Origin of the sequence: Microcoleus sp. B4-C1 (genome assembly GCF_036705285.1) — a bacterium.
GTDB lineage: Bacteria > Cyanobacteriota > Cyanobacteriia > Cyanobacteriales > Microcoleaceae > Microcoleus.
Window position 1 is genome coordinate 1 of record NZ_JAUBUC010000064.1, and the last position, 40,433, is coordinate 40,433.

The window sequence follows — 40,433 nt, forward strand, 5'->3', positions numbered from 1 at the left end:
TTTCTTGATGACAATATTGCCGATGCCTTTTTGTACGGCTTCACTCAAGGTGACGACTAAATCAGCAGCAACTGCAATATTAGTGGCGTTGTCTGCAGGGGTGAAACTGGCGGCTGTCGGCGCTGTGGTGTCAGCTACGGTAATCGTTCCATAGGTATTACTATTATCAGTAGCAGTGGTACTGGCATTTGTGGCAGAATTACTACTGTAGGTCACTCCTGATGCTGTTACGGTTGCACCAGCGTTCACGAAAATAGCACCGCTTTTACCCTGACCGGGCTGAGCGCTAAATCCGCCCGCACCTCCAGTGGCGCTGTTGTTATTAAACGTGGCATTCGTTAGCACCAGAGAACCATTGCGAAGGAAAATGGCTCCGCCTAATCCAGCTCCGCCGCCACCGCCAGCGTCGTAACCATTGCCGCCGAAACTGCCTCCTAAGCCACCGCCGGTATTCCCGCTACCACCACCACCACCAAAGCCACCATTACCACCAAGGCCGTAGGTAGAACCGTTAGCAGCAACGCCCGCATTACCACCACCCCCACCGAATCCTCCAGAACCGCCTTGACCCGATACACCGCTAAACTGGCTAGCACCACCGGCACCGCCGCCACCAAAGTCACCTCCTTGACCGCCGTTGGTACCATTAGCATTGACAGCACTGAGGCCACCGCCGCCACCCCCACCGAACCCTCCGTTGCTAGCAACTCCACTATTGCTGGTTGTGCCGCCCGTGCCGCCGGTGTTACCAAAGAAGCTACTGCCACCACCGGTACCCCCACCAGTGGTGCCATTAGTCCCAATGTCACTAAATCCGCCGCCACCACCCCCACCACCAGGTTGGTAGCCACCTGAGCCACCGGCTCCGCCGAAGCCGCCACCACCACCCAAACCATTAGAAGCGCCTCCTTGACCGCCTACTGCCTGGTTCTGGGTAAAGGTAACATTATTGATGGTTACTTGAGCGGGCAGTGAAGTTCCGTTGCCATTGATAAATAATGCACCACCAGCCCCTAGTCCACCACCACCGCCAGCAGCACCATTGCCACCATTGCCGCGTCCGCCATGCAGGGTGAGGTTGCTAAAACTCACTGTGCCTTGGTTAACAAAGAACAGGCGCACATCACCGTTGTCATTAATGCCATTATTATTGGCATCCCCACTTATCTTTACGAGGTTCAGCCCAGTCCCCTGAATGCTCACACTGTCATCGACGATTAGTTGCGAATTGAGGCGGATGGTTTGGGAGGTGTTAAATACACTGGGATCGAAAACAATGGTGTCTGCACCCGTCTGGGTGTTGGCTTGGGCGATCGCCTCGCGCAACGACCCCGCCCCACTGTCGTTGGTGTTCGTCACGGTAAAGGTGGCAAGTACCCCGTCATACTTCTGTGATCCTTGTGTCTGAAAAGCTATGGGAGTCTCAATGTTGCCGGTGTTTACCTCCAAAGCCCAGTCGCCACCTAATGCTGCATTACCGGTCTTGTTGGTAGATGCTGCCACATCCGCCCCTGTGATTTGACTCAGGCGCTTTACGAAGTTTTCTCCAACTTCTCCGGCTGCTACATCGCATCCATAAAGTAGAATATCCCCATTTGCTGTCAGCGCACTTCCCCACTGTTTTATCTGAGCGCTAAAATTTTCTAGGTTATTGTCATTGAGTACGTCTGCACCGAGTTTTAAACTGCCTTCGCTGCCGTGAGAAACTATATGAACTGCTTCAATATCTTTTTGATCTGCCAAGGCTTTAGTAATTTGGTCGATCGCGCTGGAATTTTCATTTAAAATCACAATTTGAGCGGGATCGATGCCTTGGATCAGGCTTTGATAATCTTGTACAGAGGAGTCAACGAAAATAATTTGCTTGTTCGCGATTGGTAGGTTCATAATTCCTGACATCCTTGATATCTATATATTGTTTACATCCAAGTCTGGCCGGGGTTGAAACCCCCGCCTCAAATCTTAAGTGCTCCCTATGAGGACTGAAGAATTGATTAGTTCTATTGCTTAAATAAATCGGGCGGTAAAATTGTTAGCCCGTTCCGCTGGAGGATTAAATAACCTGGAAACATCCAAGGCGTTACCGCGAATTAGTAGCTCGATACAGTCCATAATTCAAGCGATGTTTGTGATACAGAACATCACTTTGGCTTCGGGAAATAGTGCCAGGATTAATGACAGTTTGCTGCATCACAGGCGATTGGTGTCCCCGATCGCTTCTTTTTCAGCTTGTGGCTGGTAGTCAGCCGAAAAGATACTCATAATCAGCGTCGGTTTGAGTTCAGGGGAAATAAACACGGAACACTGATTGTTTTGGGTCACGGCTGACAGCATTCGATCGACTGGCGCCCCCAACAGGGGAAGTCATAGCGCTGTAAAACCGGGGATTTTGTCGTAGTAGTGCAGCCAGTAAAGTAGAGCCTGAGCGGGGTAGTCCTGATACGAAGTGGGCTTTCACTGGCTTCGCGTGGGAATGAATGTAGATAGCATAGATGCAAATTTAATATATCATACTAAAGACATATTTTTTATACCATATTTTTATTTAACACTTGGCAACACAACATCCAGGTTTACGATATCTTTACAATCTAGAGATCGTGGGTTGGCTTTCCCTATCTCTATCGTTGCTTCGGGCCCCTGCCTCTGTAAAGTCGGAAAAGTCGGATCTTAAAGTCGGAAAAGTCGGATCTTTGCCATGAGGAGATAATTTAGATATCCAAGAGAGGCTGTGGGTATGAGGGATTATTTTTTTTAGCGGAATTTTATTGGCTATTTTGCCAGACAGCATAAAGTTTGACGATATCTTGAGAATCTAGACATCGCCCTTGTTAATTACTCTGGAATTTTTGACCGCAGATGTCGGCGGATGTACGCAGATGGACGCGGATGAGTGTTGATGTGGATTTAAGGACGATCGCCCTTTTTGGTATTTTGTGTACTTAAGGGCGATCGCACTTTGTCTCAATTCCCTAAATCAGTCTCCAATTTCGGATATTTATTTGCGAAAACGGCCCCGAATGCGATCGACAAACATATCAACTTCCGGCAACTTCATTTGACTGACAAACAGGGCAAAAAGCCCTAACCCTACAAAACTTGCCACACTCAACTGCACTAATTGAATTACCAAACCTTCAGTACCCAAAACTCTTTGACACGCTTGCAGAGTAGCCAAGGTAACGAAAGCAGTTAGACAACTGCCAGAAGTTAACCCCAGAAAAGGCAAACTCCACTCCCCCCAAGGCAGGCCGCCCAGCTTTTTATCTAATAAGTACAAAAGCATAATCATCGAAACAAGATTCACTCCCACCGTCGCCAAAACTAATCCGGGCGCGCCAAAGGCTCCTACTAACAAATAATCCAAAAGACCGTTTAAAAAGATATTGATAATACTGATGCGAAAAGGCGTTTCTCCGTCTCCCAAAGCGTAAAATACCCGTACCAAAACGTCGCGTCCCAAATACACAAACATTCCAATACTGTAAGCCATCAATATCGGCGTGACAAACTCCGAGGCCGATCGATCGAAAGCATAGCGTTCGTAAACCACGCGGACGATCGGCCCGGCAAGTGTTACCATTAAAGCGCTCAGCGGCAGCATCGTAAGGGCCGTCAAAATTAAAGATTGACGAATTCGAGCTTTTAATTCCGGCCAATCTCTGGGATCGGTGAGGCGAGAAAATATGGGGAGAAATGGCACTAAAATTACATTAGAAATGATGCCTAAAGGCGTCATAACTAACAAGCCACTGTAACCCATCGCAGAGGCAGCTTGAGGGATGTAGGATGCGAAAAATAGGTCAGTATAAACATTAATTTGCAGCATTCCTGATGATAAGGTAGCAGGAAGCATCACCTTAATTACTTCTTGCACTCCCGGCCGTTTAAAATTAAACCGCAAGCGCAATGTTCCCAAGCCGGCGCGCCACTGTGCCGCTAGTTGCACCAACCACTGCAAAACTGCGCCCGCTAAAGTTCCCCAAGCTAACACTAAGCCGCCAATTAGTGCGAATTCTGGCTGAATAATTTTGTTTCCGATTTGCAGTGCGAGAATCCCCAAACCGCCGACAAGTGCAACGCTGGAAAATAAAGGGCTAATCGAAGGCAACCAGTACATATCGGCAGCGTTGAGAGTGCCGAAACCAATTCCAATTAAGCCTGAAAGTAATGCCATCGGTGCCATAATCCGAAATTGCTGGACGGCAATTGCTTTAATTTGTAAACCTTCGGCTGTTCTATTTAATCCCGGTGCCACCAAATCGATCAGCGGATCTGCAAAAATAATTAAAGCGATCGTCACCAACAGCAACAAGCCCCCGACTAAGGTGGTGATAGTCTCGACTAAGGGTGCTGCTTCTTTTTTATCCCGGCGGGCTAAAACACTGACTATGGCGCTGTGAAATGGCCCGTTAATCCCTCCCAGCAAAATAAATAAGAAACCAGGGATGACGTAGGCGTAGTTGTAGGCATCGACGGCGACACCGACTCCAAAGGCTGCGGCGATCGCAATTTGGCGCACCAATCCAAAGACTTTGCTAATTAGAGTGGCGACTGCGACAATGCCGGCAATCCCTGCGAGGGAACGAGATGGCTTCTGTAATTGGGACACAAATGGTTACAAACGCTAGTGCTAAAAGGATTCACTTATTTTAATCGCGAATCGGGAGAATCATATCATGAACTCATAAAACTTCTAGGGGGAATAGCGCTGATACCAATTTTATCGATATTACTGACTTGCGGAAATTCAATAATCGATCGGGGCTATTCGTGCTAACTACAAACCGCCATTTCGTGCTATGATGCGTCAATCTAAAATCTACAATCTAAAATCTACCATTTAAAAATTATGAAATAAATGAGTTGCTCAAAGCAGATAAATAACATATAGTTGATAACTTATGATCGATTGTGTTAGCTCCCAGACTTATTTAAAAAGTTCCGAGCCAGGTATTCGGTTATAGGTAAAATCTAAAATCGAGAATTTAAAATCTAAAATCTAAAATCTAAAATCTAAAATCGAATGACTGACTTAATTTACAAATATCCTCCTCTTTTACCCGGCATTCTCATCAAACGTTACAAGCGATTTTTTGCCGAAATCGAACTAGATTCGGGAGAAATAATCACGGCGCACTGTCCGAATACTGGCCCGATGACTGGTGTTTACATTCCGGGCAATCCAGTCCTAGTATCTCCCAGCGACAATCCTAAACGCAAGTTAGCTTATACTTGGGAATTAATTAAAGTTTGCGACACTGTGCCAACTTGGGTGGGAGTTAATACTGGGCTGCCAAATCGAGTAGTTAAATTAGCTTTGGAATTGAAATTGTTTCCAGAGTTGGGCAATTACAGTTTAATTCAACCGGAGGTTGTTTACGGCACTGATAAAAAAAGTAGAGTGGATTTTTGGCTAACTGGTGAGGAAAAACCGATTTTTCTGGAAGTGAAAAATACAACTTGGGTAAAAGAGGAGTTGGCTCTATTTCCCGATACAGTGACGGAGAGGGGACAGAAACATTTGAGAGAATTGATAGAAGTGGTGCGGCAGGGTTCGAGGGCTGTAATGCTGTATTTTATTAATCGCGGAGATTGTACGGATTTTGCTCCGGGGGATAGTGCCGATCGCCTTTACGGAGAATTGTTCAGACAGGCGATTAGTGAAGGTGTCGAAGTTTTGCCTTGTCGGTTTGATGTGACACCGGAAGGCATTCGCTATTTGGGGTTAGCAAAACTGGATCTACCAACCCCTAAATGATTGATTTATTTAAATTGCCTGCATTTCTCGATCGATCTCGACACTAGCCACGCCCGGTACGCTCTTTAGTCCTTCTAGCTTCGATTGAGAAACTTCTCCAATAACGATACCAATCACAGGCAGTACCTCATCCACTTTCATTCCCGCCGATTCTAAGGCAGTGACAACCGATTGAATTACCGATATGTTTTGGTCGTCAACACTCACTATGATGCGCTGTACTTGGTCGTCAGACATATTTAGCATCCTTTGGAGCAAATCCATTGCGCTATTGTAAATTGTCTTCTGTTAGATCCCCGCAGGCTTAAAGTGCTGCGGGGATTTGGGTATTCTGCATTACGGAGCTTGTACTAAACCGCTTCCGACACGAGTATTTGGCAAGGGTAGCGCCATAGCATAGGAAGTCAGCAATTGCCAAAGTTCAGCACCTCGTTTACCAGTCGATTCGGCATACAGGGCCGCGAGCCCAGCCACGTGCGGTGTAGCCATGCTAGTGCCATTGTAAGCAGCATAACGCCCTTGCTCCATAGGCACTGATGAGTATATTTCCACTCCCGGAGCGGCGATATCGACTTTAGCCCCTGGAAATATGCCAGATTTAGCCGAGAAGTCAGCCACTGCCTCGCAGTTATCGATCGCTGCAACAGCCATAATCGACTGGCTATTGGCTGGTTGTCCGACGCTTCCTCCGGTTCGTCCGTTATTTCCGGCGGCTGCCACGATCAGACACCCATTTTGCAGCGATCGGCGGCCGACAGTTTCGTAAGCAGTAGACGGTGTTCGAGTGGGGTTTCCTAATGACATCGAGATCACTTGACACCCATTGGCGATCGCCCATTCCATCCCGGCGAGAATCCAGCCACTAGCGCCACTACCGGCATTGCTCAACACTTTACCGACATAAATGGTCGATTCGTAAGCGATCCCGTACCGCCGGCCGTTCTGATCCTTGAACCCGCACGCTGTCCCAATGCAGTGCGTGCCATGACTGTTGACATCTTGTACGTCCTCCCCAGGCACGAAGGACTGCGATACGATCGATCGGCCCGCGAAGTCAGGATGCAATAAATCCATCCCCGTATCCAGCACCGCAACTTTCATTCCGCTACCAGTCAGCAGAGAATTCATCACCTTCGTTGCCTTCAAACCCCAAGTAGACTTGCTATCATCAGCAAAACATCGTGGTTTCTGGATTTCTGCTACCTCTGTATTAGTGGCTTTGTCGTACAGGTTATCCACCGCATCGCGATAGCCCCGCAGGTAATCTGCCGACAACCCATCGCCAATGGCGTAGAAAGTGCGCTCTGGTTCGATCGCCAGAATAGCCGAATCCTCTCCCGCTGATGTCATGACGCTGCTGAAAGCCTCTTCGTCTAAGGAAACAACGGCAACGCCGAGAGTAGGAAACACCGCTCCCCCTGCAGCTTCAATTTGGCTCAAGTCTAGAGCAGAGTCCGCGAAATCGGAAGCATTTGCCAGTCCTCTGATACCAGTTTGGTCGCTCAAGAGGTCTAATCCTTCTGTCACTGCATCTTCGCCGAAAGTAATAATGTAACGCCCTGTTGTTGCATCGGCTTGGGCAGTTTCTGGGATGGGAAAACTAGGTTGTTGAGACATAAAATACCTCTTATTGAGTATTTGACGGTTTGACTGGGATGAGAAATCTCTGACAGCTTTTATGACATTGATTTCTCTTCAGGTTGAGTTGTCGAAATTAAGCTGTCTTGCTCCTGATGAAACCCGGTTTTTTTTTGTTAATTCAATTAGCTTTGGATAATGCGTTTATTTGCAAAAGAGAGTTCTTTAATCCCAAGGCTGTTTCATTTTCCAAATCTAAGCTTGCAAGGGCAAGTGACAAAACTGACTTAATCTAATTGCTGCGAAATTCTCATTGGTAGGACTTACGCTGCATTCCTTCTATTTTGACACTATGTGTACTTGTATGGTGCTCTTCGGCGCACCATACAAGTACAGTCTTTGCATAAGTCGTATAATAACAGTGGCTAGCTGTTAGTTACCAGTCGCATAATCGAGGGACTTGCATAAATTTTATTTTTGTGTTAATCGAAGTAGAGGCTATTGTAGAGATTGGCGATCGGCGAAAAAGAAAGTGACAGTCAATCGACTTGAGATTTGAGATTTAAGATTGAAGAAAATGTTTAGTTGATAAATTACCTGTCAACATCAGGCGATGTTTCGCTTACAATACACTATGTAGCATCAAATAAAAAAGAGCGATCGCACTATGGGAATGACCCTGACCGAAAAAATCTTAGCCAAAGCATCGGGCCGCACTAAAGTCGAGCCCGGAGAAAATATTTGGGTAGAAACAGACGTGTTGATGACCCACGATGTCTGCGGCCCCGGCACTATCGGCGTTTTCAAACGCGAATTCGGTGAGAATGCTAAAGTCTGGAACCCAGACAAAATCGTCCTCATTCCCGACCACTACATTTTCACCAACGACGAACGCGCTAACCGTAACGTCGATATTCTCCGCGATTTTGCGAAAGAACAAGGGATAAAATACTTTTACGACATCACGGATCGATCGGACTTCAAAGCAAATCCCGACTACAAAGGAGTTTGCCACATCGCCCTAGCACAAGAAGGCCACACCAGACCAGGGGAAGTGCTGTTCGGCACCGATTCCCACACCTGTAATGCCGGCGCTTTCGGACAATTCGCCACCGGTATCGGCAATACAGACGCGGCTTTTATCATGGGAACCGGCAAACTGTTAATCAAAGTTCCCGCAACCATGCGCTTTGTGTTCAACGGTGAACTGCCGGATTATTTGTTAGCAAAAGACCTAATTTTGCAGATTATTGGTGATATTAGCGTTGCGGGTGCTAACTACCGGACGATGGAATTTGCCGGCGATACAGTTGAGCGTTTGACGATGGAAGAACGGATGACGCTGTGCAATATGGTGATTGAAGCTGGCGGTAAAAACGGCACGGTTGCGCCCGACAAAACTACGTTTGATTACGTTACTTCTCGGACTGACAAACCCTTCGATTCATTTTACAGCGATGGGGATGCTAAATTTTATAGCGATCGCACCTACGATGTCACCCAATTAGAACCAGTCGTCGCCAAACCGCACTCTCCCGACAACCGCGACTTAGCGCGCAACTGTCGCGATGTCAAGATCGATCGAGTTTACATCGGTTCCTGCACCGGCGGCAAAACCTCCGACTTTCTAAATGCCGCCCGCATTCTCAAAGGAAATCAAGTCAAAGTTCCGACGTATTTAGTACCAGCAACTCAGAAAGTTTACGAAGATTTGTTTGTCACAAAATACGATGGTCAAACGCTTTCGGAAATCTTCTTAGCTGCCGGCTGCATCGAACCCGCAGCGCCTTCTTGCGCCGCTTGTTTGGGCGGCCCGAAAGATACTTTTGGGCGGATGAATGAACCAGAAATTTGTGTATCTACAACTAACCGGAATTTCCCCGGCCGCATGGGGAATAAAGAAGCGCAAGTTTATCTAGCTTCGCCTTACACGGCCGCGGCTTCGGCGCTGACTGGGCACGTCACAGATCCACGCGAATTCCTGTGTTAGAAGTTGCTTTCTACCAGTTGTAGGGTGCGTCAGACTTTCACTCTATAATTTATCGATGGTTTGGGATATGACGCACCTTATATTATGTTCGATCGATTAGTTTCGATCTGGGCGGGGGCGGGTTTATTGTATTGTCGATTCTAGGCAAATACTATTGGTGAACCCGCCCCTACAAGACATGGAATGAGATTGTAACCGATCGATTTATCTTAAATTAAATGAACAAGCTAGGTGAGATTTGAAAATAATCGCCGAGTGCCTTAGCTTGTGCTTTGCTAATTGATCGCTTGCCATTCACAACTTCAGATACTACGCCGCTAGATCCAATGATACCTACCAAGTCTGCTTGGCGGGTGCCGCTGGATTCCATGATATGTTGCAAAATCTCATGAGGTTCGGATTTGTCTATCGGATAGTTTTCTGTCTCGTAAACTTCTATCAAAGTGACTAACAACTTGTATAAAACTTTCTCCTCTGGAGTGAGGTTTTTAGCAAATGTTAGCCTTTCTGCAACTGCCAGGAGGCGATCGTATTCTTCCTCAGTTTCGATCGCCTTGGGAGCAATTTCTGCGAGCAAGTTGCTGTAAGTCGTTCGGTCAAAAGTTAGGGTCATTTTTCCATTTTTCTTGGTCGTAGTCAGAGTGGGTTAGGAAATATTTGTAGAAAACAGTTTGGTTCTCATAGTTAATCCCAACAATCAGGCGATAGTCGTTGCCTTTGATATTAAAGACGGTAAAGTTTCCTACTGCTTCGGCATCCCGATAAATTTTGCGAACATCCTCCAAATTATGCCATTCCGCTTTGTTGACAGTTTGTTTCCAAATCTCAATTTGGTTTTTGACATCCGGGTACTTGGCAGCATTATTACGGAGGTTGCGGAGCGAAATTAGGTGCATTTGTTTTTAGCTTTTTAGTGGTTTTGTATTGCATCTCTTTCGCTTCCATAACGTGGCTTATTCAATCACTTTATACAGGACTTACTCACAGATTTTATCTATAGCAATCCTTGCAAGAGTCGTAAACTTTTTACCCCACCCCAACCCTCCCCTTGGTAAGGGGAGTAAGAAATTCACAAATGATTTAGGATTGCTATATAGAGCGATCGCTGTCCACCAGAACTCTACAGGTGATCTCAAAGTTCGGTTATGCAGGGTAATACCAAATCCGGGTTAGGCATCCCCTTTATTGACCAGGAATTTCAAAGGTGGTACCCGCCACGTGATTTATCCGTGGAATCAATCCAAAATCGAAAATCGAAAATCCTCAAGCCCCCGCATTTATCTCGCGCAAGTCAATCGAAAATCGAAAATCGAAAATCGAAAATCGAAAATCGATTGACGGAATATTTATAACAGGGGTGGTAAACTCGGATTTGGTATAAGTCCTGCTTGTATACTCATACTCTCATTTTGAGAGGTAAGTGTCAAGGGTCGATCGGGTAAACATTTTTTAAGCTGCGTAGGTGAGTTGTGTTTGTGCAGTACGCACTGTGCACCCTACTTGAATTGACAGGAGATTTACTTTGAAAACACTATTTTTGGCTTGGCAAAGCCCGGACAGCGGTTCTTGGTTTCCGATTGGTCGATTGATATTTAACGGTAAAGAATACCAGTTCAATTATACAAATGGTGTTCTAGAAGCTAAACTTAAGTGCGGGTTTCAACCCTTGCCATCTTTCCCGGATTTCCATAATGTTTACACTTCACAGAAACTGTTTTCGTTGTTTTCTAATCGAGTGATGGCCCGATCGCGCCCTGAGTACCCTGAATTTGTACAGTGGTTGAATATCCCTGAACATGAACATGACCCAATTGCTTTATTGGCGCGCAGCGGAGGCAAACGGGCAACTGATAAATTTGAGGTGTTCCCTTGTCCCGAACCAGATGAAAATGGACGTTACTGTATCCATTTTTTTGCAGATGGACTGCGATACCTTTCAAAGTCGGCAATTGAACGGATTAATCGGCTTCAAGTGGGCGAACTTTTGTATTTAGCCCACGAATTTAAAAATCCGCGCGCTTCCCGTCTGCTTCTGTGTACTAAAGATCACTGGATTGTCGGCTATTGTCAGCGCTATCTTGTGGATGATATTTTTGAAATTATTTTGCAGCATCCAGAATTGGTTTGCGTACAAGTCGATCGCGTCAATCAACCCCCAACGCCGCTACAGTTCCGCTTGCTATGCAAGATGACTGCCGATTGGCGAGACTTTCGCCCCTTCCAAAGTCGGATGTACCAGCCGATTAGCAATGATGTTTTAGCTGCAAGTGCGATCGGATAATCAGCAACAATAAGTAAAATTACGATCGCAGAATTAGGGAAGAAGCCAAGTTAATTGTTGTGAATTGAATACAGAAGATTGCACAATTTATACAAATAATTAGCTTAATCTTGACATTTTTTACATAATAGAGTATGTTTGAGCTAATTTATCGATTCCTAATTTCGCATTCTCAGTTAAGTCCATACAATTTCTGAAAATTAGAGCTACACATTGCTAATGATTTTGATTAGTATTGTTGCGCTAAGTGAAACAAATCCGAGTTCTAATTTTTATATTTAGAACTCGTATGGGTGTAAAATTAACCGATTAGAAAATTGAGATAATTGTGAGTATGAACAAAAAAATAAAGATTGGGGTTGCTGAAGCTTTTGGTACTTTTGTGTTGGTATTAGGTGGATGTGGCAGTGCGGTTTTAGCTGGAGATAAAATCGGCTTTTTGGGAGTTTCGATCGCCTTTGGTCTATCCCTCTTAATCATGGTTTATACGATCGGCCCTATCTCTGGATGCCACATTAATCCGGCGGTAAGCATCGGTTTAGTAGTTGCCAAACTGATCGATGCTGTTTTGCTTCCTTATTATATAGGCGGTCAGATTGTAGGGGGAATTTTAGGCGGTCTGGTTTTGTACTTGATAGCATCAGGAAAACCGGGTTTTGATGCGGCGGCTTCGGGATTTGCGTCTAATGGTTTTGCAGAACATTCTCCCACGGGTTACGGACTTTTGGCAGCAGCTTTGACGGAAATTGTACTAACTGCTTTTCTGTTATTTACCATCATGGGTACTACCCATCCCAAATATCCCGTCGGTTTGGGCGGAATTCCCATCGGCTTGATGCTGGTGTTGATTCATTTAGTCGGAATTCCCATAACCAATACTTCAGTTAACCCAGCTAGAAGTATCGGTGTCGCACTTTTTCAAGGCGGATGGGCAATCCAACAGTTATGGGCGTTTATTGTATTCCCTGTGATGGGTGGAATTATCGGCGTTTTGGCTTATAATTTCATTAAACCCACTCTGGAAGAAATTTGAGCGAAAATCATAAATAAACCGGGTTTATTGAATTTTTTAGGGTGGTAGAATTCATCCGGCAACTTAAGAAACCCGGTTTGTCGATCGCACAACTTGATAAAATTGCAAGTATATTGCAAGTATTCGGTAAATAGGTGCCATGATTACGATCGTGATGGGAGTCTCAGGTTCTGGCAAAACTACTGTTGGGAAGTTGCTGGCGCAATCTCTCAATTGGGATTTCAGGGATGCCGACGATTTTCACCCATCAGCTAATATCGAGAAAATGAGTCGGGGCATTCCTTTAGAAGATGCGGATCGCCTTCCTTGGCTATTACAATTGCAAGCTACAATAGACAGGTGGCTGTTAGAAAATAAAAATGTGGTTTTGGCTTGTTCTGCTTTAAAAACATCTTACCGCGAAATGCTCTACCGAGACCAACAGCGGATGAAGATAGTTTATCTAAAATGTTCTTTTCAGCTATTAGCCACCAGGTTAAAAACTCGCGAAAACCACTACATGAAAGCAGACTTGCTGTTAAGCCAGTTAGACAGTCTCGAAGAACCTGAAGATGCAATTATCATAGATGCTTCGCAGCCACTAGAGTTAATCGTGCGCCAAATTATATCATGTCCGATCGATCGCCCATAATACCATTGCCGGGGCGGGTTTTTGAGATTGTCCGTTTTTGGCAAATATTATTGGTGAACCCGCCCCTACAGGAATCAGGGTAATCGATCGGACATGATATGATGTGCGGTTAATTGCCCCCAATAAAACCTATAATACTAAATCGAGCTTAAATACCAGTTTATTTCTTAGTCCCTCTTAACTAGGGCAATAATTTGTATAGTAGCTATTTCAAACGGCGAGTCTTAGCGAGGGTTTTTAACTCGGATTTAGTATAACAGTATTTTTTTCCTAGCAACCGAGTTTATGAACCAAAATTAGCCCCCTTTCCGTTTCCAGACTGATAGGTTGGCGGCCCTAATTTTTGTACAAATATAAGAAAGCTTCTACTTCAGCCGCAGTAGGTTGAGATATAATTGCCCCCGGTTTCATCGCTGTCATCGCACCTACCGCACTGGCATAAGTTACAATTGTTTTGGCTATTTTGGGGTCGGCTAAATTCTTAATTCCATGCTTGCACAACTGTCGCACAAAACCAGCCAGAAATGCGTCGCCTGCACCTGTTGTATCCTCAACATCTACTGTAAATGCGGGGATTTTTCCTTCATTTTCCGAGATACAATAAGCGCAACCTTTCTCGCCTGCTGTCACCAAAACGCCTTCTACGGAATCGAGACGGTAGGTAATAGCTCCAGCATCGGTAGTGTCAAACAACCATTCGGCTTCTTCCTCAGATAACTTGACAAAATCAACTTTTTTTAATGTTTTTCTAATGCGCGCTTTTGCTTCGTCTGGATTTGGCCAAAACACGGGACGCCAATTGATGTCAAGTATAATTTTAACGTCGTAGTGTTCTGCTAGTTCGATCGATCGGGCGATCGCCTCTCGACTTTCAGGATAAGCTAATTCTAAAGTACCTAACACTAAATATTCGGCATTTTCAAACAGCACTTCGGGTAGTTGTGCAGCGAGGAGGCGCGTGTCTGCAAAATCGGCCGTATCCAATTCGCCAAAACCGGCAAAAGATCGATCGCCCGCTTCATTCCGCAAGACATAAACTTGCCGCGTCGGCGCACTTGGATGTCGCTGCAATCCAGCAATATCAACCCCTACTTCTTGCAATACCTGCACTAGGGAATTCCCCAATTCATCCCCACCTACAGCACCGATAAATCCCGCCGCCGTCCCTAATTTAACCAAAGCACAGGCAACATTAGCAGGAGCACCGCCGGGATATGCCGTCCAAGATTCTACCTCTTCGAGAGATACTCCTGGTTTGTCTGCTAAACAATCAAATAAAACTTCACCCAGACACAAAACGCGAGGATAAGTCATATCTATTTTAGATTTTAGATTTTAGATTTTAGACCAGCAGTAGACAGGCCAATAATTATTTTTAACCCATCCCAGAAAAATTGCAAGCTATTTTTTAATAGCTGCTCCTATAATACCAGACTTATTGATACTGGCAGTTACTCGCTCAACGCACAAGTGCAGTGCGGGCGTATCAGTTGTTTTACCTGAAAACATCTGCGGGTTTGGCCCGGATGTCAGATGCGCGCAGGTAAAGGGCTCACCCGCCACCGGAAGGGTGCCAGCAGTGCAAGTCGGTGCGCGTCATGCTGTGTCAGCGCTGGGTTTGCACTCTTGGCGATTCTGCAGGCGAGTTGGTGCTTCGGGCCCGAAAAAGTAGCACAGCAAATTTAATTTTCTCTTCATACTCGATCCCTCATCCTTTAGAATTGTAGATAGGTAAATATGCAGACATAGGAAAAATTTATGAGTGGGATTGTCTCTGGGACCCCTGTCACCCTTTCGGACAGAGAATTGCAAGTGGTAGAGTTAGTAGCAGCGGGATTGACTAATGAGAAAATCGCCGAAAAGTTAGAGATTAGCAAGCGTACAGTTGACAACCACATTAGCAATATCTTGAACAAGACGCGGGCTGACAATCGAGTTACGCTTGTACGCTGGGCTTTGCAGTGGGGAAAGGTATGTTTGGACAATATTAACTGCTGTCCTCTACCGCGGCCGATCGATAAAGAAGTATCTTAAGTAGGGGTTCTGGTTGGGAACAGGCAAAGAAATGATGCAAACGGCACAAGAAAAACAACTCCGCTATCAAATTCAAAGCCCTGGATTGCCGCTGGCGGTGTATCGCGAAGTGGCGACCCATTTGCGTCAAGTTGAAGGGGTGCAAACCGGTTTAATTCCGCAGCAGTCGCAGCGGTTTGATTACTACGACAGCCAAGTTGGGGGTTTGTGGATACAGTATCCTGAAGGGTTCGATTTGGCAGGTCGCGAGCGGGTCGATCGCATTTTGGCTTATTATGGCGATCGTTACGGAGCCTGGGAATTATTAAGTCATTAGTTATTGGGAATTGTTAGCTGTTGACTGTTGACTGTTGACTGTTGACTGTTGACGGTTAACTAATAACTAATGATTAATAACTAATGATTAATGACTACTAACTACTGACTACTGACTAACAAAATGAGTGCAATTAAAACTTTACCGGGAACGCGGGATATTTTGCCCGCTGAAATTCAATATTGGCAAAATATAGAAGAAGTCGCTAGAACCATTTTAAAAAAAGCGGCTTATCGGGAAATTCGGACGCCGATATTTGAACAGACATCTTTATTTGAACGCGGCATCGGAGAAGCTACCGATGTCGTGGGCAAAGAAATGTACACTTTTAAGGATAAGGGCGATCGATCGACAACTTTGCGTCCAGAAGGCACCGCCGGAGTAGTCCGAGCTTTTATTCAAAACAGTTTGTACGCAGCGGGAGACGTGCAGCGCCTGTGGTATGCGGGGCCGATGTTTCGCTACGAACGCGCGCAAGAAGGAAGACAGCGGCAGTTTAATCAAATTGGCGTGGAAGTCTTGGGGAGTGCGAATCCTCGTGCGGATGTCGAAGTAATTGCGATCGCCTGTGATATCCTGCAAACACTCGGTTTAAAAAATTTGCGCCTCGATATTAATTCTGTCGGAAATAAGCAAGACAGACAAAATTATCGGCAAGCATTAATAGATTATTTTACACCGCACAAAGACGAATTAGACGCCGATTCTCAAGACCGCTTGACTCGAAACCCGCTGCGGATTTTGGACAGCAAAAATCAGCGGACTCAAGAAATTGTAGCTGGTGCGCCGAGTATTTTGGAATATTTGGGAGAGGAATCGCGAGATCACTTCGAGCAAGTGCAGCAAATGCTCACAAATTTAGGAATTAGCTATCAGTTAAATCCCCGATTAGTGCGCGGTTTAGATTACTATACTTACACCGCATTTGAAATTATCTCCGACGATTTGGGAGCGCAAGCAACAGTTTGCGGAGGCGGCCGCTACGACGGTTTAGTAAAGGAATTGGGCGGCCCAGATACGGCGGCAGTCGGTTGGGCAATGGGTATCGAAAGGTTGATTATCCTGCTGCAAAAGTTGCAACCTTTGCCCGCGCCGAAGTTAGATTTCTATTTGGTATCCAGGGGCGATAAAGCAGAACAGCAATCCGTATTGTTAGCTCAAAAATTGCGAAGTGCCGGGTTTAGTGTCGAGATAGATTTGAGCGGTAGTGCTTTCGGGAAACAGTTTAAAAGAGCCGACAGAAGCGGTGCAGTTGCGTGTTTAGTTTTGGGAGATGCGGAAGCTGAAAACGAGACGGTACAATTGAAGTGGTTGGCGAGTGGTGAACAAAGTGCGATCGCCCAATCGGAACTACTAGCAATGACAAACGAGCTACAGCAGAAGATTATAGCTGCATATTAAGTCCGGCAGGGAATGAATTCCCTGCCTCAAAGCTAAAGTCCTCTGAAGAGGACTAATTATTTTAACAGTCTTCTTCTCAGTCCTCTTCAGAGGACTTTAGCTATTAGCCAGGGGTTTCAACCCCTGGCGGACTGTCGGCTTAAGTCGTTACTAATTGGCTCTGCCCGGTAAGGCATATCCAGAGGCTCTGCCTCGTCATTAAGCCATTAACATTAATCCCAAAAACCAAGAGATATAATTTAAACATTAAAACATTTAACCTCTGATAAACTATGTCTGTAGCAACTAAAAATTATGAAACAAAACTCACAATCACCTGGCCGCTACTACCAGAAGATTTCCAACTACCAGACGACCCCGTGGAAGACGAAAGCCAACCCTTATTAGCCGCCGCTTTGCGCCAGCCGCTAACAGGATTTCCTGAATTAATGCAGGATGCCTTAATTGTTTCCAACTTTGCCTTGTGTGCCGGCATAAGTTTCCCAGGTTCAAGCAGCGACGAACAGCGTATTATCTGCAAAGCACCAGATTGGATGTACGTGAAACCCGTCAATCCAAAAAATGTCTCGCAAGTCCGCCGTAGTTACACGCCACACACAGAAGGAACCATCCCCCCAATCGTGATGGAATTTCTTTCAGAAACCTATGGAGAAGAATACTCTGTAGAGTTTACCTCGCGGGTGGGAAAGTGGTTTTTTTACGAGCAAGTAATCAAAGTCCCCCGATACGTCATATTCCGAGCAAAAACAGCTCATTTAGAAGTTTACGCTTTAGAATCAGAGCGTTACAACTTGCAAAAACCTGATGAAAACGGACGTTATTGGATACCGGGATTAAACCTATTTTTAGGTATTTGGGAAGGAACACACGAAGGAAGGACAGGCTGTTGGTTGAGGTGGTGGAATGCAGAAGGCGAGTTGTTGCTTTGGTCGGAAGAAAGAGTAGAACAAGAACGCCAGCGGGGCGATCGCCAACGCCTCCGCGCTGAAAAATTGGCCGAAAAACTGCGTCAAGCGGGGATCGAGTTAGATGATGAAGAGTGAAATATCAATTGATGAGTCGAGTTAGACTATATTTTGATATAATTAGTATCTTGTGGTGCTAGCATTCAGCCAGCCCTTGTCCTACTGCGAACTAATATGTTACTCGAACGTCTCAAGCCGATCGCCTGGAAAAAAAAACCCCAACTGATTTCATTATTTTCCGGTTGTGGCGGTATGGACTTGCCATTCCACAAAGCCGGATTTGAAGTAGTTTGGGCGATCGACTCCAATAAATACGCCTGCAAAACTTTCAGCAGAAACATTGCTGATGTCATCGTCAACGACAGCATAGAAAATATAGACATTGCACAAGTTCCCGAAGCAGAAATATGTATAGGAGGGTTTCCTTGTCAAGACTTTTCCATGATTTGGAAACGCCCCGGACTTGAAGGAACCAGAGGCAATCTATATACATACTTTCTCGATTTTGTCAATAAAAAACAGCCCAAAGCTTTTGTAGCAGAAAATGTCAAAGGCTTATTAAGTGCAAATAATTATCAAGCAATAAAACAAATAATTTCTGACTTTGAAAGTATCGCTCCGGGCTACTTAGTCAAGCCCAAACTCTACAACTTTGCTGATTACGGAGTTCCGCAATTTCGGCAAAGAGTGTTATTAGTTGGCATTCGGATGGATACAGGATTTAACTTTGTGCATCCTCAGCCAGAATACGGACAAAATCGTAAATATCCCTATCGAACGGCAGGTGAAGCACTCAAAAATGTGGAAAAAGTGGAACATAATCAGGAACATCAGAAAATTCAGCCTCGAACCATTGAAATTTTGAGTCGAATTAAACCAGGAGGGAATTTTACTGATATTCCCAAGGATAGTCCATATTATGTAAAAGGCATGATCAGTCACGTTTATCGGCGAATTCATCCAGATAAACCCTGTGCTACAATTATTGCTGGTGGTGGTGGCGGTACTTGGGGATATCATTATCCCGAACCGCGTTCATTGACAAATCGTGAAAGAGCTAGGTTGCAAACATTTCCCGATAATTTTGTTTTTGAAGGTTCTATTACTGAAGTAAGAAGACAAATTGGCAATGCAGTTCCGCCAGATGGAATAGTTGACGTTGTTGAATCTCTGATTCCGCTATTTAAAGGGGATTATCCGAAAGTAGATTTATACACGTTAAATCACAAGTTGCAAATGATGTCAATTAAGGAACGATTAGAACACGCAGAATTAGAGGCTTCAGAACAGCAATTACAATTAACATTTACTTTTTAGTGAAGTGAGGTAACTCAATGTCCCTACCTGTCATAACTCCCGCAACGCCCTATGTGGACATATCTTTATCAAGAGTTGATCGACAGCAGCAATCAAATCTCAATACTTTTTTTGGCAAAGGGCGCGAGAATAAATCTACTGGTAAACTTATCCCAAGAGATTGGTACGAAGTTGAACTTATTGTGGATGCAAAAACAATAAGTGATCCTATTTACCCAAAAGGTGATTTTATCGTTCATACAGATGATGGTTTAACATTTGATTGCCAAACTCAAGGAGCAAATTATAAAAACTTTAGATCGAAATATGATTTAAAAATTTTAGGACGTTGGATTAAAGGCAAGCTAGAAAAAAGTGGTGCTCTGAAACAGTTTGAACCTGTTACAAGTCAGACACTTCAAACCTATGGGAGAGACTATATCCGTTTATATAAACTATCGGATTCTGAATACTACCTAGAGTTTGATGTTTCTATTCACTATAAAATGCTGAAAGAAATTCACCTAAAATGGGTGGGAACAGCTCCCCAATTTGATGTTTACTTCGCCGAAAGACTCAACTTATTTACTGGAGACAATGGTCTTGGTAAAACTTTTTTGCTAGATGTTGCTTGGTGGGTACTAACGGGAAACTGGGTTGATCAACCTGCTTGGCCTCAACAGGTAGAGGGAAAAACACCAGAAATTACCTCTGTGTTGAGTCATCAGAGAGATTCTGAGGAATATCGTAGCCTTTTTAGTCTTTCAGATCAGAAATGGCTGAATCTGCGAAGGCCTCCCTTGTTAAGAAGCTTAATCGTTTATGTCCGTGTTGATGGTGGATTTTCAGTTCTTGACCCGGCTCGTCAACACTCGAGTATTTATCACTTTACTTCCGATCATCTTTGGAATGGGTTAAGAGCCGATAATAAAGTTCTATGTAATGGTTTAATTCACGATTGGGTGAATTGGCAGCGACAGGCAGATATCTCTAAATTTGAAATATTTTCTTCTGTGATTCGACAACTTTCTCCCCATGCAGATGAATGGATGGAACCGGGGCTGCCAACACGGGTTTCTGTAGAAGATACTCGTGATATTCCTACCCTGGATTTCCCTTATGGAAATGTGCCTATTATCTACACATCAGCAGGAATAAAACGAATTTTAGGACTTGCTTACTTACTAATGTGGACTTGGTATGAACATACGCAAGCATCTAAGTTGCGGCAGCAAGAACCTATTGATAAAATAATCTGTTTAATAGACGAGGTTGAAGCTCACTTACATCCAGCTTGGCAACGATCGATTCTTCCTGCGATATTAGAAGTAGCTAAAGGTCTTAAGAATGAAATGAAAATTCAGCTAATAGCTACGACTCACTCTCCTCTTGTCCTTGCCTCAATTGAGCCTGATTTTGATGAGGAGCAAGATAAGTTATTTTTGTTTGAGTTACAAGGTAAAGATGTAACTCTTAATGAAGTTCCTTGGGCAAAACAAGGAGATGCTGTTGGCTGGCTAACTTCAGATATTTTTGGGTTAAAACAGGCTCGTTCCCGCGAAGCAGAAATAGCGATTGAGGCTGCGTATACTTTCATGCGAGGAGAAAGCATGGAAACTTTTCCTGAATACCTCAGAACTAAGGAGCAAATTCATCAGGAACTCCTGGGAGTTTTACCAGAACACGATCGCTTCTGGCCGCGATGGATTGTGAGCACCGAGGTAGAGTAAAGATGATGCGATTTACTCCGCCACCCGAACCAGCGGATTTTGAGGAACAGGTGCGAAAAGCAGGCAATAATTGGTTAGTTAAAAATCCTAGTAAAGAACCAAAAGATTTTTGGTCTACCTTCAAACCTCAATTAGCTAAAGAGTTCCAAAATCTTTGTGGCTATTCAGTTATGTACATACCGAGTCGGATGGGTACTGTAGATCATTATTTGAGTAAAAGTAAAGCAGAAAATCGGCATTTGATTTATGACTGGAAAAACTATCGCTATGCTTTGCAACGGGTAAATAGCTGCAAAGGAACTTACGATAGACAAATTCTCGATCCGTTTGAAGTAGAAGATAATTGGTTTGAGATTATCCTACCTTCTTGTCAGTTGGTTTTGACTGAGGCGATTCCTTCCCACGAGCGCTATCGAGCCGAATTTACCCTCAAAAAGTTACAGCTTCAGAATAGTGAATGGGTTATAGAACAACGTCAGGAGTGGTATCGGATGTATCTAGAGAACGAACTTAATTTAGAAGGGTTAGAAAAGAAAGCGCCTTTAATCGCTCGTGCGGTTAAAAAACAGCTTAATTAGTTAATAATCAATCTAAAATAATCAATCAGGCACCATCAAACCCTTCAATATTCTCCCCTTTTCCTCCTCCCTCAACCCCTTCGACTGCACCAAAACCCCAAAACCCCCCAAACCCATAGGATCGATCAACTCATGCAAAGCCTCCCGGCGCCGCAAAAACGTTGCCACATCCAATACTTCCGCATCATTTGTTGATAGAGAAGCAATACGATCGCCCAAACCCAACGCCATCAAAAACAAAGCCTGCTGAGTAAACCCTACCACATCCAAACCGCACACTTCACCCTGTCTTTCCAACGCCGTAAAATTAACATGAGCCGTTAAATCCTGCCGGCCCACATTAATATAAGGATTGCTGTGATATCGGTGGCGATAATAACACTGTAGCGTCCCCTCCCTGCGCCTCGGATTGTAATAGCGGTGCGCCGGATAACCGTAATCAATAGTTAACAAATATCCCCGCTGCAACTTTTGAGCAACTGTACTCATCCAGTCCAAAGCCGCCAAATTCACCTCACTGCGATAACCATTCCCATAACCACTCGCCGACAAATCGATGCCCACCAAATCCAAATAGTCGGCAATTTTAGGGGTGGAAAGTTCGCCAACTACCTCGACAAATTTTATTTCTTCTTGTATATTTTTGGGGGTTTCGGCGGCAACGTAAATCTCCCTAACTTGCGCTTGTTCCAGAATAAATTGATGCACGGGTAAAGCATCTACTAACTCATTAGAAAAGAAACAACCGACAATTGAGTTATTAACTATCTCATCCCAATTACACCACTTGACACACTTGATATCGGCTAACATTTGCCGCTGTTCCGCTTGGAGTACAGGGGAAAGTTCAACAATAATGTATTCTAAAATATGAAAGAAATCGGGATATTGTATTTGCAGATATTGCAGCACATTTTCGGCAAAATTTCCCCGCCCAGCGCCCATTTCTACGATCGCGAAATTTTGAGGTTTGCCTAGAATTTCCCACATTTCCACAAACTGCTGTGCCAAAACCTCCGCAAAATCAGCACCCCAATGAGACGACGTGATAAAATCGCCTTGTTTGCCGATCGACTGTCGATCGCTATTATTATAATATCCGTGCTGCGGATGATACAATGCCAAATCCATATATTCAGCAAAAGTAATACGCTGCTGGGGACTGGCGGCAATTCTTTCGCAGATTAAAGCGCAGAGTTCCGGGTTACTATCGTTAATATCTGGTTGCTGGGATGTCATAATTTTATGAGGCACTTAATCAAGCTGAACAAAATCATTCGAGTAGTGCTATAAACTCTTCCCTTGTGAGTTCTGCATCCCGCAGTATCTTGCGGAGTAAACCTCTACCTATGGTTTTGCCAGCATGGACAGGAATCGTTACTACCCGTCCATCTGCATGGATCATTCGCACATGACTGCCCTTTTGTCGAATCGTCTGAAAGCCTGCATTTTCTAAGGCGCTAATAACTGTATTTCCTGTTAAAGCTGGTAGTTTGGGCATTAAATCATCACCCTTTGAATACCTACAAATTCAGGTAATTTTTCATTACCCTCTTCTTCTAAACAAAGTGCAATAACTTCTTTAATATTGGCAATCAACTCATCAATAGTCTCTCCTTGGCTATAACAGGCTTTTAGCTGTGGGACTTCCCCGACATAATAGCCATCTTCATCTCGTTCAATAATGACGTAGAACTCTTGCTTGCTGACATTCATTCTGCAACCTCTTTGTTTTTTAAATTTTACTATATCATTATTAACAGTCAGGGCTTTAGTCATACTCGTTTAATAACTAAAGCCCTTACTGCTAACAGGGGGTCTACCTGTCAACCGAGCCCATAATAATGTCGATACTCCCCAAAATTGCCACCAAATCCGCAATTTTCACGCCGCGCACAATGTGAGGCAAAATCTGCAAATTATTAAAATCGGCAGCCCGAATCTTCCAGCGCCAAGGAAACACACTATCATCCCCGATAATATAAATCCCCAACTCACCCTTGCCGCTTTCAACGCGGACATAATGTTCGCCCTTGGGAATCTTAAAAGTCGGGGCAACTTTTTTGCCAATAAACTGATAGTCAAAACCATTCCATTCTGATTTTGGCCCGCTTTCTAAGCGCTTCGCTTCCAAATTCTCGTAAGGGCCGCCAGGGAGTCCTTTCAAGGCTTGATAGATAATCTTAACAGACTCGCGCATCTCCCGAATCCGTACTAAATACCGGGCCAAACAATCGCCTGCAGCTTCGGTACAAACTTCCCAGTCGAAGTCGTCATAACATTCGTAATGGTCAACTTTCCGCAAATCCCAATTTACGCCGGAACCGCGCAACATGGGGCCGGAAAGTCCCCAGTTAATCGCTTCGTTGCGAGAAATAGTACCCAAGCCTTCAATCCGGCGGCGGAAGATTGGATTGTTGGTAATTAAACGTTCGTATTCGTCAATTTTGGGAACGAAATAATCGCAGAAATCTTGGCACTTATCTACCCAACCGTAGGGCAAATCGGCGGCGACTCCGCCGATGCGGAAATAGTTATTATTCACCATGCGATAACCTGTGGCTGCTTCCCACAAGTCGAGAATGGGTTCGCGATCGCGCATAGTATAGAAAAAAGGAGTTTGCGCGCCCACGTCCGCCAAAAACGGCCCTACCCACATCAAGTGGTTAGCAATCCGGTTCAACTCCAGCATAATTACCCGAATATAACTAGCCCGTTTGGGGACAGCAATATTCGCCAACTTTTCCGGTGCATTCACTGTCACCGCTTCGTTAAACATCCCCGCAGCGTAGTCCCAGCGGCTAACGTAGGGCACGTACATCACGTTGGTGCGATTTTCGGCAATTTTTTCCATCCCCCGGTGCAGATAGCCCAAAACTGGCTCGCAGTCCACCACATCTTCCCCGTCCAGGGTGACAATTAACCGGAGTACCCCGTGCATGGATGGGTGGTGCGGCCCCATGTTGAGCACCATCGGTTCGGTTCTAGTCTCAATTCTTGACATAATTAAATGAATTAATGATTACTAGCTATTGTTGATTTTTGTTTGGCTTTTATGATTATGAAGGATATCGAGCTCTCTGAGAAGGAGACCCTGGGATCAGATGTGAGTATTGACACCTATCACGTTCCTGTTTTGGGTCAAGAGTTAATTGCCGGTTTAGCTGTGCGTGCAGGCGGACACTATTTGGACGCGACGCTTGGGGGTGGCGGACACACGAGTTTGATTTTAGCGGCGGCGCCAGATGTTACAGTGGTGGCGATCGACCGCGATGAACAAGCCATCGGTTTTTGCCAAGCCCGATTTGCCAACTCGCCCGTTGAGTTTTGGCACGGCAACTTTGCTGAATATCAGTCCCCAGAGGCTGAATTTGATGGTATCATAGCAGACTTGGGCGTCAGCTCTGCTCAGTTCGATACACCGGAACGAGGATTTAGTTTTCGCCACCCAGCTCAACTAGATATGCGTATGAACCAGCAGCAATCTTTGACGGCAGAAGAGATTATCAACCACTGGGAAGAAGTTAAACTAGCAGATATTATTTACAGGTACGGCGAGGAGCGACTGTCGCGGCGCATCGCAAGGCGGATTGTGCAAGGGCGCCCTTTTCAAACTACAACAGAACTTGCAGGGGCGATCGCCTCCAGCTTCCCCCCCAAGCAGCGCAACGGCAGAATCCATCCTGCCACCCGTACTTTCCAAGCTTTAAGGATAGCTGTCAACTCCGAACTCGCTTCTTTAGAAACTTTCCTCAACCAAGCGCCCAGGTGGTTAAAACCAGGTGGGAGAATCGGAATCATTACATTTCACAGTCTCGAAGACCGACCAGTCAAGCACCAACTCAGAGGAACACCCAGTTTGCAGGTACTGACAAAAAAGCCGATCGTCCCACAATCCGAAGAAGTCGCTAGAAATCCCCGCTCTCGTTCTGCTAAGCTCAGACTGGCAGAAAGAATAACTTGATTCGGCAGTAGTAATATGCTTGCTGCAAAAAGTTCAGAGATTAGGAGGACTTGGATGCAGCAATCAAGTACGATTCGGCAAAGATGTAGGGAATAGCGCCAACAACCCACCACTAACCCTCCGGGTACAGTGCGGCTTGAAATACAGCCGGTGTTGACCAGACTTAGGTAGCAATACCTGCGTTAGTAGTAAGTGTTAAAATTCACACCGAGGACAGTGCCGAGCTAGTTAAGAACTCTGCAATCAGAGCATTAATTAGCCGTTTTGAATGCTGGTGTGTTTAGAAAAGTACCGACTGCTAACAAGGTGATTGCTCGTATCACAGCCTGAAAGCTGACTGGGGAATTTTCCCTATTGAAGCGGCCTACCGAGGCGGGTTACAGTATCGAAAGCCTCTCATCTGTGCGAACAGATGGTGCGAAAGGAATGCTCACCTTGAGGTAAAACGGGTTTCTTTAACTCAACTTGACGTAACTGATATGTTGCATATATCCAGCCCCCCTTTTCCTCCCGCCACCTTGCTGATTACAGCTATGGTGGGGGCTTTCAAGGGGGAAAAAAGATGAGTCGGGGAGATGGAAGCAAGCTGAAACTGATGGTAGTCGATGACGAACCCGACAACTTGGATTTATTGTACCGGACGTTTCGACGCGACTTTCAGGTTTACAAAGCAGATAGCGCCCTCAGCGCCCTGGAAGTTCTAGACGAACAGGGTGAGATGGCGGTGATTATATCTGACCAGCGGATGCCAGAAATGAATGGCACCGAGTTTTTGGGGAAAACAGTCGAGCGATTTCCCGATACGATTCGGATTCTGTTAACGGGATACACCGATGTTGAAGATTTGGTTGAGGCCATCAACTCAGGTCAAGTTTTCAAATACATCACCAAACCGTGGAATCCAGAAGAACTCAAATTGGTGATCAATCAAGCCTCAGAAACTTACAAATACTACAAGCAGCGCAGCGTTGCATTGCGCCGCGCTTTACGCAAGGAATCTCTGTTCAATGAGGTAATGAGCGTGATTCGCGGGTCGCTAGATTACTCTAGTATGGTACAAACTATTGTTCAAACCGTAGGTCAAACTTTTGAGGCCAACTATTGTATGCTGCGGCCAGTAGAAGCCGATCGACTATTGCCCAGTACCTTCCCCTACCAAGCCCAAACCTCTGAAGTCAGTAGCTTTTCTTTTGATGAAAATTTGCTGGTTCAAGCTGTAGCCACCCGCCAAACTCAAGTGAACTCCAACAGTGGGGGGAATGGTAACTCGGTTGAGATTGCTGTGCCCCTGACTTACCAGCAAGAATTGCTGGCGGTACTGGCTTTGTCCCAGATTGGTGGCACTAACCCTTGGTCGGCAGAAGAGATAGAGTTAATAGAAGGTGTAGCAGCTCAAGCTGCTCTCGCCCTGTCTCAAGCTAAGCTCTACCAGCGCACTCTGGATTTAGCCAAGCAAATGCAAAACGAGTTGGAAGTGGCTCGCCAAATCCAAACAAACTTGTTGCGCCAAAGTTGGCCGGATTTTGAAACTGTCAGGGTGCAAGCTTGCTGCTATCCCGCGCGGGAAGTTGGTGGCGACTTTTTTGAAGTCTACGTCCACTCCCAAGGGGATATTTGGATAGCGGTGGGAGATGTGTCGGGTAAGGGAGTTCCGGCTGCTCTATTTATGGCGAGCGCGATTTCGGTGATGCGGCGGGAACTTTCCCAAGAAGTTTCTCCAGAGCCCGATCGAGTTATGCAGAACATGAATAGCAGTATGTCTGACGACCTGATCGGCAACAACCATTTTATTACAATGGTTGTAGCTCGTTACACTCCGTCAACGGGACACCTCGCCTTTGCTAATGCCGGTCACATTTACCCGATTGTTTGGTCTCACTCGGAGGTGAAAGCTCAAGCCGCTAGCGGTAAAACGCCAGCCGAGCCTAATTTCCTGAAAGCTCGTGGCATTCCTTTGGGGATACTACCAGTTTGGAGGGGCAAAGCAGGTGCGATCGAATTAAAGTCAGGAGATGTATTTCTGCTGACGAGTGACGGAATTACTGAAGCTAGCGTGACAAGTCAAGCGGTAGCAGGGGGTGTACCAACCCGTTCTATGCTACAACAAGAAGGGCTTTGGCAACTTTTGATTCAGGAACCTGGTTCTTTCAACTTGGACAATTTGTTGGCTCACATCCGAGCTGATAATCCCGTTCAAGAAGACGACCAAACCATACTCTCTCTGGAGGTTCTTTGAATCTGTCAGCGACTCCCGACGCATAGTCGGGGGTGGGTGAGAGCCGAAAAAACTTAAGCCCTGCTTGTTGACGGCCCATAGAGTAGTCCTACAAAGGACGGTGTTATCGTCACCAGTCAAAAACCACAGTAAAAACCTAGCCGGCGATGGCGCAGCTAGTTTCCTGAATCGCTTTCCTGGGGGATTAAATACCTGTAAAGGGTTAAGGTAGAAGGCATTCGTCAGAAAAAACCAACGCTTAAAAGCCAAGGATTGAAACACAGATTTTTTATACCTCACTGCTTACAGTCTCGGTATAATTATCAATTGTTAAGGGGCTTTAAGCCCATAACAAAAGTTTTCAACTATTCTCTTAACTTCTGCCTTCTACCGAATGACGAATGCCTGATTTTTAAACAGAAAAGGCTAGTATCCCCCGATTAGCGACAAGTATTGAGGCCGAATCCATTCGGCTCGTCGTATTTCATACCTGGAAGACACAGGGTTTTCAAACTTACGGGATTTTTTTATGAATACTGAGCTTCATGTGCCAAGCGACTTGCGGTTTTTAACAATTGTTGAAAATTGGTTGCTGAGCAGTTTGGAAGTAGAGCTAGGAGAGCACGTCGATTGGCCGCGTCAGTCGAATCGTTTGCGCTTGGTGTTAGCAGAAGCCTATTCTAACGTGATCCGCCATGCTCACAAAGATCAACCCAATTTGCCCGTGTTAATTCGCTTGAATTTAAAAAATAGGGATATTGGTTTAGAAATTTGGGATTACGGTAAAGGTTACGAAATGGATACTTACAATCCCCCGAGGCCGGAAGCTAAACAGGAAAGCGGCTACGGCTGGCTGATTATGAGCAGACTTATGGATCGGGTGGACTACACTTTGCAAATAGACGGTCGCAACTGTCTAAAGTTGGAAGCGAGTTTGCCGGAAAAATCTTAATTAGTCGTTAGTCATTAGTCAGGAGTGATTAGTGATTGGCAATGCACTTTTTGACTCGCTTTGGCTGTCTGTCGCACGGTGCGGTGACAGCCACTTTTCCGTGCAGTAGCGTCAATCGATTTTAGATTTTAGATTTTAGATTTTAGAATTGAAGCATTGACTTGCGCGAGATAAATACGTTCGGCAAGTTTCATCGGATACAGGTTTTTTATTTCTGGACGGATGAATCACGTGGCGGGTATCCTGGATGCTTTATTGTCAGCCCAAGGCGAGACTGTAAGATTTTAGGGGTAAAGTCCCGATCGCACAAATACCCAAGAAACCGGGTTTTTGAACAGTTAGCGACGCTTCACCAGAGATTTGGGTAAAAAACCCGGTTTCTGCCTCATGCTGGCGATAAAAAGCCGATTAACCTGTCGATCGCACGATTTTAGCTATTACGTGCGATCGACAGGTCAAACCAAAACAAACAATTTAAATGTGAAACAGCTTATCAAACATCTCATTTCTTATGTGACCGCAGATTTAGCAATTCTTGGGGAGAAGCTAACAGTTTGACTGTGACAGAAAGGATTTTTTGGTCAGAATTGAGCAAGAACAGCCATCCGACATTAACACCAAAGGCGGAAGTTTGCACCCGGCCGCTGACCTGAACTTCTACTTTGCCATCTTCTAAAATTTGGCTGACACCTTTCTGGGGTTCTAGCTGCATTCCTCGCGCTTCTTTTTTGAGATAAGTGGCGATCGAGATGCTGCCGATAATTGGCTCTTCAAACGGCGCGTGCAGAACCCCATCATCGGCAAATAAATTAGCCGTTGCTTCAAAATCGCCCGCGTTTAAAGTTTCAAAATATTGCAGTATCCCTGGCATTGTGATACCTGCAATCTTTATAGAGGTAGTTAAAATAGGTCGAGTTGTTGCGGTCATAAAACAAGTGATTTCAAATGAATGAGTATACTGTAATCATTCTCTTTGTCGCAGCAAATCCCTCAAAAGATATAAGTAGGGCTAGGAAAATAATTCTCCTAAAAAAGGAGGAACCGGAGAGCGTCGATCGCAGCTTTGGGAGCGATCGACCAAAATCAATACTACTTTCAAAAAATGTAAGTGTAGCCAAGCTGTAAACCCTGATACCATCAGTCATTTCCCATCCTCGAATGATTGAATCTAAAATTTAAAATATTAAATATAAAATGACATAAACCCAGACACCTAGCGGCATCTGGGTTTCTGGGCAAGCCTGTTTAACAGAGCCAACCAGAATATTCTATTTGCGGATCAAATTGAGCAATTCCTTTGGAGATGCCAACAAGTCGATCGCCACAAAGAAAATTTGACCTTGGGGATCGAGCAAAAACCGCCACGCGATGTTCATACCCACATTCGATCCGAACCAGGGAGTTTCGACTTTGCCAGTGACTTTCACTTGGCGGTAGCCATCTTCTGCGGGTTCCGATACGCCTCGCTCGGGCATCATTTTCAGTCCGATGCACTCTTCGCGCATATAGTTGAGGATAGCGTCGCGACCAACGATCGGCTTTTGGAAAGGTGGTTGCAGGGCACCTTCTTCAGCAAATAAACCGACGGCTGGGGTGAAGTCGAAGGCGTTCATGTAGTCGATGTAGCTGAGCACTGTCTGCTCGCTGATACCCTCAATTTGGGTTTTCACCCGCTCTTCTGGAGCGGTGGGAGTGCTGCGGGGGGCTGAGCGTTTGCCGTACTCTTGGTTAAAAGCAGGGTCATAGCCCATGTTAACTACGGTATTCCGAAGTACGGTAATTTGCTGACCCGGATCTAGTTTCTTGATGGTTTCAAGGACTTGGGTGGCTTCGGGAGACATTTGATAGCCAGCCGGGATCGGAGCCACAAGGCCCTGTTTCATCAACTGTCCCAACTCGTACCAGAAACCGAGTTTGGTGTTGACGCGCAAAGAAGTGTAAATCCGACCAATTGTTGTGTCGGCGTTGCTGGCTAGGTCAAACATGGTTTTGCTTTGAGCAGCCGGCGACATTTGCTTGATTTCGCTCAGTATGCCTTCAACAAGCGCCATGCTGGCTACTCCGGGAGCTGCTGCGGTAATGGAAACGCCCATTTCGGTGTAGGCATACCAGAGCAGTGCGAGTTGGTCTTCAACGCTGAGTTTGTAGAACGCTTCCGTGGTAGCCGGAACAACGCTAGCAATCTCGGTGTTGGAAAAAATAGATTGAGCTGATTGAATACTAACTGCCATATGTATGCTGTGGGATTCGCTGTCGGTTTTACTTGCGTACTTGAATTAGCGAATCGAATTCTCCCTAAATTAAATTATGTAACATTTTTGACATTTTGGAGTTCAAACTTATAAATATAAAGATTGCCAAAGTATTATCAATACTGTCCCAAAATTACTCTCAAAGTTACTAGACTTATGGCACAAATTGTGCAGTGGTTTCTTACGTGATGAAAAAATCAATTAATAGCGATCGCATTAAGCAAAAAGCCCTTGAGTTGGGATTTCACAAAGTCGGGATAGCCTCAACAGACACGGATTTTGATATAGAAAAACAAAGATTGCAAGCTTGGCTGGACAAGGGTTATCAGGCGGATATGGCATGGATGGCAAACCCGAAACGGCAGGATATTCAATTGGTGATGCCAGAGGTGCAGTCATTAATATGTGTCGCCATCAACTACTACACGCCCCACCAACGCCCCGAAAATCCCCTGTGGGAGGGGGGGGACGATGCAGCGATCGAATATGCTAAAATCTCTCGCTACGGTTGGGGGCGGGATTACCATAGAATTTTGCACAAAAAACTGAAGCTTTTGGCAAATTGGGTGCGATCGCAAGGCGAGGGAATTGAAGCGCGGTATTATGCTGATACCGGGCCAGTTCAGGATAAAATGTGGGCGCAGCGTGCCGGGATTGGCTGGATTGCCAAAAATGGTAATGTAATTTCCCGCGAATACGGTTCTTGGGTGTTTTTGGGCGAAATCTTGACTAATCTGGAGTTAGCGTCGGATGAGTCTCATACTGAACATTGCGGTACTTGCACTCGCTGCATTGAGGCGTGTCCGACGGGAGCAATTACTGAGCCTTTTGTGGTGAATGCCGATCGATGTATAGCCTATCACACGATCGAGAATCGAGCCGAAAAATTGCCCGACGAAATTGCATCTAATTTACAAGGTTGGGTAGCAGGTTGCGATATTTGTCAGGATGTTTGTCCTTGGAATCAGCGATTTGCTAAACCAACTGATGTGGCAGAGTTTGAGCCTTATCCTGAAAATATAGCACCGACACTTGCAGAATTAGCCGACATTTCCGACGAGGAATGGAACCGCAGATTTACCGCTTCGGCGCTGCGGCGCATTAAACCCGAAATGCTGCGGCGAAATGCGAAAGCCAATCAAATTAACCCTTAAAAGTTGAGATGTTCGTGCTTAGGAGGCACTTTACCCTATAGATAATAACCCTAGGGTGTTTACGGCTCGCCAAGAGACAATACATTCTGCCGTAAGTCATTCCCCATCTAAAACCCAAAATCTAAAATCTAAAATCTAAAATTGTATGCTTCCCCGTTCCTTATTTGCTATTGTCCAATGACCAAAGTAATTATTTTTGATTTTGACGGTACTTTAGCAGATACAATCGATATTCTTCTAAGCATCACCAACCGTTTGTCAGTAGAATTAGGCTTTAAGTCTGCGACCAAAGAGCAAATCGCTCAACTGAGCAATTTAACTTCTTGGCAAATTCTTCAGTATTCGGGCATTTCTATCTTCAAATTCCCGCTGTTGATTAGAATGTTGAAAGCAGAGTTACGCAGCGAAATCCCCAACATTCGTTTATTTCCGGGGATTAAAGAAGTTTTACTGGAGTTAAAAAAACAGGGATTTCAACTGGGCATTATCACATCTAATTCCAGAGAAAATGTCTTGGAATCGATGAAAAAAAATGCTTTGCAAGACACTTTCACGTTTATTTACTCTGGCTCAACTTTTGGCAAACATAAAGTTATTAATAGATGGCTAAAAACCGAACATATAAATGCTAAAGAAGTCGTTTATGTGGGAGATGAGATTAGAGATATAGAAGCTGCTCGAAAAACCGGAATTAAGGTAATTGCTGTAGGTTGGGGTTTTAATTCTGAGGAGGCTTTGGTGGCACACAATCCTGATTTTTTGATTCAAAGCCCCCAGGAATTGATAGAAATTATGAGTAATTTGCGGGAAGTATAAACGGAAATTGCCAAAAGTAAGACTCCTCGGTTGAAATCTATTCTAGACAAACTCTCTTTCCACCAGAGAGGGACTAAAGAATAAAATGGGTATTAAAGCTTGATTTGTTATCAGCCATAATCTCTTGTATCATCTCTGGGAATACATTAGGTTAATCTCCTTCGCCCCGTTTCAGGGCTGCTAAAACGGCTTGCTGGCTAACTGCTTGGTAGATTTTGCTAAAATGCTGCTTGAGGGCGTCAGAGGCGGGCGAGGATTTGCTAGCGCTTCCTTTTCCGTCGGTGGCGATGGGAATTGGGCCTAAGATATCTAATACTGTTTCGCTGCTGGGCGGCGGTACAATTACTACTAAAGATGATTCTAGCTGCTGATTGTATTCCCAAAAGCGATCGACTTTTGGCAATTTAGCATTCGCAGTAGGGGAATTTTCACCCTTGTTTAGCTGGGTATTTTCCTCTCCTTCCTTACCCCGTCTTTGGCGGAGTGCGGTCAATATTTGCTCTTTAGTTCTTCCGCGCAGTTGAAACAGTACGAAAGGGTCTTCGCCGAAGCGATCGCCCAATAAGTAGTATACTGCACTGATGTGTTTGCAAGGGTTTTTAGGGTCAGGACAGCTACAGCGCGATCGAATATCTGACAAGCTTAACGGAAATAGCGTTTTGCCTGCCGCCGCAAATACATCCTCAATATTGTGTGGCATTTCTCCTGCTAGTAATTTAGCTGAAAAAACTGCTCTTTGCGACATATTTTCAATCACATAATCCCAATCTTCATCAGTCAAGGTGTCGAGTCCTAAAGAAACTTGATAGGGTTTTGGATCAGTGCCTTGAACTATGGCAATTACTTCTTGGTTAGGGAAGTTAATGCTGAGAACTTTACCCTCGCGCGCATATTGCCAGCCACGTTCTAACCGCTTTTTGAAGCGGTAGGTATTGATTAAATCTAACCACTGTTGTGTCCACCATTCTCTGTCAATCATAAGCCGAAGGAAGAAGGAAGAAGGAAGAAGGAAGAAGGAAGAAGGTATATATTAGATTATGTCCGATAAATTAACCCTAATTATTGTAGGGGCGGGTTCACCAATATATATGATACAAACGATCGATCGAGTAAACCCGCCCCGGCGACAAACCAATAAATATTATTCTTCTTCTGTTTCTATAATAGCATTGCGATCGAGAATTAGTAAATTGCGAAGTTGGTCTGTATCTAGCTCGGTGAGCCAGTTTTCCCCTGCGCTGACAACTTGTTCGGCTAGAGCTTTCTTACTTTCGATCATATCGTGTATTTTCTCCTCTAACGTACCTGTGCAGACAAATTTGTGAACTTGCACATTGCGGGTTTGACCGATGCGAAATACGCGGTCAGTTGCCTGATTTTCTACTGCGGGATTCCACCATCTGTCATAGTGGAAAACGTGGGTTGCTCTGGTTAAGTTCAAACCTGTGCCGCCTGCTTTTAAAGATAAAATCATAATCGGCGGGCCTTGGGGGTCGTGCTGGAAGCGATCGATCATTTCTTCCCGCTGCTGCTGCTTAACTCCGCCGTACAAAAACAAAACTTCTCGCCCTAAATGCTTTTCTAGATGCGGTTTCAGGAGTTTTCCCCATTCGGCAAATTGAGTAAAAATTAAAGCCCGATCGCCCTCAGCGAGCACCTCTTCTAACATTTCCACCAACCGCTGCAATTTCCCCGATTCCTGGCTCTTAATCTCCAATTCTTTCGGCTTAGCTTCTGCTTTGACAAGAGCCGGATGGTTGCAAAGTTGCTTGAGTTTTACCAGCAAAGCCAGAATCATTCCCCGGCGCTGAATGCCTTCTGCTGAGTCTAATTCAGCTATTGACTCTTCGACTATTTTCTGATATAATACCGCCTGTTGAGCCGCCAGCCCGCAAAATACAGTCATCTCCTGTTTTTCGGGCAAATCTTGGATGATTTCTTTGTCAGTTTTCAGGCGGCGGAGGATGAAAGGCCGAACGAGCGATCGCAAAGTCTGCAATGATTCCCTATCGCCGTATTTCTCGATCGGAATTGCAAATCGGCGCTGAAAGAAATTGCGCGGCCCCAAATAACCAGGATTGAGAAACTCCAAAATTGACCACAATTCTTGCAGTCTATTTTCCACCGGAGTTCCCGTCAGCGCAATTTTAAAAGATGCCTCGATTTGCCGCACCGCTTGCGACTGCTTCGCCTCGGAATTTTTAATATTTTGCGCTTCATCTAAAACCAATCCTTGCCACTTAATGCCTTGAAATTCCTTCGCATCGCGAAACACTAGCGCGTAACTGGTAATGATTAAATCCTTTCCCTTAATTGCCGTCCCAAATGCTTTGCCTTTAGCGCGTTTGTCTCCGTGGTGAACTAACACTTTCAGCGTCGGGCCAAATTTCTTGACTTCCCGCTCCCAATTACCTAATAATGAGGTTGGACAAACCAGTAATGTTGGCGCTTCTAGAGAATCTTGTTCCTGTAAGTGTACAAGGAAAGCAATTAGCTCGATCGTCTTCCCTAATCCCATATCGTCCGCGAGACAAGCACCCAAACCCCAGCGTTCTAAGAATGCTAACCAGCCTGCTCCTAGGGCTTGATAAGGCCGCAATTGTCCTCGGAAACTAGCCGGAGTTGCGATCGCACTTACGGCTTGATTATCGCTCAAAGTATTCAACAATTCCTGAAGTTGACCGGTTGCCTCAAAATTCACCACAGGCAATTTTTCGATCATCTGAGAATCGCCCGACGCCAGACGCAAAGCATCCTCCAAAGAAAGAGTCATTTGCTCTTTGCGGCTGGCAAAAAAAGTTTGAGCCGCTTTCACATCCGGCGCGCGCAACTCCACCCACTCGCCGTTAATTTCCACCAAAGGCGAATTCAACGCGGTCAACCTGTCAAATTCTGCCTTAGAAATGCGCTGTCCGCCGATCGTCAATTCCCACTTAAAATTTAGCAGACTTTGCAATCCCAACCCACCTTTCGCCGGAGTCACTTTTGGAGTTTCCGCTTGAATGCTCAAACCCAAACGACTCGCCCAACCATCCGTTTTTGTCAAACTCGGTGGCAAAACTACGCCCAACCCGCTATCAGCAAACCGCCAAGCTACAGACTTAATAAACTCGTAAGCTTGCAGCGGATTTAATTGGCAAGATTGAGGCCGCTGTGCTTGCAAACTCGGTTCAATTAACGGATAAAGTTTCGAGGCTAAACCCAAGCCGCTGAGCAAAGTTTCTTGAGGCAATTCAATTGTCCGCCCCGCATAAGCCAAACGCTCGACAGAGTTGTTCCAAACAGTTGTCGCGTCTACCAAAAATTCGGTTTCATCTGCTGCTTGCAAGCAATAATTTAAATTCCAGTTGGCTTTACCGGGCGCTGGTGGTATGAGTTGAAAGCAAGTGCGAAATTGACTTTGTTGAGATAGTTGGTTTTGCAGCGGTGCAGTCCAAGCACTCAGCTTGGTTGCCAAGTTTTCCAATGCTGTTGTTTCTACTTGAACTATCCCCGATTCCTGCTGCAAAGCTTGCAGCCAGTCGCGCACCGGAGAAACTGCTTTGATGTCTAAAGTAGAGCTACCAGCCGTTAGCGCAGCCCTCGAAGAGGATCGCACTTGACTATCTACAATACTACTCAAAAATCCTAACACTAATTCCTCAGCCCCCCTCGGCAAATCCACCGCTAAAGGCAATTGACTGGATTCTTCTGCCTTTTCCCCTCTTCCTTCTTCCTTCTTCCTTCTTCCTTCTTCTGCCTTTTCCCCTCTTCCTTCTTCCTTCTTCCTTCTTCTTTCTTCCTTCGGACTGACATCCGTTACATCCGTTACATCCGTTACAGAATCCGTTGCCGAACTTCCTTCTTCCTTCTTCTGATATGTTCTGCAAGCCGTCGGCATTTGCTTAACAAAAGTGGCGAGGCGGAGTGTATCTGTAGAACTATCTAACAGCGGTTGCCATTTGGCAATAGCAGAACCGTCGGGCTGTTTCTCCAATCCCGGCAAGAATTTGCATCTTGCCAACAAATCCAAACTCCACCTAGCTATATGAGACCAAAAACGCAAATCTGAGCCGACAAAAGAGTCTGGTTCCGTGCTGTTAAGCGGTAGTGATTGCAAGAAAACAAAAGCTGCTTGAGGGTTGAGACAAAAACCCTCGACTTGCCAGGGATAAAGGTAAATATCCTCGGTTTTAGCGGGTTCCTCAAGTGCTGCTGCTGAGTGCTGCGGCATCAGATTTGCGTTTGATTCTGAGATTTGTGTGGGAAGTGCGATCGCCCGAATTTCCCTTTTAATTGAGGAGTTTGGTGCGCTGATTTCTTCCTTGGTAGTTTTGGGCGATCGCCTAGTTTTTTTGCTTTTTTCCGGGGGAGTTTCTGCGGTTTCCGGTAATTGCCAATCCAGTTTTCCCGACTGCTGCAAGGAATTTAGGAAAGTCTTAAATTCCGATTCGGTCATTGCTAAGGGGTGCGGTAAATTTATCCCCGATTCTAGGGTTTCAATTGCCCCAAGTTTTCGCCAAGTTTCTCCCCAAATAAATAAGCAACTTTTTTCATTCTCTACGAGCCAACTGCCGTGTAAAATAGCCATATTTTTTTACCCTGATATTTGTATTTAAGTGCGAGGTTGACTACAGCATTTATATGGAATTTATGAAAACTTTATTTAAAACAAACCGAGGAAAATTTGAGCCAGATAGGAATTAGGTAGAATTTTTATATTTAGGTACTTAGGGCACACCTTACCGCTTATTCCCTGACCTAGATAACTAAATCCCTCTTCCTTCTTCCTTCAACGTCCCAATTCCCAAACGAAAATTGATCGTACCATCTATGGAAGGCGTTTAGCGGACGATCGACTGGAGAATCGACCCCAGACTGCAAAAAATAATTTAGAGTATAAATGCCTACAATCGAGACGCAGACAGTCGATCGCGAGGCGATTATCCCTGTCTTTTGGCGTCGGACTCTCAAACATCCTGTGGTAATGTTACGATCCCGACAGAGAAAGAATGTGGTAGATAAGGAAGCAGTGCTACATGGTAGAGATAGACAAGTCAATATCCTTCGATGGACGGGATATTAGACTGAAGATTGGTTTACTAGCGCCTCAAGCAGGCGGTGCAGTTTTGATTCAGTCGGGTGACACGGCCGTTTTGGTGACAGCGACTCGATCCCAGGGGAGAGAAGGAATTGATTTCCTGCCCCTGTTGGTGGATTACGAAGAGAGACTCTACGCTGGCGGTAAAATTCCCGGTGGGTTTTTACGCAGGGAAGGGCGTCCCCCAGAAAAAGTGACTTTGACTGGCCGTTTGATCGATCGACCGCTGCGTCCGCTATTTCCAAGCTGGCTGCGAGATGACATCCAAGTTGTAGCCACAACGGTTTCGATGGACGAACAAGTGCCACCGGACGTTTTGGCGGTGACGGGGGCTTCCGTAGCGATTCTGCTGGCGAAAATGCCGTTTTACGGGCCGATGGCGGCAGTGCGAGTCGGTTTGGTAGGGGACGATTTCATCATCAACCCCACCTACAGCGAAATCAAAGAAGGCGAGTTGGATCTCGTGGTAGCCGGTTCTCCTGACGGAGTAATCATGGTGGAAGCCGGCGCCAACCAATTGCCGGAACAGGATATCATCGAGGCGATCGACTTCGGCTATGAAGCAGCCTGTGACTTGATTCAAGCCCAGCGCGAAATTATGGCGGAATTGGGCATCGATTTGGTGGTAGAGGAACGGCCATCGCAAGATTCGGCCCTGGAAAACTTTATTCGCGATCGCGCCCAAGAACCCATCCGCATCATTTTGTCAAGATTTGAAAAAGACAAAACCATACGGAATGCAGCATTGGACGAAGTTAAGGCAAATGAAGTCGAAGCTGCGATCGCCGAACTTGCCGAAGACGATCCGGTAAAACTAGCAGCCACCGCCAACAGCAAGGCGATCGGCAACGTTTTCAAAGACGTTACCAAAAAAATGATGCGGAAGCAGATCCTCGAAGATGGCGTCCGCGTAGACGGTCGCAAGCTAGACGAGGTGCGACCCGTTTCTTGTCGCGTAGGCGTCTTGCCGTCGCGAGTACACGGCTGTGCGTTGTTTAATCGGGGGTTAACCCAAGTGTTGTCCGCAGCTACCCTGGGAACCCCAGGCGACGCCCAAGACTTAGGAGACGACTTGCACCCGCAGCAAGACAAACGCTACCTCCACCACTACAACTTCCCGCCGTTTTCCGTGGGAGAAACCAAGCCGATGCGATCGCCCGGACGCCGAGAAATCGGTCACGGAGCCCTCGCAGAACGCGCTTTACTGCCCGTTTTGCCATCCAAAGAAGATTTCCCCTACGTCATTCGCGTAGTTTCCGAAATCCTTTCTTCCGACGGTTCCACCTCAATGGGTTCAGTTTGCGCCTCAACGCTAGCATTAATGGATGCAGGCGTTCCCCTTTCCCAACCCGTCAGCGGCGCGGCAATGGGCTTAATTAAAGAAGGCGATGAAGTCCGAATTTTGACTGACATTCAGGCAATTGAAGACTTTTTAGGCGACATGGACTTCAAAGTAGCCGGTACCGACACCGGGATTACTGCTTTGCAGATGGACATGAAAATCAAAGGTTTACCCTTAGATGTGATTGCCACCGCCATCCGCCAAGCCAAGCCGGCCAGACTGCACATTTTAGAAAGAATGCTGTCAACCATCGACACTCCCCGCAAGGAAATGTCGCCGTTTGCACCGCGTTTGCTAACCCTGAAAATCGATCCAGAATTTATCGGTTTGGTAATTGGGCCAGGTGGCAAAACGATCAAAGCCATCACCGAAGAAACCGGTGTCAAAATAGACATCGAAGACGACGGAACCGTGACAATTGCTGGCAACGACAGCGAAAAAGCTCAACGGGCTTACAACATTGTCCAAGGCATGACGCGCAAGTTGAATGCAGGAGATGTGTATGTCGGCCGCGTAACTCGAATTATTCCGATCGGCGCTTTTGTGGAAATTTTGCCCGGAAAAGAAGGAATGATTCACATTTCCCAGTTAGCGGACTACCGCGTTGGGAAAGTGGAAGACGAGTTAGCTGTGAACGATGAAGTGATTGTCAAAGTGCGAGAAATTGACAACAAAGGTCGAATTAATTTGACCCGCTTGAATATTCATCCCGACGAAGCGGTAGCCGCCCGCGAAGCGTTGAATAAATAGTTTACAGTTGGTAATTGGTAATTACTTATAGAGTAATTGCTAATTGCTAATTGCTAACTGGTGATTAGTAATTGCTAATTGCTAACTCGTGATTAAATCTGATTGTTTCAGATTGATTTAGGAGTAGGGTGCGCGACAGCGACAGATCGACAAAAGTGCGATCGGCTGTAGAAGTTAATAAAGTCGCGCACTTTACCCTCTGCGGCTGAAACCGCAACTACACAATCGATCGCAACTGCATTGGTCACAAGTTAAGCCTGTATGCCAGTTGTCAAGGGGATTTGAGAAGATGTGTCAAAGAAAAATTGGTTTTT

Annotated in this window: 36 protein-coding genes; 19 read left to right on the plus strand and 17 right to left on the minus strand. The window is 45.5% G+C overall.

All coding sequences use genetic code 11. The annotated features are described in order from the left end of the window. The 3 genes from QUB26_RS22535 to murJ form a co-directional block, all read right to left on the minus strand. On the minus strand, positions 1-1,887 hold a 1,887-nt coding region (locus QUB26_RS22535; protein ID WP_333319820.1), incomplete at its 3' end, for a DUF4347 domain-containing protein. 303 nt (positions 1,888-2,190) lie between these two features. Then, the gene (locus tag QUB26_RS22540; protein WP_333205302.1) at positions 2,191-2,334 is read right to left on the minus strand and encodes a hypothetical protein; all 144 of its coding nucleotides are present in this window, start codon (positions 2,332-2,334) and stop codon (positions 2,191-2,193) included. A gap of 664 nt (positions 2,335-2,998) precedes the next feature. Continuing rightward, positions 2,999-4,612 (minus strand): murein biosynthesis integral membrane protein MurJ, encoded by a 1,614-nt coding sequence (gene murJ / locus QUB26_RS22545; protein ID WP_333319822.1) that lies wholly within the window; start codon positions 4,610-4,612, stop codon positions 2,999-3,001. 414 nt (positions 4,613-5,026) lie between these two features. On the opposite strand from murJ, the gene sfsA reads away from it, so the two are divergent. Next, positions 5,027-5,761, plus strand: a complete 735-nt coding sequence (gene sfsA / locus QUB26_RS22550; protein ID WP_333319824.1) for a DNA/RNA nuclease SfsA — start codon at positions 5,027-5,029, stop codon at positions 5,759-5,761. A gap of 9 nt (positions 5,762-5,770) precedes the next feature. On the opposite strand, the gene QUB26_RS22555 is transcribed toward sfsA, so the two are convergent. Next, positions 5,771-5,998: a hypothetical protein gene (locus QUB26_RS22555; protein WP_333240213.1), complete on the minus strand. Its 228-nt coding sequence runs from the start codon at positions 5,996-5,998 to the stop codon at positions 5,771-5,773. A 99-nt stretch (positions 5,999-6,097) separates the two neighbouring features. After that, positions 6,098-7,378 carry a S8 family serine peptidase gene (locus QUB26_RS22560; RefSeq protein ID WP_333240211.1) on the minus strand — a complete coding sequence of 427 codons (1,281 nt, stop codon included), beginning with the start codon at positions 7,376-7,378 and terminating at the stop codon, positions 6,098-6,100. Between the two features lie 628 nt (positions 7,379-8,006). On the opposite strand from QUB26_RS22560, the gene QUB26_RS22565 reads away from it, so the two are divergent. Then, on the plus strand, positions 8,007-9,329 hold the full coding sequence (locus QUB26_RS22565) for a 3-isopropylmalate dehydratase large subunit (protein ID WP_333240209.1): 1,323 nt from the start codon (positions 8,007-8,009) through the stop codon (positions 9,327-9,329). A 214-nt stretch (positions 9,330-9,543) separates the two neighbouring features. On the opposite strand, the gene QUB26_RS22570 is transcribed toward QUB26_RS22565, so the two are convergent. Further along, positions 9,544-9,942 (minus strand): transcriptional regulator, encoded by a 399-nt coding sequence (locus QUB26_RS22570; RefSeq protein ID WP_333154684.1) that lies wholly within the window; start codon positions 9,940-9,942, stop codon positions 9,544-9,546. After that, complete coding sequence (locus QUB26_RS22575) at positions 9,926-10,225, minus strand: type II toxin-antitoxin system HigB family toxin (protein ID WP_333240207.1); 300 nt, start codon at positions 10,223-10,225, stop codon at positions 9,926-9,928. The genes QUB26_RS22570 and QUB26_RS22575 overlap by 17 nt, the downstream gene beginning before the upstream one ends. Positions 10,226-10,851: 626 nt before the next feature. On the opposite strand from QUB26_RS22575, the gene QUB26_RS22580 reads away from it, so the two are divergent. The 3 genes from QUB26_RS22580 (at position 10,852) to QUB26_RS22590 (ending at position 13,274) form a co-directional block, all read left to right on the plus strand. Continuing rightward, the gene (locus QUB26_RS22580; RefSeq protein WP_333240205.1) at positions 10,852-11,610 is read left to right on the plus strand and encodes a DNA-binding protein; all 759 of its coding nucleotides are present in this window, start codon (positions 10,852-10,854) and stop codon (positions 11,608-11,610) included. 334 nt (positions 11,611-11,944) lie between these two features. Next, positions 11,945-12,643, plus strand: a complete 699-nt coding sequence (gene aqpZ, locus QUB26_RS22585) for an aquaporin Z (RefSeq protein ID WP_333240203.1) — start codon at positions 11,945-11,947, stop codon at positions 12,641-12,643. Between the two features lie 139 nt (positions 12,644-12,782). Next, positions 12,783-13,274, plus strand: coding sequence for a gluconokinase (locus QUB26_RS22590; RefSeq protein ID WP_333240201.1), 492 nt, complete (start codon positions 12,783-12,785; stop codon positions 13,272-13,274). Positions 13,275-13,610: 336 nt separating this feature from the next. On the opposite strand, the gene QUB26_RS22595 is transcribed toward QUB26_RS22590, so the two are convergent. Next, complete coding sequence (locus QUB26_RS22595) at positions 13,611-14,588, minus strand: carbohydrate kinase (protein WP_333240199.1); 978 nt, start codon at positions 14,586-14,588, stop codon at positions 13,611-13,613. Positions 14,589-15,032: 444 nt separating this feature from the next. On the opposite strand from QUB26_RS22595, the gene QUB26_RS22600 reads away from it, so the two are divergent. The 7 genes from QUB26_RS22600 (at position 15,033) to QUB26_RS22630 (ending at position 21,594) form a co-directional block, all read left to right on the plus strand. After that, positions 15,033-15,308: a photosynthetic electron transport-dependent transcriptional regulator PedR gene (locus QUB26_RS22600; protein WP_006633901.1), complete on the plus strand. Its 276-nt coding sequence runs from the start codon at positions 15,033-15,035 to the stop codon at positions 15,306-15,308. A 34-nt stretch (positions 15,309-15,342) separates the two neighbouring features. After that, positions 15,343-15,624 carry a hypothetical protein gene (locus QUB26_RS22605; protein WP_333083165.1) on the plus strand — a complete coding sequence of 94 codons (282 nt, stop codon included), beginning with the start codon at positions 15,343-15,345 and terminating at the stop codon, positions 15,622-15,624. Between the two features lie 123 nt (positions 15,625-15,747). Next, entirely contained in the window at positions 15,748-17,025 is a 1,278-nt protein-coding gene (gene hisS, locus QUB26_RS22610) for a histidine--tRNA ligase (RefSeq protein ID WP_333240197.1), read from the plus strand. A 272-nt stretch (positions 17,026-17,297) separates the two neighbouring features. Beyond that, the gene (locus QUB26_RS22615; RefSeq protein WP_333240195.1) at positions 17,298-18,068 is read left to right on the plus strand and encodes a Uma2 family endonuclease; all 771 of its coding nucleotides are present in this window, start codon (positions 17,298-17,300) and stop codon (positions 18,066-18,068) included. A 96-nt stretch (positions 18,069-18,164) separates the two neighbouring features. Further along, complete coding sequence (locus QUB26_RS22620) at positions 18,165-19,307, plus strand: DNA cytosine methyltransferase (RefSeq protein ID WP_333240193.1); 1,143 nt, start codon at positions 18,165-18,167, stop codon at positions 19,305-19,307. A gap of 17 nt (positions 19,308-19,324) precedes the next feature. Further along, a complete protein-coding gene (locus QUB26_RS22625) occupies positions 19,325-21,016 on the plus strand; it encodes an AAA family ATPase (protein ID WP_333240191.1) in 1,692 nt (563 codons plus the stop codon). A 2-nt stretch (positions 21,017-21,018) separates the two neighbouring features. Further along, positions 21,019-21,594, plus strand: coding sequence for a hypothetical protein (locus QUB26_RS22630; RefSeq protein ID WP_333319827.1), 576 nt, complete (start codon positions 21,019-21,021; stop codon positions 21,592-21,594). A 21-nt stretch (positions 21,595-21,615) separates the two neighbouring features. Here the strand turns inward: QUB26_RS22630 and QUB26_RS22635 are convergent, their stop codons facing one another. Genes QUB26_RS22635 through QUB26_RS22650 form a run of 4 tightly spaced genes read right to left on the minus strand, consistent with a single transcriptional unit; the run spans position 21,616 to position 24,598 of the window. Continuing rightward, complete coding sequence (locus QUB26_RS22635; RefSeq protein ID WP_333319829.1) at positions 21,616-22,833, minus strand: class I SAM-dependent methyltransferase; 1,218 nt, start codon at positions 22,831-22,833, stop codon at positions 21,616-21,618. A gap of 34 nt (positions 22,834-22,867) precedes the next feature. Next, entirely contained in the window at positions 22,868-23,095 is a 228-nt protein-coding gene (locus QUB26_RS22640) for a type II toxin-antitoxin system HicA family toxin (RefSeq protein ID WP_333240184.1), read from the minus strand. After that, on the minus strand, positions 23,095-23,373 hold the full coding sequence (locus tag QUB26_RS22645; RefSeq protein WP_333240182.1) for a type II toxin-antitoxin system HicB family antitoxin: 279 nt from the start codon (positions 23,371-23,373) through the stop codon (positions 23,095-23,097). Before QUB26_RS22645 ends, QUB26_RS22640 begins: the two co-directional genes overlap by 1 nt. Positions 23,374-23,413: 40 nt before the next feature. Further along, positions 23,414-24,598: an NAD(P)H-quinone oxidoreductase subunit H gene (locus QUB26_RS22650; RefSeq protein WP_333056426.1), complete on the minus strand. Its 1,185-nt coding sequence runs from the start codon at positions 24,596-24,598 to the stop codon at positions 23,414-23,416. 57 nt (positions 24,599-24,655) lie between these two features. On the opposite strand from QUB26_RS22650, the gene rsmH reads away from it, so the two are divergent. The 3 genes from rsmH (at position 24,656) to QUB26_RS22665 (ending at position 28,725) form a co-directional block, all read left to right on the plus strand. Beyond that, positions 24,656-25,558: a 16S rRNA (cytosine(1402)-N(4))-methyltransferase RsmH gene (gene rsmH / locus QUB26_RS22655; RefSeq protein WP_333240180.1), complete on the plus strand. Its 903-nt coding sequence runs from the start codon at positions 24,656-24,658 to the stop codon at positions 25,556-25,558. A 562-nt stretch (positions 25,559-26,120) separates the two neighbouring features. Beyond that, positions 26,121-27,794, plus strand: a complete 1,674-nt coding sequence (locus QUB26_RS22660) for a SpoIIE family protein phosphatase (protein ID WP_333240178.1) — start codon at positions 26,121-26,123, stop codon at positions 27,792-27,794. A gap of 508 nt (positions 27,795-28,302) precedes the next feature. After that, positions 28,303-28,725, plus strand: a complete 423-nt coding sequence (locus tag QUB26_RS22665) for an ATP-binding protein (RefSeq protein ID WP_006633914.1) — start codon at positions 28,303-28,305, stop codon at positions 28,723-28,725. Between the two features lie 502 nt (positions 28,726-29,227). Here the strand turns inward: QUB26_RS22665 and QUB26_RS22670 are convergent. The 3 genes from QUB26_RS22670 to QUB26_RS22680 form a co-directional block, all read right to left on the minus strand. Continuing rightward, positions 29,228-29,653, minus strand: a complete 426-nt coding sequence (locus QUB26_RS22670) for a nuclear transport factor 2 family protein (protein ID WP_333319831.1) — start codon at positions 29,651-29,653, stop codon at positions 29,228-29,230. An 81-nt stretch (positions 29,654-29,734) separates the two neighbouring features. Then, positions 29,735-29,863, minus strand: coding sequence for a hypothetical protein (locus QUB26_RS22675; protein ID WP_333319833.1), 129 nt, complete (start codon positions 29,861-29,863; stop codon positions 29,735-29,737). A gap of 130 nt (positions 29,864-29,993) precedes the next feature. Beyond that, on the minus strand, positions 29,994-30,956 hold the full coding sequence (locus QUB26_RS22680) for an orange carotenoid protein N-terminal domain-containing protein (protein WP_333240174.1): 963 nt from the start codon (positions 30,954-30,956) through the stop codon (positions 29,994-29,996). 209 nt (positions 30,957-31,165) lie between these two features. Here QUB26_RS22680 and queG point away from each other — a divergent pair, with 209 nt between their 5' ends. Together queG and QUB26_RS22690 are read left to right on the plus strand one after the other, a co-directional pair. Then, complete coding sequence (gene queG / locus QUB26_RS22685; RefSeq protein WP_333240172.1) at positions 31,166-32,131, plus strand: tRNA epoxyqueuosine(34) reductase QueG; 966 nt, start codon at positions 31,166-31,168, stop codon at positions 32,129-32,131. A 177-nt stretch (positions 32,132-32,308) separates the two neighbouring features. Beyond that, positions 32,309-32,947 carry an HAD-IA family hydrolase gene (locus QUB26_RS22690; protein WP_333240170.1) on the plus strand — a complete coding sequence of 213 codons (639 nt, stop codon included), beginning with the start codon at positions 32,309-32,311 and terminating at the stop codon, positions 32,945-32,947. 151 nt (positions 32,948-33,098) lie between these two features. On the opposite strand, the gene QUB26_RS22695 is transcribed toward QUB26_RS22690, so the two are convergent. Both QUB26_RS22695 and QUB26_RS22700 read right to left on the minus strand, forming a co-directional pair. Next, the gene (locus QUB26_RS22695; protein WP_333240168.1) at positions 33,099-33,926 is read right to left on the minus strand and encodes an SWIM zinc finger family protein; all 828 of its coding nucleotides are present in this window, start codon (positions 33,924-33,926) and stop codon (positions 33,099-33,101) included. Positions 33,927-34,088: 162 nt separating this feature from the next. Further along, a complete protein-coding gene (locus QUB26_RS22700; RefSeq protein WP_333240166.1) occupies positions 34,089-37,517 on the minus strand; it encodes a DEAD/DEAH box helicase in 3,429 nt (1,142 codons plus the stop codon). A 312-nt stretch (positions 37,518-37,829) separates the two neighbouring features. Here QUB26_RS22700 and QUB26_RS22705 point away from each other — a divergent pair, with 312 nt between their 5' ends. Both QUB26_RS22705 and QUB26_RS22710 read left to right on the plus strand, forming a co-directional pair. Then, positions 37,830-38,012 (plus strand): hypothetical protein, encoded by a 183-nt coding sequence (locus QUB26_RS22705; RefSeq protein ID WP_333210849.1) that lies wholly within the window; start codon positions 37,830-37,832, stop codon positions 38,010-38,012. Further along, positions 37,966-40,119, plus strand: a complete 2,154-nt coding sequence (locus tag QUB26_RS22710; protein ID WP_333240164.1) for a polyribonucleotide nucleotidyltransferase — start codon at positions 37,966-37,968, stop codon at positions 40,117-40,119. The genes QUB26_RS22705 and QUB26_RS22710 overlap by 47 nt, the downstream gene beginning before the upstream one ends. Positions 40,120-40,433 lie beyond the last annotated feature (314 nt).

Coding starts and splice junctions, on each gene's coding strand:
- QUB26_RS22540 (WP_333205302.1), bottom strand. CDS start 2,334: ATGCTGTCAGCCGTGACCCAAAACAATCAGTGTTCCGTGTTTATTTCC.
- sfsA (WP_333319824.1), top strand. CDS start 5,027: ATGACTGACTTAATTTACAAATATCCTCCTCTTTTACCCGGCATTCTC.
- QUB26_RS22555 (WP_333240213.1), bottom strand. CDS start 5,998: ATGTCTGACGACCAAGTACAGCGCATCATAGTGAGTGTTGACGACCAA.
- QUB26_RS22560 (WP_333240211.1), bottom strand. CDS start 7,378: ATGTCTCAACAACCTAGTTTTCCCATCCCAGAAACTGCCCAAGCCGAT.
- QUB26_RS22565 (WP_333240209.1), top strand. CDS start 8,007: ATGGGAATGACCCTGACCGAAAAAATCTTAGCCAAAGCATCGGGCCGC.
- QUB26_RS22570 (WP_333154684.1), bottom strand. CDS start 9,942: ATGACCCTAACTTTTGACCGAACGACTTACAGCAACTTGCTCGCAGAA.
- QUB26_RS22575 (WP_333240207.1), bottom strand. CDS start 10,225: ATGCACCTAATTTCGCTCCGCAACCTCCGTAATAATGCTGCCAAGTAC.
- aqpZ (WP_333240203.1), top strand. CDS start 11,945: ATGAACAAAAAAATAAAGATTGGGGTTGCTGAAGCTTTTGGTACTTTT.
- QUB26_RS22590 (WP_333240201.1), top strand. CDS start 12,783: ATGATTACGATCGTGATGGGAGTCTCAGGTTCTGGCAAAACTACTGTT.
- QUB26_RS22595 (WP_333240199.1), bottom strand. CDS start 14,588: ATGACTTATCCTCGCGTTTTGTGTCTGGGTGAAGTTTTATTTGATTGT.
- QUB26_RS22600 (WP_006633901.1), top strand. CDS start 15,033: ATGAGTGGGATTGTCTCTGGGACCCCTGTCACCCTTTCGGACAGAGAA.
- QUB26_RS22605 (WP_333083165.1), top strand. CDS start 15,343: ATGCAAACGGCACAAGAAAAACAACTCCGCTATCAAATTCAAAGCCCT.
- hisS (WP_333240197.1), top strand. CDS start 15,748: ATGAGTGCAATTAAAACTTTACCGGGAACGCGGGATATTTTGCCCGCT.
- QUB26_RS22615 (WP_333240195.1), top strand. CDS start 17,298: ATGTCTGTAGCAACTAAAAATTATGAAACAAAACTCACAATCACCTGG.
- QUB26_RS22620 (WP_333240193.1), top strand. CDS start 18,165: ATGTTACTCGAACGTCTCAAGCCGATCGCCTGGAAAAAAAAACCCCAA.
- QUB26_RS22625 (WP_333240191.1), top strand. CDS start 19,325: ATGTCCCTACCTGTCATAACTCCCGCAACGCCCTATGTGGACATATCT.
- QUB26_RS22630 (WP_333319827.1), top strand. CDS start 21,019: ATGATGCGATTTACTCCGCCACCCGAACCAGCGGATTTTGAGGAACAG.
- QUB26_RS22635 (WP_333319829.1), bottom strand. CDS start 22,833: ATGACATCCCAGCAACCAGATATTAACGATAGTAACCCGGAACTCTGC.
- QUB26_RS22640 (WP_333240184.1), bottom strand. CDS start 23,095: ATGCCCAAACTACCAGCTTTAACAGGAAATACAGTTATTAGCGCCTTA.
- QUB26_RS22645 (WP_333240182.1), bottom strand. CDS start 23,373: ATGACTAAAGCCCTGACTGTTAATAATGATATAGTAAAATTTAAAAAA.
- QUB26_RS22650 (WP_333056426.1), bottom strand. CDS start 24,598: ATGTCAAGAATTGAGACTAGAACCGAACCGATGGTGCTCAACATGGGG.
- rsmH (WP_333240180.1), top strand. CDS start 24,656: ATGAAGGATATCGAGCTCTCTGAGAAGGAGACCCTGGGATCAGATGTG.
- QUB26_RS22660 (WP_333240178.1), top strand. CDS start 26,121: ATGAGTCGGGGAGATGGAAGCAAGCTGAAACTGATGGTAGTCGATGAC.
- QUB26_RS22665 (WP_006633914.1), top strand. CDS start 28,303: ATGAATACTGAGCTTCATGTGCCAAGCGACTTGCGGTTTTTAACAATT.
- QUB26_RS22670 (WP_333319831.1), bottom strand. CDS start 29,653: ATGACCGCAACAACTCGACCTATTTTAACTACCTCTATAAAGATTGCA.
- QUB26_RS22675 (WP_333319833.1), bottom strand. CDS start 29,863: ATGGTATCAGGGTTTACAGCTTGGCTACACTTACATTTTTTGAAAGTA.
- QUB26_RS22680 (WP_333240174.1), bottom strand. CDS start 30,956: ATGGCAGTTAGTATTCAATCAGCTCAATCTATTTTTTCCAACACCGAG.
- queG (WP_333240172.1), top strand. CDS start 31,166: ATGAAAAAATCAATTAATAGCGATCGCATTAAGCAAAAAGCCCTTGAG.
- QUB26_RS22690 (WP_333240170.1), top strand. CDS start 32,309: ATGACCAAAGTAATTATTTTTGATTTTGACGGTACTTTAGCAGATACA.
- QUB26_RS22695 (WP_333240168.1), bottom strand. CDS start 33,926: ATGATTGACAGAGAATGGTGGACACAACAGTGGTTAGATTTAATCAAT.
- QUB26_RS22700 (WP_333240166.1), bottom strand. CDS start 37,517: ATGGCTATTTTACACGGCAGTTGGCTCGTAGAGAATGAAAAAAGTTGC.
- QUB26_RS22705 (WP_333210849.1), top strand. CDS start 37,830: ATGCCTACAATCGAGACGCAGACAGTCGATCGCGAGGCGATTATCCCT.
- QUB26_RS22710 (WP_333240164.1), top strand. CDS start 37,966: ATGGTAGAGATAGACAAGTCAATATCCTTCGATGGACGGGATATTAGA.